This is a genomic window from Neptunomonas sp. ABH4_499 (assembly GCF_056160565.1).
The window spans coordinates 229,935-282,128 of record NZ_JBSWXK010000004.1 but is presented as its reverse complement, the minus strand read 5'-3'; the positions used below and the strand labels follow the sequence as shown (position 1 = coordinate 282,128).

The following is a 52,194-nucleotide window of genomic DNA, read 5'->3' as shown; positions in this document are numbered from 1 at the left end:
CTGCGAAAGCTACTGCGGTGGCTTTATTTTGGCCCGAAAAAGTACCGGTTTTTGGCAGTGTATTTGATCGGGTTATTGGAAAGAAGAGAAAAGAACGCACAGAGCCTGAGTTTGGTCCGTGGGTAAAGGGTGTTTTTCAGGGACGACTCATTAAACCTCATTTAGGTGACGTGTTAGACAAGGCCAGAACTCTTTGGCAAAAAGCCATTGAAGATCTTCCAATGAATGAGAAACACAAGAAAACACTGAAGAACCATTGGGGGGTAATTTGCATGAGGATTTTCGAATTAAATAGATTTTGCAAATGCCACGATTGCTAAACACTGGGTCTGGCAATCGACAATATTTCAAACCATGTGCTTTTCCCATTGTTCCGAACATAGCCTTGGTGAATTCACCGCCAAATCAAACAAGGTGATATTAGGTGGCAAATTCATCCAGAATGGCCTAGCGCGTCATCAGTGCCAGTGGGCCTTTGAAAATCTTTTCATCAGAAGGCACCTTGGGTGCAAGGCTCATTAATTCCTGCTGATTTTATCAAGCTGGCTGTCGGCCATGCCAACGGGTGGAAATACCGGCTGGCTATTGGCATCACAATCCTGCCCGATTACCACATAACCACCACCGAGGTTTTCAAAGTCGTTAGCAAAGGCGCACAAGATGCGAATAATCGCATCGGAGTTCCAACCGGTTTTGTATTCGATGCGTTCGCTTTTAGCGGTATGTTGGCGTAAGAGGTCGATGGGGAGTTTGGTCATGGTCTTTTTACCCCACAAGCCTAGATAGATGAGGATCGTTGTGTAACCAAATACACCACTTAGCGACGGCAGATAACTCTGACTCAGGTTTCGTGAGAGATGCAATGTCACGAGCTATGGACTTGACGCGCTCACGTGCCGAAGCAGATGTACGGACTTCTGATAGCGCTCTTTGGTACTTGTTAATCAGCTTTGAGGTTTCCTGCCAGATCTTCCGACGTTCCTCGGATAGCGCGTGATGTTCAGTAAGCTTCAAGCGTTCTACCGTGCGTTTAACTCTTACGTATTCCCAGCGGGGAATGCCTGGTGCTGGCACGGCTTTTCCTTCCTCATCAAACGCTAGAAGTGTGACATCGTAAGCGTTGGTTGGGTCGAGAAAGTGCTGGTCTTCATCTCCTTCACAGCGGCGCGCAAAAGTCGAAACAGGTGAACCATAACGAAGTGGAAACCACACACCTTTTTTACAATTAGGCACGGTGCCAGCTATGCGAAAATTCATGTAATCAAAAGCTAGCCACCAATAACCGTCGCGCTCTGGGCCTTTAACATTACGAGCAGCCTTTTTGGGGCGGAAATGTTCAACTGTTAGGTGTGAAGCAAGGTCGCGTGCCTCAGTGAACCAGCATTTTCCATTCGACAGTGCCAATAACCAAGGTTTCAGTTTTCCCCAATGATGATCGTTTTTGTCAATGAAGTTATTACGTTCCTTGATGTTTCCCACAGCATCCAATTTAGCAATCTTGTGAACCAACCGTTCTGACTCGGCCAACCACGCACCCCAATCGGCTTGAGTCCAACGAATATGTTCAGGCAAGTCAGCGTCGGTCGGTAATTTGTTTTCAAGGTCGATAAAAATCATTCTTCACCTTACTCGCGTAGAATTTCACTGATGATGTCATCGGCAATACGATCCTGCTCATCTTGTTCTTCTGGTGTTAATACTGGCTTGCGGAATTTTCGGTGTTGCGCCATTTTACGCACGAACAATGCGTAGTCCGGGTCACGGAAGTCGGCGGTCGAAAAACCAAGATCGGCCAGTTCTGAAGAAAGCCGTGATAGCTCGGCATCTTCTTCTGGGGTGCGGAGTGATTTCACGAATAATTCATTGCGGCGGAATAAACGCCGTTCGGTTTCAATATCCAGCGTAGATGAAAGGCCAAACAATTCGCTTTTCAGCAAGCCGGTCACGCCCATACCTTGCGGGTGTTCGTCGGGGGATTCAATGACTGTGTGATTGCCATCATTTCGTAAAATATGTACCTGTTCGCGCTGGAGGCTGCCTAGTAGAATTGGGTCATGTGTTGTTAGCAGTACCTGCGCTTCACCATCTCCTGTTAGCCCCGATCCAATAGACATCGCCTCATTAACATCTTCAAAAAGGCGCAATTTCCAGATGGGATTAAGGTGGGTGTCGGGTTCGTCTAACAAAAATAAGCAATGGTCTTCGCGGGTGATGCGCATTAGGCCCAGCACGGTAAGCATTTGTAGCTCGCCTTCAGAGAGGTTGGTAAAGCTCACTTTGCCGTAATGCTGCTCTTCAGAAGGGACGCGTTTTTTCACGGTAATGCGCACTTCGTCAATCAAATCGCCAATATACGCGCCTTCGGCATAGCGGAAGAAGCTATCGGGGCCACCCACCAGTTCGCCCAGTTGTCTGAGTTTGTTCTTATCGGGCACATACAAATACAACTGCTTTTGCTTTTCGGTACGGCCGCGAAAATCAATTTGTTTGCTGGCTTCTTGCTCGATGGGTGCCCAAGCCACTTGCCAGAGTTTGTCGAGAAATTCGCTGACTACATTGCCGCGGGCGAACCAAAAGCGCGGGTCGCCTTCGATTATTTCGTTTTCATCAAATCTGCCATTACGGCGTTTTTCGCGCAGGCGGTGGGGTTCTTTGAGTACAAACAGCGCCGACTCCAGCGATTCGATATGCAGGTTGTTGAGCACCTTTTTAAATACCGGGTCGTCGGAGAGTAAACAGGCCAGCAACACCAACTGGCTGTGACCGCCCCGGCAATAAAACAGGCGGCGCAAGCGATCGTCACCGGCTTGTTTGAGTTTGGCTTCGCGGCGGCGTTTGGCGTCTTCTATGGCGCGAATATCGGCGTCTGAGGCAGTGAAGTTTTCCAACAGGTCTTCAGATAAAACTTCGTCGGTGGTGATTTCCTGACGTTTGTTAAAGCGGCGCTGGTGTTCCTGAAATAATTGCTCGATGCGCTCATTCCGGCCGGAATAATAGGCAAATATATGTGTTGGTAAAAGCCGTGGGCCGCGACGCTTATCTTGCGGGACTTTTTCCGGCGGGTCATTTTTAATCAGGTACTCCTGGCTGACACGATCCCCGTCTACCCAAACGTAAGGGCGTTTTTGTTTGGCAGTGTCGGCTTGAATACGCACGATATGGCCACGAATCTCGTATTCCAGGGTGTAATCAAAAGCTGCTTCTCGGTCGAGGTCGACATCGCGAAACAGGGTGATCAGTGCTTCGATTAAGTTGGATTTTCCGGTGCCGTTTTGGCCAATCAAAGCATGGCTGCGAATGCGTTTGGCCAGCGCATTGGAGGCATTGGCTGCGGTGGGAACTGGTTCCAGTTCAGTGGCGAAATTCACTTCCAAATTACGCAGGTTGCGAAACTCGGGAATGGCTAAATATCGAAGCTGCATACTTTATCCTTTTAATCCCTGCCGCTTAAATCTCTGCTTTTTCGTGCATCTCGGCGACTTCCGGTTCCAACAACCAGCCGTGGGCCACTTCGGTTTTTAATTGCGCGTAAAAGGCATCAATTTCACCGCCAAAACGCTGCCATAAATCTTTGGCGCTCATTTCGCCGCTATGACGGGCGAGGATGGTGGCCAGCGGGGCCTGGGCTTTGACATCGGGCGGCGTGCCTAAACGCACGGTTGCCACCAGTTCAGTTTGTGGGGCTTTCATAGGTTCCTCGTCTTGTTCGATGGCGATGCCGGTGAGAGAAGCGACTGAGGCAGCCGCGAGCGACGTTGCAACCTTACCCGCATTATTTAATGACTTCTCTAAGTCATCACAAATGGTCATCAACTGCTCTATCCGGTCGACGATACGTTGCTGCTCTGGGATTGGTGGAATTGGCAGTAGAAGCTGCTTCAGCTTTGCTGCCTTGATGCCTTTTGCGGTCATCCCAGTAGAGTTTTTCTCAAGTAGGTTTTGATAGGTTGGCGACATCATGAAGTACATTGCACATTTTGTGTTTAGATCTGCAAACGGTTGAAAATCAATCACACGTTGTGCCAAAGCAAAGCTCGGTTCTTCTTCAATTAGTGCAACATTTCCAAGAGGCGCTTCAGTCGTAAAAAGTAAGTCTCCAATTTTCGGGAACCCGCGAGTCATCCACTCTTTGTATGACTTCTCTGAAATATATTCGACTGGCTCCTTATTTAACCGCCGTGGTCGCACGTTTTTAGCAGTTACTAGAACCACTCCGCTCTCTGTTTTTGGCGGTGTCTTTCCACGGTAGTCTATAAACTGAAATAAATCTTCAAGGGCGACCTTTGCCCAATGGTCTGAGATCTCTAGTTCAAGTTGGTGCACGTCAGTGGCTGACGCTTTCTTCCGCTTCATTTCTCCTGAACTTAACCGATCTTGCTTGCCGCTTTCATTGCGTTCTAAGAAGGAATCAACTGACTCATCGGCAGGTGACTCTTCACTAAGGTAGCCGGAAATGGCAAGGTCCAAAACAGCTGACCTTAGTTCTTCTACATCCTCCGGCGCGGAAAACAGTTGGCCGAAGTTGATTTGCAGGCGTTGCCAGCTGTCTTGCAGTTCGTGCGGGCTTTGGCTGGCGGCGACGGCTTGCAGGGTGGCTTGGCGCAGGTGGTTTTGTAGGGTGCGGCGTTGTTGTTGCTGCGCTTCCAGCTGGTCGCATAAGGCCATTAGCTCATCGACTTTGGCAACAATACGGGATTGCTCTTCCTTGGGCGGAATTGGCGTTGGAATCGGCCGCATTCCGCCCAAGGATATATTAGCGATGTTTGTAGTTTGGCTTGCCGTTACACGCATCCTTGATTGCATGTAAGGACTGCGCAAAACGAGATAGAGATACTCCGGCTCTATGACATGTGGGCGGATTGCAGCAATAAAGCCGCCAAATGTAGCCCTTTCCTTTACTTCTCTTACAAGTGCTACCTTACCAACTAATTCATAGCTGTTTGCCATAGAAATCATGGTGTCGCCGAGCTCTATCCACTGGTCACCCCTTTTTACAAGGTCAGGATTTATAAAAATCAGATCGGACCAATCCACTTCAGCTTGAACATTGCTGGTTCGAAGACATGCGACTACATTATCTGTTCTCAGGGTTTGCTTTTTTGATGCCGGGAACGTGACGCCTCTAACGATTTCACAAATGTTTCCTAGGCGCTCAAAAGCCCAGTTGTCAGGTAACTTAAAAGACAGTTCAGAATCTTCTATTTCAGGTAGAGGCGTTGGGCGACGAAGCTTTCCATCTTGTACAAGTTTTGCGCGAAACTCGACAATCTCTCCAATAAGTGATTCTGCTTTTGAAGATTTCGATTGCTCACCAAGTAGCTCGCCTCGAATAGCCAAATCTAGGATTAATTCCCTCAACCGCGCCACGCCCCCCGGCGCGTTGGCAATATGGCCAAACTCGGCCAAAAACTGTTGTGCGTCCATCAGGCTTCCTCGTCACTAAAGTGATGAGAAAGCGCAGCAGCCAGTTCGCTTTTGAGCTGGTTTTCGGTTTCTTCGATTTCGCCGAGCAGCTTTTTGTATTTAATTAGCAGTTCATCTGGGTCATGGCTTTCTTCTTCAGGCGCGTTGGGGTTTTTTAAATCCAGATTAAAAATCGGCCAGTAGAGGCGATCACCGGCGGCTTGAGCGTCGCGGGCTTTCAGGCGCAAGCCTTCGCTTTCGGTTTTTAAAATTTCGATGTCGTCTTCTATGGGGTGACGCTGGACTTTGTCGCTGACGCCTTTTATGGAATCGCGCAAGTCGCGGATGCGGTTATCCAGTGCGCTAGCCTCGTTATTTAAGCTTTCGGCGTTGGCCCAATGGGGCGCGGCAGCGGCTTCGGCCTGTTCGCGTTTGGCTTTGAAATCTACTTTCCAGGCGAATTCGTTTTCTTCACGGCTGGCAAAGTCGTCGCTTTCGTTACCCCACCATTCCTGCTCGGGTTTGAACTCTTCCAGGCGAATGGGTTTAGTTTTGCTGTAGCTTTTGTAGCCCGCTGGGTAGGGGTGCTCGTAAAACCAGATGGTGTCGGTGTGAAAGTGTTCGCTGCCATCGTCTACCCGTGCGCCTTTGGTAAAAAACAAAAGGTTGGTTTTAATGGAGGTGTAAGGGGCAAACACGCCTTTGGGCAGGCGGATAATGGTGTGCAGCTTGCACTCTTGGAGCAGCAGTTTTTTCAGTGTGCCTTTAATGCCGTCACCAAATAAAAAGCCATCGGGCAATACCACGGCGGCACGGCCGTTTTCTTTTAACAGCTTTTTGATGATCAGCGCCATAAACATATCGGCAGTTTCGCGGGTTTTTAGATTTGCTGGGTAGTCGCTGCCGACACCGTCGTCTTCGTATCCGCCAAAGGGTGGATTTGTGATTATGCAATCTACTTTCTGGTTAGCACTCCATTCGTTCCAGCCAATGCCCAGGGTATTTTTGTGTTCGATTTGGCTGGGTACATCAATACCGTGCAGCAGCATATTGGTGGTGCACAGCAGATGCGGCAGTTGTTTTTTCTCGATGCCGCGAATTAGTTCTTCGATAGCGCGTTTGTCTTCTGGGCGCGGCGACTTCATCGTGGAAAGTTGGATACGAAAATGATCGATGGCGGCAGTTAAGAAGCCGCCGGTACCACAGGCTGGGTCCATCACGGTTTCGCGTTTATCTAAACGTGGGTTGACGCGGTCGGCCATAAAAGCGGTGATGGCGCGCGGGGTGTAAAACTCCCCAGCGTTACCGGCACCGCGCAGGTCGTTAAGCAGTTGCTCGTAGACATCGCCAATATTGGCGCGCGTTTTAAAGTCGTGAAAGTTAATGGCTTCTTCCAGCTTTTCGATTACCGCCAGCAACTGAGTACCGGATTTCATGTAGTTATTGGCGTCTTCAAAGACACCGCGAATCACTTTGTGGAGGGCAACCTCGGTTGCATTGTCCTTCTCAGCATTGAGTGCTGGTATTTCCAGCTCTTTTAAGGCTGGGAATAGCTGATTGTTCACAAAAGCTATGATGTCGCTGGCGGCTTTTTGCGGGGCTTTTTTGCCGTCAGCAGCGGGAACATAAGCTGCCCAGTTGCGCCAGCGGTATTTTTCAGGCAGTGGCGATTGGTAGCTTGCGTTGTCGTCTTCCCATTCTTCTTCACGCTGGTCGTACACTTTTAAAAACAGCATCCAAGTGAGCTGGCCCAAGCGCTGAGCGTCACCATCCACGCCGTCGTCTTTGCGCATGATGTCTTGGATGGATTTAATGGTACTACTGAGGTTCATGGGACTTCCTATTTATGTATTCTGTTAAGCACTTTTATCGTCGTATAGCGCTTGTTCGAGTTCGTGTATGGCTTGGCTGTATTGCTCAAGACCACCAAAAAAGCCACGACGGATTTGAGTTCTACTGCCAAATTGATCAAAGGGAGGCAACTCCAGCGCTTTGGCGTCCTTTATATCTTGCACACCGTGGTCTGCAGATTTTTCTAGTAGTGCTTCTAGTACGGCATGGGCCAGTCCTTTCCATTGCTGGTATAGCGGCCAAAGGTCAGCAAACGATGGAAGCTCGCAAGGGATATTTCATGCTCAACAGGCTGGGTAAGGCTGGTGCGGTCATGCAGTAAAAAACCATTACCGTTACTACTGATGGTAAACGGGGCATTTAGCATCTCGGCGTAGGCCAATGCCTGTTGCATGCCATGGCCTACGGAAAACGAGGCTTGCTTGGCTTCGACAATCGCAATGGGCACATTGGGCTTGGCATACCGCACATAATCCGCGCCGCCTTTGGCTCCGGGATTTTTGACTCGCGCAGCCGTCTTGCCGCGCACCATGACGTGGCCAGCCGTAAGGTTTCCTTCCTCTCGAAACTGATTCTGCTGCCAACCTGCCTGCAAAATAGTCGGGGTTATGTATTTGGTGCAGATGTCGCGCTCGCTGAGCTGGTGTTTATTCATTAGTGCTCATCCGTTCATCCAGCAAGGATAGACGAAACTTTCAAATTCGACCGGTTGTGTAATGCTGGTAGGCATTTGTCTTTGTAACAACGACGTATATTTTTAGATTCAATAGAAGATTAAGAGTATTTAAGATCGTGAGAAGTCTATCCAATCTCAACTTAATTAACCACGCCAAATTCATAACAAGAATGATGTAGGTTTCAGAGGATTACTAAACAATTTAACGCTACTTTTAGATTTCCCGAAAGTAGCTGATTGTGTCCATTTCCTTGTGAGGAATACCAATGATATCGATGGTTTTACTACTGAATAGATAGAACACCATGTGCTGGCCCTCGGGGAAGCTGTAGTAGCCTTCGCAGATATCTGTCCGGTGTTTTCCCAGTTGTGGATTCTCCGAAAGCCACTTAAAACGGGCTTCAAAGCTTTTCAAATACAAGTTTCGCTGTGCTTTGCCCCAAGTGCGTTCGGTATAGCGGCCAATGTTCATTAGATCATCACGGGCGCGCGGGGTAACTCGGATTGTTCGGGTACGTGGCATCAGGATTCGGCATCTAGGTCGTTAATGAGCGAATCCACAGAGAAGTCATCGACAAACTCACCTTGTCGAGCTTGCTTGGCGCCTTCTGCTAAATGTGCGCGAAGGGCTTCTAGCTTGCTTTTACGCTCTTCCATTGCACGTAGTGCATCGCGTACCACTTCACTGGCGGAGCCGTAGCGACCGCTGGAAATTTCATTTTTGATAAATGTCTCCCAGTGCTCACCTAGGCTTAGGCTGGTTGTGGCCATAATTCACCTCTAATATTCATATTTAATAATAATGAATATTAGGGTGGGAAGATGGGGATAGCAATAAACTTCCCGTTAGTTTTAGACGCAGGATATCCGAATAACGCTGAAATATTTTCTGAAGCGAAGGGTGAAAAAGTGTCAAACAGACATAAAAAAAGCAGCTATAAGCTGCTTCTTTAAGATTTGGTGGAGGTGGCGGGTGAGTGATTAATTCACCTAAGTCATTGACTCCAAACCATTTCCGGTTGCTTTGCTATTCGATTAGTTACACAAGATTATCACCTGACTCGATAAATGTCTTTCCTCTTCAGAATTTTCCCTCTGGCGACTAAACCCATGAGGGCTGAGTTTAATTGAATGTCTTCAGGCAGCTTGAAAGTACCCCTTAAGTGAATAGGGGTAATTACCTCAAGTGCGTTCCCGCAGACTCGCAGGCTTAGCATGAACTCTTCGATACCTTCACCTACGATAAATTTTATTAGTCGGTCATCATGTTGCATTGTTTTAACTCCAGTTTGTTAGTCTGACGCGCACGGTTGCAGCGTCTGTAGCAACACTATGAGATTCAGGAGGGAAAACTAGCGTTTTGATTGTTGGAGAGCCTAAGATATTTGGCGGTCTCGGCTTTTTCATGGCAAAAATCTGTGACCGTATTCGTATAGCAGCGTCAGGCTGAGTGTCCCCCATAGCCCCGTCAGTTCTTCTTGCGCTGAGCCTTGCGCCATTCCCAAGGAGGGACGGCCTGATACTCCGATGTCGACCAAAGGCCGCGCTGGTGGCTTCGTGCTGCGTCCTGTGCGGTGTAGTAGTCAGTACCATCATAGTAGGTGTCGTAGACCCATGCCGCTCCGTCTCGACCATGAGTCGGTTCACGTCCTTGCCGTCTAGCCAGACCGCACAGATTAGGCGCTAGACTTACTCACAGATGTCATTTAGTTGCTCTCTGTCGTAAGGCATGACGTCTATTCTGTAATGAGTGTCTGATTTATGAGCAATGAAAAAATCGACATGTCTCGGTAGCACTTTGTTTATGTCACACAGAGTCTCGATCTTTAGTTTACTTCCAAAAACTATCCGCTTTAAGGCCTCTTCAGGATAGGTAAATGTGTTGGTCACTGCACCTTTATCTACTTTTCCATCCTTAAAAGGAGGGGCCATTATGAGTCTGTACTCTTGCTCATAAAGCCAGTCATCAGACTTGTTTAGAAGTAAGGGTTCAAAGAGTTCCTCGTTGTATACTTCTGGCTTTGTCAGTCGCGCGACATTGATAGTTTCGAGCGTAGACTCACTCCTATAGGTTACTTTTTCGCTGGCGTGATTAGGGTGGGTGCTAGGTTCAGGTTGAAACGCTGCTTCGAGAATATCCTTATCAAAACCAAGTGCAAACCCCTCTAACGCGTTCGTATAGTGACCCCACATCATCGCGTTATTGATCGGCTTCTTTGGACTAGTGATCTCAGTTGTTCTGGAAAATGAGCATGTGCGTATATAGGGAATGATTTCGGTTTTTAGGTATTGTGTTTGAACGTTAAGTAATAACTGCTCAAATTTATCTGTTGCGAGCAACTTTTCCATTTGTGCTTCGGTCGTGGTTTTGGTTGAGCTCAAAATCACCTGTTTCCAGAGGCTTCTTTGCTCATCGTTCTCAATCTTGCTGCTGATGGACACCATGAATTCTTGGCAATCATTGAGCGACTCGGGGTTAGAGAACCAAAGAGTTCTACTTGCTAATGCGCTGATTTCACGATTTGCTTTACCGTTAGCTAATGACCTGAAGCGGTAGATTAGGTTCTCATCCATGACGCTTACTCTTTCATAAGGGGCAGTTAACAGCCCTCGTTAATTAGGGGTAACCCCAGTGTAGTGTCTTTTGCCAATATGACACTCAAAGTTATCGCTAATGATGGCTGAGTTTTAGGTAGGCGACCCATCAGCCTACACTTAGGTGGGTACATTCCGCATATGCAGCATTCCGTGTTCATCAGACTTGATTTCGTCGTGGGTACACTGTAGTGTGGTCGACGTCTAAACCCTGATGAGTACAAATCATGACCGCACACGTTGCCTACATTCGAGTATCTTCCGTTGATCAGCACACAGCACGACAGCTTGTCGACGCTGGCATTACGTTTGATAAGACATTCACTGACCACGCAAGCGGTGGGTCGACTAAGCGCCCAGCATTGGAGCAACTGAAGAGCTACGTGCGTGAAGGCGACATAATCCACGTTCATTCGATTGATCGTCTAGCGCGTAACTTGGCTGACCTTCGAGCCTTGATCACTGAATGGAGGGAGCAGGGGGTCAGCGTTCGGTTTCACAAGGAAGGTCTGATGTTTAAAGCAGGTGAGTCGTCATCACCGATGGATGATCTACTCCTATCGATGCTGGGGGCTGTGGCAGAGTTTGAGCGTGCGAGCATACGTGAACGCCAAGCTGAAGGCATTGCGATAGCCAAGGCAAAGGGGAAGTTCAAAGGAGGCAAGAAGCTCATCGACGACAACGTACGAGCTGAGTTGCTTGAATCGCTGGCTGGTGGTCTGTCGATGCGTAAGGCGGCGGCACAGTATGGGGTTAGTCTTAGCTCCGTGCAGCGCATCAAGGCTGAGGCTTCACAGAAGGGCGTATGAGCTTCTTTCTTAATGGGTTTGTGGATTGGGTGGGTTGGATTTAGAGTGGCTGAGAGATGCTTGCAGAGGGCTTTTGGTCGAGTGGTGTTCTCCGCGACAAATGACTCAAATCGGGCGTGATTTAGCTAGTGATTCGATAATCGACAAAAGGCCAGTTTATGCAGCCTACACCACGTGGTCTATCGTTTCCCACACCATAGGGGCGATAGGATAAACTATAAGTAAGACTATAAGTAAGACTATAAGTAAGACTATAAGTAAGACTATGGGTCAGACTCTCAGTACTTAGTGTTAAGTAAATTATGATAATCCTTTCAAGATAGGTGCTCACCGAATTAGCCTACGTTCCCGCCCATTCATTCCCCACGCCTGTAGAACTAACACTACAGGAGATGATTGATGATCGTTATACATACAGACGGTGCTTGCCGTGGTAACCAATTTGAGTTTAACCAAGGTGGTTGGGGTTGTGTCTTCCGTGACATGGAAAGCGGCAAGGTCATGCACAAGTGGGGTCATGAGCCGAACTCAACGACTAATATTCGTATGGAGTTGGTAGCGGCCATAGAAGCGCTTAAGGCTGTTCGTCACCGTGAGTCGACTGTTGTTGAGCTATACAGTGACAGTGAGCAGTTAGTCAAAGGTATGACTGAATGGCTCAGTGGTTGGAAGGCTAACAGCTGGCGTAACTCCTCGCGTAAGCCAGTGAAGAACGCAGACCTCTGGCGGACGTTGGATGAGCTAAGTCAGCATCATACAGTGCGCTGGTTTCACGTACGTGGTCACAATGGCGATGTTGGCAATGAGATGGCCGATAAGCTGGCAAATGATGGGGCGAGCGGTAAGCGTGGCTCGAAGCTCCTAAAATCCACCAGCGAATAAACAGTGTAGACGTCAGGCTCCTTCAAGGGTCTGGCGTTACTTTGTTATTGCTGGTTAATTATTGATCAGTGTGTGCCTGCCTGTTGTTTTCAGTCAGCTGTCCCAAATGTCAACGGTGGGGAAACGGGACACCTTGAGTCAGGCTAAGTGTCCATCGTCATAGGCTTACTGTCCCAAAACGGCACGGTGCCGAAATGGGACACTTGAGGTCAGACCTTTGGTCGTCATGTCATCCTTACGTGTATCGTTGGCGGTTGCGTGATGACCAAATGCCATAAAGCTGGCTAGCCTACAGAGAGGCGAAAACGTCAGGTTCCCTTGGTGGGTCTGACGCTTTGTGTCTGGTCTGTTAGTGAGCTTTGAAAGGAACGACCTCGCTTAGCGCATCATTCCAGCACATCTGTTCGATGACGGTCTTTAAGGTCTTCACATCCTGAACGCTTCCATAGGTGCCGTGGGTCGCTGACTCATCCGTATGACCCATGATCGACTTAATGCTGTAGTCCTCTGTGCGGTAAGAACGCAGCTTGTCGGCCAGTGTGTGGCGGAACGAGTGGAACACTTTGCGTTTGTCGGTAATACCGAGGGTTTGTTTGTATCGACCAAACCACTTTGATGTGTCGTGGCTGTATCTCTCAGAGCGCTTCTTCATGGCAGGGAATAGCATGGTCTCACCGCTTTCCTTACGTGCATTGATGTACTCCGCAAAGCCCAGTTCCATCAGCTTAGAGTGAACAGGGAGCATCCTCTTTGAGGCTTCGTTCTTGAGCTGCTGACCTTCACCGTCATCAGTTATGTTGAAGCAGAGTATCCCGTCGCTCTCTGTTAGGTCGGATAAATATAATTGGCACAGTTCCTCAATGCGTGCGCCTGTGAACAGACCGAGCAGTGGGAGCCAGTAGTAGTGATCATGGAGGTGTCGGTTCTTGGTGTAAATGTCCGTTGTGAATATGGTCTTCAGTTCTGATTCTGTGAAGGGGAGTCGTTCATCCTTTTTGCGCTTTTTGGACTTAACGTTCATGCCGCGCATCGGATTGGTATCCATGTAGCCGTTTGCCTCCGCCCAGTTAAAGAAGGCGGCTATCTTCACGAATCGGTTCTCAACGGTTTTCATGCTGATGGTCTGGTACTCAACTTCACCTGCGTAAATCGACTCAATCGGAAGGTCTTTCAGTACGGGGGATTTGGTGCGGTTAAGGGGGTAGTTCATTAGTTTCTCCTTGAAGTTCCGAGCCACTTCTTTGTCGATGTCCGTTAGATTCATGTCTCCCATAGTTTCGATGAAGACGCTAACGGCGAACTTGTTCTCATTGATCGAGCGCTGACGGTTCCAAGCTTCGGACTTGGTTTTCTCATTTACGTATTTCTCAAACGCTTCGCTGACCTTCACCGACGAAGTGCGTTTGCTAGTGGTCGGTCTGATCACTTCTTCTGGGTGCAACTCATCAGGCAATGGAGTGTCTTTCGTGTGCTTCGAGTGAAGAAGTTCGAGAGCGTTGATAGTTTGCTTAAGTACTTGTTGGCAAAGGTACTTGAAGTCGCTTTCAGAGTGATTGTCAGGCTCGCTGAGAAGTGATTGAGCCGTACGCTTGGCTTTGCCTAGGGCGTTGCTGGCGTAGCTCTCACGGGCTTCTGTGAGGTGGTCGGATATGACCTCTTCAAAGGTGTGACACTTGTCAGGGCTAGGCTCGCTTAAGTCGTGATCGACAAGGGTTGAGAACCAGTCGTTTGCCCATGCTTTTGCGATGCGGGTTAGTTCTTGGCGGGATTCGTTCATGATGTATCTGACCTCCTGTAAGTGGCGCTTAAGCCGTAGTGTGATAAACGTACTTATGGCGTGGGCTGTCAGTCGATCAGACGTGCGAAGGCTGAACCTTAGTTGGTCGCGTGTGTGAGGAATACGGAAGTTGTACCAGTACGTGTTATTGCGTCGGATGCAGTAGGATGCTGAGCCGGACATGTGTTACACCTTTTAGTGACACATCCGAAAGATGGGCTCCAAACGCACGAAAGCCCCGTGGTTAGGGGCTTCCGAAAGATTTGGTGGAGGTGGCGGGTTTCGAACCCGCGTCCGCTAGTCCGCCGCCAAAGGCTCTACATGTTTAGGTTTCTCTATTGTATTAACCCGTCACGACCCGAGAACCAGGGTGTTATGGGCGAGCCTTTTTAGTTTTAACCGTTCAGCTTAAGGCGAAGCTTCCGGGCGATCCTGTCTCATATGACACCGCGAACCTCCAAGTTACAGGCACCTGAGAGTGCGGCGTAGCTGGCTTATGCAGCTAGTGCGTAGTTATCGTCGTTAGCAACTATAACTGTGTAGTAATGGATTTACGTGATTCACTACACTCACGACATGCACCCAAGGTTTTGTAACCAGCGTCGAAGCCAAGTCACCCCCAGGAGGTGGAGCATTATGCGGTAAGACCTTGAAAAATGAAAGGGGTTCCGCGGATTGCATCCTTAATGCGCGGCCATGATCCGTTGTTTTTGACGGTCCCAGTCGCGGTTTTTCTCGGTTTCACGCTTGTCGTGTAGCTTTTTACCTTTCGCTAACGCGACTTCGCATTTTACACGCCCCTCTTTCCAGTAAAGGCCAAGGGCAACCGATGTGTAACCTTTTGCTTCAACAGCACCTACAAAGTAGTCGATCTGCTTTTTGTGCATCAGCAGTTTTCGATCACGACGCGGGTCTGTCACATAGTGTGTGCAGGCTTGGGTTAACGGGGTGATGTTAGCCCCCACCAACCAAGCTTCGCCGTTTTTGAACACCACGTAAGAGTCAATCAATTGACCGCGGCCTTCGCGAAGGCTTTTAACTTCCCAACCGGCAAGCGCAAGCCCTGCCTCTAACTTGTCCTCGATTTGGTATTCAAACCGAGCACGTTTGTTTTGACAGATGGTGTTGCCAGATTGTTTTGATTTCTTTTGTTTAGCCATAAGTTTGATTATATCGGTGAGCGCACCGTTCAGGAAGAGCCGCTCTGTGATTTTGTCTGGGTTAAGCCAAACCGCTTTAGTGTATGTATATGGGCGAATATGAGCGTTTTAAAGTTGTCATCTTCGCGAAATATGTGAACAATGCGCGGTTTACTCAATTAAGTGCATTCTAGGCAGTAAAGAAAAGAGACCACTATGGAAGAAAAGTTATCGATTCACGGTTCATGGACGAATCGATGGGTATTCATTTTGGCGGCAACAGGGTCGGCTGTTGGCTTAGGTAATATCTGGAAATTCCCTTACATCACTGGCGAAAACGGCGGTGGTGCGTTTGTCCTGATGTACTTGGTGTGCATCTTGTTAGTGGGTATTCCGATTATGATGGCCGAGGTGTTAATTGGTCGTCGCGGGCGCTTAAGCCCGATCAACTCCATGAAGGCCACCGCAAAAGAGTCGATGCGCAGCTCCAAATGGGCCGCTGTTGGCTGGCTAGGGGCGATTGCCGGCTTTTTGATCTTTTCCTTTTATTCCGTTGTGGCTGGTTGGGTGCTGTATTATATCGGGCAAATGGCAGATGGCACCTTTGTTGATGCCGGTAAACAAGTGGTTGGCGAAACCTTTGATGGTTTATTAGCCGACCCGCAAACCCAAACCATCTGGCACAGTGTATTTGTGGTGTTAGTCATGTTTGTACTGGTCGGCGGCGTAAATAAAGGTTTAGAGCGCGCTTCGCGCATCTTGATGCCAGCGCTCTTTTTACTGCTACTGTTATTGCTTGGTTACGCATTAACGACCGATGGCTTTGAGCAAGGCTTTGATTTTCTGTTTCACTTCTCGCCAGAACAGCTGACTTGGGAAGCACTGTTGGTCGCGATGGGGCACTCCTTCTTTACCTTATCTCTGGGTATTGGCGCGATGATCGCTTACGGCGCTTACATGCCTAAGCGTGCTTCCATTGGCGGTACCGTTATGATCATCGCTGTGCTTGATACGGTTGTTGCCTTGGTAGCAGGCTTGGGTATCTTCCCGATTGTGTTTGCGAACCAGTTGGATGCTGGTGCAGGCCCTGGTCTTATCTTTGTCACCTTACCTGTGGCGTTTGGCCAGATGGCGGGTGGCCAGATCTTAGGCTTTCTATTCTTTGTCTTGATCGGTTTGGCGGCCTGGACTTCGGCCATTTCATTGATGGAGCCTGCGGTTGCCTTTGCGGTCGAGAAGTTTAAAACCTCCCGTCTTAAGGCGTGCCTTGTATTGGGCTTTGCAGGATGGGCGTTGGGCTTACTGAGTTTAGGCTCGTTCAATGTGCTGTCCGAATACAAGCTGTTCGGTATGGGCATGTTTGATTTTCTGGACTTTATTACTGCGAACATCATGCTTCCGTTGGGCGGGTTGTTGGTCGCTGTGTACGTCGGTTGGTTTTTGAAACGCAAGGCGGTTGAAAACGAATTGGCGATTCAAAACAGCCTTTGGTTTAACACCTGGTATGTGATCATCCGTTTTGTGGCACCAGTAGCGGTTGCGGTAATTTTTGTACTGAACCTGTACAATAAGCTCAACGGCTAAACCGATCTGACAAAGCGAAGAGGTCTATGACGCATATCAATCGCAGTGCTTTGGTGCTACACACTCAGGAACAAATGTTTAACATCGTAAATGATGTAAGAGCCTACCCTGAGTTTCTGCCTTGGTGTTCATCCACCCAGATTATCCACGAGGATGAGCACCAGCTAGAGGCCACATTGCACTTGTCAAAAGCCGGCCTTAAATACAGCTTTACGACCCGCAACCAGCTGCACCCTCACGACCGTATGGAGATTCAGTTGGTTGAAGGCCCCTTTTCCAAATTAGTGGGCGTTTGGACCTTTGAAGCCTTAAGCGAAGAGGCGTGTAAAGTCAGCCTGGACCTTCAGTTTGAGTTTGCGAATAAATTGGCGGGTATGGCGATGGGTAAGGTGTTTAATCAAGTCGCTACAACCATGGTAGATGTGTTTGTTCAGCGTGCAGATGCTTTGTACGGTTAAGGTGGAATGACAGTGAGTGATGATGTGATCAGCGTTGAAGTCGCGTATGCGTTGCCAACTCAGCAAAGAATCATGGCGTTAAAGGTTCCTGTGGGCACCAATATTTATGATGCTGTTATTCAATCGGGCATTACGAATGTCTTTCCTCAGATCAATCCGGACTCCGACCCCATGGGTATTTTTGGTAAAGGTGTTCGTGACCCAAAAAGCACCGAGCTAAAAGAGGGAGATCGCGTGGAGATCTACCGACCTTTGATTGCCGACCCTAAGGAGGCACGTGCACGTCGCGCTGAAAAAATGAAAGCGCAAAAAGCCGCTGAAGAGAAAGTCGATACAGAAGCGGCCAAAGATCAGGCAAATACGCCCGATTGATTGTGGACAACTCACATACTCAAAAGCCGACATCGTGTCGGCTTTTTTGTGCAAGGCTGTTTTTACGCTGGATAAGATCAGTGGCGCGTCGAGGTCAGCATTTCACGGGCATGATCAATCGAGCGTTGAGTGATATCAATGCCGCCAAGCATTCGTGCCACTTCCTGAACACGGGCTTCTTTATTCAGCTCATTGATCTGAGTATGGGTGGTAATGGCGTCGGCCTTTTTACTCACAAACAGATGTTGATGCCCTTGTGAGGCCACCTGTGGTTGGTGGGTCACACACAGAATTTGCGCGCGCTCGCCCAACATTCTAAGCATGCGGCCAACCACTTCTGCTATGGCGCCGCCGATGCCTACGTCCACCTCATCAAAGATCAGGGTGGGTGTTGTGCTGCTTTGTGCGGTGATCACTTGGATCGCCAAACTGATGCGTGATAGCTCACCACCAGACGCAATTTTTGCCAGAGGGCGTGCAGGTTGCCCTTTGTTGGTGGCGATCAAAAACTCCACTTCTTCTAAGCCGAAAGGCTGCGGTTTATCGCACGCCAGTAAGCTTGCTTGGAACGTCGCGGAGCTCATACCCAATTGATGCAGCTGTTCATCGACTAGGCCGTTCAGTTGGTTGGCGGCTTCTGCCCTTAATTGGGACAGTGCGTTGGCTTTCTCTAGATACGCATCTTTCAGTTTGGCGACTTGTTGAGTCAGTTCTTCGATGGCTTCATCGGAGTGGTTAATCTGATCAAGCTCAGCTTGTAAGTTCTCGTGGAAGGCCGGTATCTCTTCCGGGTTGATGCGATGCTTTCGGGCGACATCAAAAATGGCGGACAGGCGGGCATCGACCTCGTGTAGGCGCTCTGGGTTAAGCTCGGTCCGATCCAGATAATGACGAAGCTCTTGAGAGGCTTCTTGAATTTGGATCTGTGCGGTTGTGATCATCTCGCTGGCTTGGGTGAGCGAAGGGGAAATATCACCCAGTTGAGCTAAGGTGTTCAGAGCTTGGTTTAACAGTTGGTTGCAGTTCTCTTCATCGCCTTCGGACAAAATATGCAGTGCTGTATGACCTTGACGAAGGATCTCTTCTGATTGGCTCAATTCGCGCTGCTCACGCTCTAACTCGTCGATCTCACCATCCATCAGGGCGAGTTGGTCGAGTTCTTCGACTTGATAGGTCAATAGTTGAAGTTTAGCGTGTTGCTCTTCACTGATGTTGGTCAGCTCGGTGAGTCGTTTCTGTTCGCTGTGCCACTCTTTATAGAGCGCCTTTACTTGATCCACATGGGGTTGAGCTTGTGCAAATTGATCCAGCAGAGCGCGATGATGATCACGCTTTAAGAGTCGTTGGTGCTCATGCTGACCGTGAATGGCAAGCAGGTATTCGCCCAATTGCTTCAAAGAGCTAATCGGACAGGCTTGGCCATTGATGTAGCTGCGCGAGCGCCCCTCTTTGGTGATCACGCGGCGGATGATACATTCGTGCTCATGATCAAGGTCGTGCTCGGCCAACCATTCTTTGGCATCGGCTAGATTGTGCAAATCAAAGGTGGCGATGATCTCGGCTCGCTTTGCGCCATAGCGCACGGCGCCAGCCTCTGCGCGGTCGCCCAGTGCGAGACCCAGTGCATCCAGCATGATCGATTTACCTGCACCGGTTTCGCCGCTAATAACGGTCATACCGCGTTTCAGGTCTAAATCCAGTGTTTCTACGATGGCGTAATTCCGAATGGTCAGTTGCGTAAGCATATTCGAACTCGATACCTGTTAATTTGTACAGTATTTATAGTGTATTTTTATCCAGTGTGCAATTAGTGATCAATCGAAAATTAAAAAAATCATAAAAGGGGTTGAAAGGGGGTAGAAAGCCCCCATAAATCGCAGCAGTTAAGTTTTAGAATGATCCTAATCGGAGACTCTCATGGCTGAAGAGCAAACCAAACCGAACGAATCTCAGGTTGAGACCCCAGAAACAGAAGCTCAGGAGCAGGCAACCCAAGCGGATGCGGCCACTGAGCAGCCTGAGGCCGATGTGGCTCAGTTGCAGCAAGCACTTGCCGCAGCACAAGAGGAAGCAGCAACCGCGAAAGATCAAGCATTACGCGCGGTTGCAGATGCTCAGAACGCACGTCGCCGTGCCGAGCAAGATGTCGAAAAAGCACATAAGTTTGGTTCAGAAAAACTGATCAACGAAATGCTGCCGATCATCGACAGTCTGGAGCGTGCGCTGGAAGCGTGCCAATCCGAAGACGAGGGCGTTAAGGCACTTCGCGAAGGTGTCGAAATGACCTACAACATGTTTGTTCAAGGTCTGGCTAAGTTCAATGTTGAGCAGGTAAACCCGAAAGGGGAAGCCTTCAACCCAGAGCTGCACCAAGCAATGACCATGGTGCCGTCACCGGATCAAGAACCAAACACCGTTTTAGATGTAATGCAGAAAGGTTACACCCTGCATGGTCGTTTGATTCGCCCAGCCATGGTGGTGGTTGTTCAAGGTTAAAAAATCCTTTTTTCTCCCTTGAAATCGCATGGTTAACCACCATAAAGAAGTCATCAAAGAATTAACGAATTAAATCCTGCTTATTGATCAGCAGGTCAGAACAACCGGAGTATACAGATATGAGTAAAATCATCGGTATCGACCTAGGAACCACCAACTCTTGTGTTGCGGTTCTGGATGGTGAAAAAACACGTGTAATCGAAAACGCTGAAGGCGATCGTACCACCCCGTCCATCATTGCATTTACAGACGGTGAAACACTGGTTGGTCAGCCTGCTAAGCGTCAAGCGGTTACTAACCCGCACAACACTTTGTTTGCGATCAAGCGTTTGATCGGTCGTCGTTTCAAAGATGACGTTGTACAAAAAGACATCAGCATGGTGCCTTACAAAATCATCGAAGCGGACAACGGTGACGCTTGGGTTGATGTAAATGACAAGAAAATGGCGCCTCCTCAGGTGTCGGCTGAAGTCTTGAAAAAGATGAAGAAAACCGCTGAAGATTACCTGGGTGAGCCAGTGACTGGCGCGGTCATCACAGTGCCTGCGTACTTTAACGATGCGCAGCGTCAAGCAACAAAAGACGCCGGTAAAATTGCAGGTCTGGACGTAAAACGTATCATCAACGAGCCGACGGCGGCGGCGTTGGCGTACGGCATGGATCAATCCAAAGGCGATAAAACCATCGCGGTTTACGACTTGGGTGGCGGTACGTTCGATATCTCGATCATCGAAATCGCGGACGTTGACGGCGAGCACCAGTTTGAAGTGTTGGCAACCAACGGTGACACCTTCTTGGGTGGTGAAGACTTCGACATGCGCCTGATCGAGTACTTGGCGGCTGAGTTCAAGAAAGAGTCTGGTATCGATCTGCACAATGACCCACTGGCATTGCAGCGTCTGAAAGAAGCCGCTGAAAAAGCCAAAGTTGAGCTGTCATCTGCACAACAAACCGATGTGAACCTGCCTTACATCACGGCTGATTCAACCGGTCCTAAGCACTTAAACGTTAAAGTGACACGTGCGAAGCTGGAATCTTTGGTAGAAGAGTTGGTAACTAACTCGATTAACCCATGCCGTCAAGCGTTGCAAGACGCTGGTTTGTCTGCATCAGATATCGATGAAGTGATTCTGGTCGGTGGTCAGACACGTATGCCACTGGTTCAGCAAGTTGTTACTGACTTCTTTGGTAAAGAGCCACGTAAAGACGTAAACCCAGATGAAGCGGTTGCGATCGGTGCGGCGATTCAAGGTGCGGTACTGTCGGGCGACGTGAAAGACGTTCTGTTGCTGGACGTAACGCCTCTGACGCTGGGTATCGAAACGATGGGTGGTGTTGCGACTCCATTAATCGAGAAGAACACAACGATTCCAACTAAAAAGTCTCAGATCTTCTCTACAGCGGATGATAACCAGAATGCGGTAACCATCCACGTTGTACAGGGTGAACGTAAGCAAGCGGCGCAAAACAAATCTCTGGGTCGTTTTGACCTGGCTGATATCCCACCGGCGCCACGCGGTGTGCCTCAGATCGAAGTAACGTTCGACTTGGATGCTAACGGTATCCTGAACGTATCGGCTAAGGACAAAGCGACCGGTAAAGAGCAGTCCATCGTGATCAAGGCCTCTTCAGGCCTAAGCGATGAAGAGATCGAGCAAATGGTACGTGACGCGGAAGCAAACGCTGAAGCGGATAAGCAGTTCGAAGAGCTGACTCAAGCGCGTAACCAAGGCGATGCGATGGTTCACTCGGCTAAGAAAACGCTGAAAGAAGCGGGCGACAAAGCGACGGAAGAAGAGAAAACCTCTATCGAAGCGGCAATCTCTGCTCTGGAAGAAGCTTTGAAAGGCAGCGACAAAGCGGACATCGAAAGCAAAACAGAAGCGCTGACAGAAGCGATCTCTGGTTTGGCTCAGAAGATGTACGCGGAAGCGGCTCAAGAAGGCCAAGCGCAGCCAGAGGCTGAACAAGCCGACGATAACAACGCTAAAGACGACGTTGTCGACGCTGAGTTCGAAGAAGTAAAAGATGACAAGAAGTAAGCTAACCGCTTGCCCTAATCATCTCTAAGTGTGGCAACGCGGGCTCTGGCCCGCGTTGTCGTGTCCGGCTCCCGGCGGGAGCTAACCGCTGAAGCAGATCAGAACCGGATATGTCTAAGAAAGATTTTTACGAAGTTTTAGGCGTTGATCGCAACGCCAGCGATCAGGAAATTAAAAAAGCGTTTCGTCGCCAAGCGATGAAGTTTCACCCTGACCGCAACCCGGACGATAAAGAAGCCGAAGACAAGTTCAAAGAGGTTAACGAAGCCTACGAAGTCTTGTCGGATGCCCAGAAAAAAGCCGCTTATGACCAATACGGTCACGCAGGCGTAGACCCGAACATGGGTGGCGGCGGTGGCGGTTTCCACCAAGGTGGATTCTCGGACATCTTTGGCGATGTGTTTGGTGATATTTTTGGTGGCGGTGGAGGCGGCGGTCGTCGCAGCTCTGTGCAGCGCGGTTCAGACCTTCGTTACACGATGGATCTGTCACTGGAAGACGCTGTCCGTGGCATCGAGAAAACCATCAAAGTCCCAACACTGGCTGAGTGTGAAACCTGTGATGGGTCTGGCGCGAAGCCTGGAAGTAGCTCGAAAACCTGTGGAACCTGTGGCGGTATGGGTCAAGTGCGTATGCAGCAAGGGTTTTTCTCGGTTCAGCAAACCTGCCCGACGTGTCATGGCGAAGGCCAGATCATCAGTGATCCATGCAACAGCTGTCATGGCCAAGGCCGTGTGAAGAAGACCAAAACCTTGTCGGTTAAGATTCCGGCGGGTGTGGATACGGGCGATCGTATTCGTCTGTCAGGCGAAGGTGAAGCCGGTGTGCATGGCGGTCCTGCTGGTGACTTGTATGTTCAGGTCAATGTGTTGGATCACCCGATCTTCGAGCGCGATGGTCGTCATCTGTACTGTGAAGTGCCGATCAGTTTTGTGGATGTTGCATTAGGTGGCGAGCTTGAAGTGCCAACCTTAGATGGTCGTGTAAAACTCAAGGTGCCAGCTGAGACGCAAACAGGTAAACTGTTCCGCTTACGTGGTAAAGGTGTTGCCCCTGTACGCGGTGGTGCGGCCGGCGATTTGATGGTGCGCGTGGTGGTAGAAACCCCAGTAAACCTCAATGCTCGCCAAAAAGAACTCCTGAAAGAGTTCCAGCAAACCACGGAAGATGGCAACAGTAAGCACAGCCCGAAGAAGCACTCTTTCTTTGATTCTGTGAAAAAGTTTTTTGAAGATTGATATATCGTCAATAGATCCTAAATGGGCCGCTTAGCGGCCCGTTTTGTCTGGTGAACCCCAATGTCTGATCTGACCGTTACACCCGCTGAGTTATGGCTGGGAATCCAAAAAGAAGCGCAAGCCGAAGTGGCCAAAGAGCCTTTTTTAGCCAGCTTTTATCACTCCAGCATCATTAACCACAACGACTTACAGTCGGCACTTTCGTTCATTTTGGCCAGTAAGCTGGCCGATGAGGTGGTGTCCCCCATTTTGCTGCGCGAGCTTCTAGAGCAAGCGATGCAGTCCGACAGCAACATCATAGCGGCGACCTGTATGGACATCTTAGCGGTGCGCACGCGTGACCCTGCTGTGGATAAGTACTCAACGGTACTGCTTTACCTTAAGGGCTTTCAAGCGCTGCAGAGTCACCGCGTTGCTCACTGGATGTGGGAGCAGGGCCGTACATCGATGGCGCTGTACATTCAAAGCCGGGTAAGTTCGGTGTTTCAGGTCGATATACATCCGGCCGCGACGATTGGTCATGGTGTGATGTTTGACCATGCTACCGGTATCGTTGTGGGTGAGACATGCGTCATCGAAAACGATGTGTCGATTCTGCAATCGGTCACCTTAGGTGGTACCGGTAACGAAAGCGGCGATCGTCACCCGAAAATTCGAGAAGGCGTCTTGATTGGCGCGGGCGCGAAAATCTTTGGCAACATCGAGGTGGGTAAAGGCTCAAAAGTCGGTGGTGGCAGTGTGGTGCTGGAAAACGTACCCCCGTGCAAAACCGTAGTGGGTGTACCGGCACGCGTCGTGGGCTCGTCCGGTTGTGATAAGCCTGCATTGAATATGAATCATCGTCTTGAGCTGGATAAGCTCGAAGAACAGCATAACTGAGGTCTAGCATGAGTGTAAGAGTGGCCGTGATCGGCGCAGCCGGTCGAATGGGTAAAACCTTAATTGAAGCCGTCCATCAAGCCGAAGGCCTGTCGCTAACCGCGGCCATCGTACTGCCTGATAGCTCCTTGATCGGTGCTGATGCCGGTGAGCTGGCGGGTGTTGGCCGATTAAACGTAGCCTTGGTGGGCACATTGGCAGACGCCAAAGACGATTTTGATGTGTTAATCGATTTCACAAGTCCTGAAACCACGCTTGAAAACATGGCGTTTTGTGTCGAGCATGGCAAAAAGATGGTGATTGGCACAACAGGATTAAACGACGAGCAAAAAGCCCGTTTGCAAGCAGGTGGCGAGAAAACCGCGATCATGTTTGCATCGAACATGAGCGTTGGGGTTAACCTCTGCTTTAAAGTGCTGGAGATGGTGGCAAAAACCCTAGGTGATGAATACGACATCGAGATCATCGAAGCGCATCACCGCCATAAAGTCGATTCGCCCTCCGGTACAGCGCTTCGCATGGGTGAGGTAGTGGCCGATGCGTTGGGTCGCGACCTTAAAGAATGTGCAGTCTATGGTCGTGAGGGCCAAACCGGAGCGCGTACTCAAAAAGAGATCGGCTTTGAAACCATCCGCGCGGGTGACGTAGTGGGCGATCACACGGTGTTGTTTGCCACCGAAGGTGAGCGCATCGAGATTACGCACAAAGCCAGCAGCCGCATGACGTTTGCCAAAGGTGCTGCACGTGCTTGTGTGTGGCTTGAAGATAAGTCGACAGGCTTCTTCGATATGCAAGATGTGCTAAATCTGCGCTAATTTGCATTAAAAAGTATGGAAAAAGGCCGCTTTATAGCGGCTTTTTTTGTTTTTGTAAGAATGCTGATCTTGATCGATCAATTTTCGTCCAGTGAGGTCTATACTGCACCCAAATTTCTGACTTTTGATTCAAATTGATCATGGAGCATGACGCGATGTCAGCCGATAAATTCCCGATTTTAAATGAGATGGGCATTGCAGACCCATACGATATCGAACGCTACACCTCTCGTATTGAAGGTGACCACGATGTGGTAAAAATCTACTTCCATCGCCATCAAGGTGACTGGGTTGCGAAAAGCAAAAAATTTAAGTTTAAGCGTGTGCACAAAACACTGCGCGTTAACGAAGGTCGCGTACCCTACATCGAGACGACGGAGTCTTCGCCGTATTTTCTAAAAGCGGTTGATGAGCTGGATAAAGTAGCCGCCGAAGAGCGTAACGCGCAAAGCAAGAAAGAGCGTTTACTCGAAGAGATTGATCACCTCGAGAAAGTCGTTTCTCGTAAAATTGAAGATTTGCGCCGCCAAATCGACGCACTCTGATCAGATCGGGCGCACGCCCGTGACCAGAATCACCTCGCAGGCACCTTGGCCGGTATCGGTGCGACTCGTCGATGAGCGCCAATAGTAACCGTCAGGGTGTCTGACCTGCACCAAATAGCCGCTGATCTGTACAAAGTCATCTTTATCCACACCCGATAACTCGGATTTTATTTGAGTATTCGCCGGTATCATGTGCATATTGGCCGAATGATGGTTGATGTTATCCGCCGTTGTAATCATCTTGGGCGTTCGCCAGTGATACCAGCGATTGCTTTGTCGGATGGTTAACGTATCGAGCAAGTTGTCTTTCGTCATGGGCCCCCAGCCAAGGGCAAAATCCCAGGGGGCAAGGTCGGCCTCGCGATCCAATCGATAGGACTCGGTCCCCAAGACGCGTGCTGCGATATTAAATTCGGCCAAAGGTTTTAAGGTGTATTCGCCCAATGTAAAGGGCGTCTCTTTTGATAGATTTACCTGAATTGGATCATCTTGAGCACTCATGGAAGCCCAGCTAACCGCAGGAATGACGCTGGTGTGCGTGATGGGGGTGTCTCGCCCCAGCCAGTAAAAAATCCCGATGATGATCGCAAACGAGATCACGACTTTTTTCATAAACAATCCTTTTCAGCGCGTGTCTATTAGGTCATTATCGCAGTTGCACAATGGATTTGTAGTTAGCTGTTCCAGATCAACATTGTTCAGATAATTATACGGTACTGTATGTATAAATTAGCATTTTTTGTCCCTGATTCTCACGTCGAAGCGGTGAAAATCGCGCTTTTCAAAGCCGGTGCCGGCAAGGTCGGTAACTACGATCATTGCGCGTGGCAAACCAAGGGGCAAGGACAGTTTAGACCGATAGAGGGCAGTCAGCCTTTTATTGGCCAATTCGGTGATATTGAGCGCGTTCCAGAGTGGAAAGTCGAGATGGTCTGCGAAGACGATCGTATCCACGATGTAATCCGCGTCCTTAAAAAAGCACATCCCTACGAGGAAGTCGCCTATGAAGTGTGGCCTATGACCGACTTATAACAGGTATGTGCCGGAGCCAACTCACGGAGGGGGTATGTCTTCGGATGTTCAGCGGTTTTCAAGAATCCTTGAAATTGTTGGTGATATCGTATCGGTCTATGTGCATCCCTCGATTCTCTCGGAAGGGGAGATTGGGTATGGTGATTTAGCCGTTATCGAGCCTGCCTCCGGTCATGACCCTTATCTGGCCCAAATCGTCGTGATGGAGTCGGATAGCATCTCTTTGCAGGTGTTTTCTGGCACCAAGGGCCTATCTACCGACTGCGTCATTCGCTTCTTAGGCCGTCCTGTTCAGGCGGCGTTTTCCGATCATATTTTAGGGCGGGTGTTCACTGGCACGGGCCGAGCGTTGGATCGTGGGCCATCCCTTGAGGATGAGCCCAAAGTGGACATCGATGGGCCAACCGTTAATCCTGCACGCCGTCTGCTTGCTTCGCGCATGATGCGCACCGATCTGCCTATGATCGACCTGTTCAACACCTTGGTGGAAAGCCAAAAAATCCCGATCTTTTCCGTTGCGGGTGAGCCCTATAATGCGCTGCTTGCTCGTATTGCTACACAAGCCGATGCCGATGTCATTGTCTTTGGTGGCGTCGGTCTGACCTTTGATGACTATCATTTTTTCTATGATCAATTTGATCGCACTGGCACCTTGCCTCGGTCTGTGATGTATGTGCATCAAGGCTCGGACCCTGTAGTAGAAGCCTTGTTGATCCCTGATATGGCGTTGGCCGTGGCTGAGCAGTTTGCGGTAAAGCACGCCAAGCGGGTGCTGGTGCTGCTAACCGATATGACGGCCTACGCTGATGCCTTAAAAGAGGTGGGTATCTCGCTGGAGCATGTCCCTTCCAATCGAGGCTACATTGGCGATCTATACTCACAGTTAGCCCGCCGATACGAGAAAGCCTGTGACTTTAAAGGCGCAGGTTCTGTCACGGTGTTGACCGTCACAACCATGCCAGGCGGGGATGTCACGCACCCGGTGCCCGATAACACCGGCTACATCACCGAGGGTCAGTTCTATCTGCACGATGGGATGATCGACCCATTTGGCTCCCTTTCAAGGCTGAAACAATACGTGATTGGTAAGGAAACCCGCGAAGATCACAGTCAGGTGATGAACACCATGATTCGCCTGTATGCCGAAGCGGATGATGCATTGCAAAAAGAGGCGATGTCGTTTGATCTGAGCGATTATGATCAGCGCCTGTTGGCCTTTAGAGAGGGGGTTCGGGATCAGCTAATGCGGATTGATCGATCAATCTCGCTCGAAAGCGCCTTAGACATCAGTTGGCAGTTAATGGCAGAGCACTTTACCCAAGAGGAGGTGTTAATGAAGTCGGCGCTTATCCAGAAATACTGGCCCAAAGAGTCGGCCTCATGAGTTGCATTACACTCAGTAAAACAGCATTGAATGAAGCTCGCCAAGCGCTTAAGCGTTATCGGCAATGTGTACCTGCTTTGGAGATGAAACGACAGCAGTTGATGCAGCAACAGGCGGAGTTAACCCAGCAAAAAACCGCCAAATCGCACGCTTTGGAAGAGCTTGATGATTGGGTCAGCGAACATTTGCCGAATCAGTCTTGGTCTCACGTGGATTTGGCCGGTTTGATCAATGAATTTCGGGTCAGTATCGAGCACTCATCGGTGTTGGGTGTGACCATGCCGGTGATTCAATCCATCCATCTCGCACCCGTTGTCCTTGAGAAGTTAGGTTCTCCTGTGTGGCTTGATGCGCTTCAGCAAAGTGTAATCCAAGGCGTGATGCTTATTATTGAGATGCGGGTGCTGGATCAGCAGATCAGCTGCGTGGCACAAGCGTTGAAAACGACCTCTCAGCGACTCAATTTGTTTGAGAAGATCCGTATTCCTGAAACGGTAACCCGCATCCGAAAAATCGAAATCGCGCTGTCCGATCAAGAGCGAGCGGCCGTTGTGATCGCCAAGATCGCGAAGCAAAAACAGCAAAAGACCCATGCAAAATCCCAGTGGGGGGCGATATGAGTATTCGTCCTTTGGTGAGTGTCAGCTTGGCAGTAGAAACGTCGAAACGACTGGCTTTGGTCGACGCGCTGCAAGGTTTGGGTGTCGCGCACATTCGGCCGTTAACGCTCGGCGAACAGGATGAATCCGATGCTAAGCCTGTTATCGACCCTGAACAGTTAACCCAAGCCCTTCGGTATTTGGAAGGTGCAGCACATAAGCGGCGTCAGCAAGTGTTACTGCCCAGCGAGGTGAACGAGCGGCTGACAGGTATACTCAAGCATCAAATCCAGCGCAGTGCGTTGAAAGCTCGGTTGGATTTTCTGAATCAACGCATTAAGTCTTTAGCGCCTTGGGGGGATTTTGAGTGGCCTCCGCTTGAGGCGTTATCCGGTTATCGGTTGTGGTTTTATCGCATCCCTGTGCGTCAAATGAAACACCTCGAGACTTTAGAACGGCCTTGGCAGGAGGTACACCGCACACCGGATCTTCACTACATTGTTGTACTCTCGAAAGATGAACCGGATGAGCATGCTTTGCCGGTGTCTCGCACTCACACTGGCCCTGTTCGGCTATCGGAGCTCAAAGCAGAAAAGGAGCGGTGCCTTGATCATCTAGAGCAGATGGACGCTGAACGCTCAAGCCTGACCCGCTGGTACGATGCTTTACAAAATACCCGTGCACGTATCCAGGATGATGCGCAAAAAGCGGCGGTTTTGAAGCATGCGTTAAATCGCTCTGGCTTTACGGGGCTGAGTTTTTGGATGGACCCGCTTCATGCAAAAGCTTTGACCACCCTATGTGATCACTTTAGCGCCGCGTGCGTGATATCTGATGTGAAGGCGGGTGATCACCCACCGACCTTGTTGTCCAACCCCCATTTTTTTGCCGGCGGGCAGGCGGTGGTGCAGTTCTTTCAAACCCCGGGCTATCGCAGTTGGGACCCATCGCGTGTGGTGTTTTTCTCCTTTGCACTGTTTTTTGCCCTAATCGTGTCGGACTTTGGTTATGCGGCGGTGATGGCGGCAGGCTTAGGTCTTTTTACCCCTCGTCTACAACAAAATGAAAAGAGCCGGCGAATGTTGGGGCTACTTTGGGTCATGATCGCGATGGCCATGGTGTGGGGCGTGTTAGTGGGCAGTTACTTTGGCTATGAGCCTCAAGATGGCGTGCTTGATACGCTCCATGTACTGGATCTTCATGACTTTAACAGCATGATCGCCTTGTCGGTGACACTTGGGGTAGGTCATCTAGTGATCGCAAACGCCATGATGGCTTGGGTGCATCGGCACGGGCGGCGACGCTGGGCATCGGTGGGTTGGTGCCTTCTGTTGATGGCTTCGTTACTCAGCTATTTGATATCGCCACAGCCTGTTCTTTGGGGCGTGATGCTGGTGGGTTTGGTGATGATTGTGCTGTACAGCTCGCAAGAGGCCCGTCTCTCTAAGCGCCTATTGGGTGGGGCCATGAGCCTTACCAAACTGACCACCTTGCTTGGGAATGCGCTGAGTTATTTACGGTTGTTTGCGCTTGGTTTGGCCAGCGCTTCCATGGCGCTCACCTTTAATCAGTTGGCCGGACAAGTGGTGGATCAGTTGCCCGGTATCGGGCTTGTTCTGGCGGGGTTTATCTTGCTGCTTGGGCACCTGCTGAATTTTGCACTGACGGTGGTCAGCGGTGTGATTCATGGTCTTCGTTTGAATTTAATCGAATTTTTTAACTGGAGCTTGGCGGAAGAGGGCTACGCGTTTGAGCCTTTTCGCAAACAAGAGGTAACAAGGTGGACGGATTCATAATCATGATGGGATGGGCCGGTTTGTATGCACCGGTCGCATTAGGTGTAGCTGGCAGTGTGATTGGCTGCTCAATAGCGGGGCAGGCGGCGTGTGGCGCGCTACTTGAGACGGACTCCGGTCACGGGAAGTACATTGGCGTCTCGGCCATGCCGTCCTCCCAAAGTATCTTCGGTATTGTGGTGATGTTTGCACTCAATCGAACCCTCACTGTCGATAACGCGGCCGGTATCGCATCCATCGGCATCTTATGTGGCATCGCCTTACTGTTTAGCGGTGTGTATCAAGGGAAATGCTGCGCCTCCGCCATCAATGTATCGAGAATGCGGCCCGACATATTTGGTATGTCCTTAGCCCCGGCCGCCATCGTAGAGGGATTCGCTGTGTTTGCCTTTATCTTTGCACTGGTGCTCAGCGCAGACCTTCCGGTGGCGGCCGTGTGAAAAAGGAGGGGCGCTATGAGTGATTCATCCAAGCAAAATCCACATGCCGATGCCTCTGCGGGGGTGGAAGCGTTAATCCAAAAGCTCAAGCAAGAGGGAGTTGATGCTGGGCAAACACACGCTAAGGCGGTGGTTGAAGAAGCCGAGCAACGTGCGCAATGGATTGTCGATCAAGCTAAAGAGGAGGCCGGCCGGCTTCTTACACAGGCTAAAGAGGAAGCTTGCCGCTTAGAAGACCAATCCAAAGTTGCGCTTTCCCAGGCGATGCGGGACATGAATTTGAGTGTGCAACGTGAGCTTACCCAAACGTTTGAGGCTTTGGTGCATCAGAAAATTCAAAACACATTGGATGACGAAGCTCTGTTAGCCTCTTTGGTGGAGCAAGTGGTGCTGCGTGCAGTGGGCGTACAACCTAAGACTCCGGTCGAGGTGATCTTACCGGAACGTGCGATCGATCTTGAAACCCTAAAAGCAGACCCTGAAGAGCATCAAAACCGACCATTAAGTCAATTGGTTAAACGCTGGTCGGAGTCGATGATGGCTGAAGGACTCAGCGTTAAAGTGACACCGACATCCGGTTTTAAGGTGATCACAAAAGAGCATGGTGTCGAGCTGGATCTGACCTGCGAGCAGATCGAGGCTTTGTTGTTAGAACATTTACGACCTCGCTTTCGAGCCCTTTTGGAGGGTGTTATTCGATGATGGATCTTTACCTAACCTTACTAAGTTCTCTGCCAGAGGTTCGTTGTCCTGTTTCACACAAGGACGATGAGTTTGAGGCGCAACCTGCGCTATCCGAGCCGCAAATGATGATGCGATTGAGCATGCTCGATGAGACACGACGAGCCGAGTTGGCGTTGCTTTTATCCTTGTGTCCACTGGTGAAATACGAGCCAAACCCGTGGGATGTTCAAGAATGGAAGCTGCGGTTTGAAAAGCTGAAGGAGCCCGAAGCGCGTCGTTTAGCGCGCTGGTTTGTGGAGCTTGCATCAGTACTTGCGGCCATTCGGACTCGGGAGTTTGAGCCCGATCAATCCGATGCGTTGCCGCTGTATCCTGGGCGATGGGGTTGGGTGATCAAAACCCATTGGCACGATCAATATTTTGCATTGGATACCCGCTTCCCCGCGATCAAAAAATGGACGGAATGGGCTCACGATCACCAATGGAAGCAGATCGAGAAAGATGCCTTGCTACTGGCTTGGTCGCACATGGATCAGATCGCTTTGGAAAAGCCCTTTTCGTTTACGGCACTGGCGGTGTATTGGCTTAAATGGCACTGGGTTCAGCAGTGGAATGAACGAGCGAACACCACAGGGCGCTTTGCGAACAGTTTGAATGCCACGCTGGATCAATTGTTAAAACAGAGCGGTGAAGAGAGGGTGATATGAGTGATGCCCCAACCCCCACCGCAAGGGTAAAAGCGATCCGTGATGATATCGTCACCGTCGCTCTGGATTCGCTTGACGAGGGTGGCTTTGTTCCGGTTTTAAAAAACGAGGTCGTGCTGATTTGTCCTCGTCGAAAGCCGGCCTCCCATCGGCAAGAAGCGCTTAAGGCCGAAGTGTTACGAGTGCGGTTGGGGGAGGCGGATGTGCAGGTGTTTGAAAGTACAAAAGGGGTCAGTATTGGCGACCCTGTTGTGCAAACCGGCGAGATGCTGTGTGTGCAATTGGGGCCCGGTTTGTTAGGCCAAGTCTACGATGGGCTACAGAATCCGCTTGAAACGACGGCCATCGCCGCTGGAACTTTTCTGCCGCGGGGGCTAGACCTCCCAGGGTTAAACCCCAAGACCAGCTGGGCCTTTGAGCCTTGTGTCAGTGTGGGCGACACCGTGCTGGCATCAGCTCCACTAGGCTACGTTCAAGAGGGGCGGTTTAGGCATACCGTCATGGCCCCGTTTGACATGATGGCTGAGGGGACCGTTACTTGGGTTCAAGCCGGAGACTGTCACGTAAACTCGTCTGTGGTCAGGTTGTCTACGGCCAAAGGGGAGCGAGATATCACCCTAAACCAACGTTGGCCTGTGCGGGTGCCGATACCGCAAGGCTTGATGCGATCCCACCTGACGGAGCGACAGTACCCACGAGAGCCGCTGCTTACGGGTATTCGTTTAATTGATGGCTTTTTCCCGATTGCTAAAGGCGGTACCGCCTGTATTCCCGGGCCGTTTGGTGCTGGTAAAACGGTTTTGCAGGGGCTTATTGCGCGCTTTGCTAAAGTCGACGTGGTGGTGATTGTGGCGTGTGGGGAGCGTGCAGGAGAAGTGGTTGAGACCATTCATGAGTTTCCTGCGCTGCCGGACCCTAATGGCGGTACCTTGATGGATCGGACCATTATTATTTGTAACACCTCTTCGATGCCGGTTGCCGCGCGTGAGGCATCAGTTTATACCGGCATCACCTTGTGTGAGTACTATCGCCAAATGGGGATGGATGTCTTGATGATCGCAGACTCCACCTCGCGCTGGGCGCAAGCCATGCGAGAAACCTCCGGCCGCTTGGAAGAGATTCCGGGTGAGGAGGCGTTTCCGGCGTATCTCGATTCCTCCATTCGGGCGCTGTATGAGAGGGCTGGTGTGATCACAAACCAGCAAGGTGAGCAGGGCTCGCTCACGATGATTGGTACCGTATCCCCAGCTGGGGGCAATTTCGAGGAGCCTGTCACACAATCCACACTGCGCTCGGTGAAAACCTTTTTGGGATTAAGCTCGGAGCGTGCGTACCAGCGCGCGTATCCTGCGGTTGACCCCAGTGTGTCGTGGTCTCGCTATCATGATCAGCTCTCTGCTTGGTTTGATGCCGCGGTTGGGGAGCAGTGGCAAACCGATCTTGCCGAGGCCAAGCGTTGGGTATCGGAGGCTAATGTCATCGAGAACCGGATGCAGGTCGCCGGAGAAGAGGGGATCCCCCTTAAGGATTACGCCCAATATCAAAAAGCGTTCATGCTCGATAAAGTCTTTTTGCAGCAAGATGCCTTCGATTCGGTGGATGCATCCACACCGCTTGAGCGCCAAAAAGCGCTGCTGGGGATGATTATGCAGTTGGCTCGGCAACAACCCACGCTCGACTCGCGAGATGCGATTCGAAACTGGTACGTTAAAGTGACTGGCACCCTCAAAAATTGGAATTACACTTCTAAAGAGGAGCCGGAATACCATCACATCGAAGCGCAGATTACCCAATTTATGAACGGTTAAGTCTACTTTTTTGTTAAGTTGCTGTTCATAAAAGGGGTTCCATCGGTTAGTCTATGCGCCTTGGGTTGATTCGGTGCCGGAAAAGTATCAGCAGTACAGCCTTATTCGTGTACTCGATGGTTAGGTAGGGTAAGTCGTCTGTTCATGTTGAAAAACGATTTTGAACAACATTCGTCCTCGCAAAGGATATGGGGCATTTTCGGCGCGTTAGCCATTTTATTGGTCTCATTGGGGCTTTTTTATCTGTCTGAACGGGCCATGGCGCCAGTCGAAAGCGGTGTGTATCTACCCGAACAGCTCGAGGTGGATAAGAGCCGCCTGCGCAGCGAAATGAGCTACATCCAGACGTATCTGGTCTTGATGGATCGGCATGCTGAAACTCAGCTCAAAAACAGCTTAAAAGATCATGTGCAAAACGCGATCGGTCAGATGCAATATCTGTACGATCAACACAAGGATGATCTCTCAGAGTCCCAGCTTAAATCCCTCATCATTGAAGCGATGCGCGCTTATCGGTTTGCCGAGGGGCGTGGGTACATCTTTATCGATGACCAGGCCGGTAATGCCGTGCTGTTACCCACACATCCAGAACGTGAAGGCACCTCCTTGATGGACAATCGGGATGATCAGGGCGTGCCGATCATGCAACGGATACTGGATGCGGTGAACTCGAAAGAGCAAGCGGGCTTTGTGAATTATCGATGGTATCAGCCGTTTAAAGGGCGTGAAATGTTCGATAAGGTCTCGTACGTTCAGCGTTTTGCCCCCTTTGACTGGGTGGTTGGCACAGGGGATTACCTCAACTCCGCACGTGCACATATGCAAGCGATGGCGCTTGAGCAGATCGCGTCAGTGAACATTGGCCAGTTTGGTTATGTGACGGTGTTTGATCAGGCCGGTCATGTACTTTGGTCACCGCTTCGGCCTGTGGGCAGCAGCCCTTTGCATTACAGTCAATTTAAGAACCAAACCAATCGTACGCTGGCCCGCGACATCCTTACGTTGGCTAAAAACGGAGGTGGATTTACCGAGTACGTCTGGCCATTGCCAGGTAACGATGGGCAGCCAGTAAATAAACTCTCTTTGGTCGAGCCGACCGACGTTTGGGATTGGGTCTTGGTGGCCGGGCTTTACCCAGGGTTTGATACGGTAACGCCGGCTATTAAAGAGCAACAGCAACGAGAGCTGGCTGCTGAAAAGGCGCATCAGCGTGGTGTGGTGATCGGTCTTGGTATCGGTTTGTTATTGCTGGTTTTGATCTATGCCAGATGGATCAACCGAGTCATTGCGGATTACCGTCACCGGATAACGCACCAGTCCGATATGTTGTCCCAGCATCAAGATGACCTAAGCATTGCGACGCAGGTGTTTGAGACCTCGCGCGAGGGGATCATGCTGACCGATCACAACAACAAGATCGTCTCGGTGAACGAGGCCTTCTCGAAAATTACAGGCTACACCCGCGAAGAGGTGATTGGCCGTAACCCTAATTTCTTATCGTCTGGTAAGCACTCGCCTGAGTTTTACCGAGGTCTTTGGGGGACTTTGGCGGTCATTGGTCAGTGGCAGGGCGAGATCTGGAATAAAACCAAGCTCGGTGAGGTGTATCTTCAGCGGATGTCGATCTCGGTGTTCCGTAATAAAGAGGGACAGATCACCCACTACATCGCAACCTTCAGTGACCGCTCAGAGCACATCAAGGTCGAAGAGCGGCTGCGCTATGTGTCTCGATTTGATGAGTTAACAGGGCTTCCTAATCGCAAATACCTGAAAGGTTTAATCGACCGCTTTATCCAGCAGGCACATAATGCGGATCATATGCGATTTGCTTTGTTGTTTGTGGATCTGGATCGCTTTAAAAACATTAATGACTCCTTAGGTCATGGTGTTGGCGACACCATGCTCAAAGAGATCGCAAGACGCCTCTCGTTGGCGGTTCGAGAGGGGGATTCGATCGCGCGTATTGGGGGCGATGAGTTTGCCATCAAGCTGATTTTACCCGAGGGATGTAATGCCGTTGCCGTTGCGGCGTCCTTATCTGACCGGTTGTTAAAACTGGTCTCTGACCCTTTCAAACAAGGCGATATTGATCTCTATGTGACCCCAAGTATTGGTATTACTTTATTCCCGACCGACGGTAACTCCACCGAGGAGTTATTCCGAAACGCAGATACCGCGCTGTACGATGCCAAAGAGCGCGGGCGCAATAACTATCAGTTTTACTCCGATGATATGAACGAGAGGGTCGCTCACCGCTTGCGTATGGAGCACTCCCTTCGCCAAGCCTTGGATCATGGTGAGTTCTTCTTAGAGTATCAGCCTCAATACCGGTTAGCCGATGAAGGCTTGGCTGGTGCCGAAGTACTCATCCGTTGGCGTCACAAAGAGGAGCGTATCCCGCCCGATCATTTCATCCCGCTCGCGGAAGAGCTTGGCTTGATCCGTCCGATTGGTGCTTGGGTATTGCAGGAGGCCTGTCAGCAAGCCGCAATCTGGTTGTCCGAAGGGTTGGAGGTGCCGGAACTTGCCGTCAACGTATCCGCGATGCAGTTTAACGAGGCGCTGTTGCCTTTGGTTGAAGCGGTCTTGGATGATACCGGCTTCCCCGCCGAGCGTTTAGTGCTTGAGATTACCGAATCCGCTTTGATGATGGATGCGGTCAATGCCGAGAATTTGATCATGGCGCTGCGCGAGCGCTCGATCCGAGTCGCACTGGATGACTTCGGCACTGGGTATTCGAGTTTGGCGTACCTCAAACGCTTCCCGATCGATAAGCTCAAAATCGACCGAGCGTTTGTGGATGGCTTGCCTGATGACAGTGATGATCGGGCCTTAACCCACTCCATACTGGACGTATCCCGCCACCTAAACTTAGAGACGGTAGCCGAAGGCGTCGAAACCTCGGAGCAGGGACGTTTCCTCAAAGAGCTGGGCTGTCAGTACGTTCAGGGTTACTTCTACAGTCGTCCTTTAAGTATGCATGAGTTTGAAAAACTCTTGATCTCTAATAAGTTTGACTAATGATGGTGGTGATTTATTCATTGGGCTAATGATGAATAAATCGCTACTCTGCAACCCTCAAAATCTCTTTTTCTGGGTGCTTTGTCATGTTTTCCACCGCACTACCTGCACTGAGTTTGATCACGGCGATGCTGTTATGGTCTAGCTCATTCGTGGCTTTAAAATTTGCTTTCGAACATTACGACCCAATGTGGGTTATTTTTGGTCGAATGCTGGTGGCCTCGATCTGTTTCTTGGTGCTGTGGCGCTGGGTAGCGCGTTTTGAGTACCGCAAAGGCGATCTTAAGTGGTTGGCGTTAATGGTCATCTGCGAGCCCTGCTTATACTTTGTTTTCGAAGCCAACGCTTTGGTCTACACCAGTGCTAGCCAAGCGGGCATGATCACCGCACTGGCCCCTGTTTTAGTGGGCGTGGGTGCGCTCTTTGCACTTAAAGAGAGTGTGGCTGCCAAAACATGGGCGGGGTATTTGATCGCGATTGTTGGGGCGGTTTGGCTGAGTGTGTCCGCGAAGGAAACGGACATGGCGCCTAATCCGCTTTTAGGGAATTTCCTAGAGCTCTGTGCGATGCTCTGTGCAACGGGTTATACCTTGTGTTTAAAGCACCTGTCGCAGCGCTATTCGACCTGGTTTCTGACCGCACTCCAAGGCTTGTGTGGTTCGGTGTTTTTCTTCCCGCTACTGTTTTTGTCCTCGACAGAAACCCCTGTGGCTTGGAGCAGTGTTGGGGTGATGGCGATCATCTATTTGGGCACACTCATTAATATCGGAGCCTACGGTTTATTCAATTTGGGCGTCTCTAAAATTAAAGCCTCACAAGCATCGGCTTACATTAACCTAATACCGGTATTTACACTTGTGCTGGCGTTTTTCTTGCTGGGCGAGCGTTACTCCGTCGCTGAGTTGATGGCGTGTGCGTTGGTGATTGGTGGAGTCTTGATCAGCCAAATGTCAGAGCGTAAGCGTGATAAATGGGACCCCCAAGCTTTGGTTCAGGAGTGATGGTGCTGACTGATGTTAGGGGTGGTAATCCTCTAAGGATTTATCCACGTTGGCATCCAAAAGTACTCGATGCAGTGGATAGTCGCCACGGTGGCGATCATTGATGTAAAAGCGTAACGCATTCTGTATGGTCTGAAACGCCAAGTCATCCCATGGGATCTCATCGAGGTGGAACAATGCCACCTCGGATGATTCGATGCTGGTGGCAAACTCTGGCTCTTTTAGCTCGGCAAGGTAGAGCATCTGTACTTGGTTGACCGGAACGATGGAGGTTACGGTGTATAAACAGCGAATCTCCACCTGAGCGCAGGCTTCTTCTACGGTTTCTCTAAGGGCGGCTTCTTCAACCGATTCGCCGTTTTCCATAAAGCCTGCGGGCAAGGTCCAGTAACCCAAACGTGGCTCGATGGCGCGTTTACACAGCAGTACATATTCCTCTTTATAAATCGGTATGCACCCAGCAATGATGTTGGGGTTGGAGTAATGAATCGTTTTGCAGTGGCTGCATACGTAGCGTAAGCGGTTATCGCCGACCGGAATTTCTAGCGAGACGGATGAGCCGCACGCGCTGCAAAAGTTCATAAGAGGACTCCCGCTGTGTATGATGGAATGAACCCGAGCGTTTAGGGTGTCTGGGATGATAAAACAAATACGACAACGATTAACACACTTTCAACCGCGTCTTTTGCAAGCGCGCCGCCCCCAAGCGGCGGTGCTGGTGGCCATTACCAATGAGCCAGACCCTAAAGTGGTACTGACTCAGCGCGCCGCTAAACTGTCGAGCCACAGTGGCGAGGTCGCGTTTGCAGGCGGCAAGCAGGATGCAACGGACCCCGACCTTCGTTTTACCGCACTGCGTGAAGCTCATGAAGAAATTGGGCTTGAGCCTAGCGAAGTCGAGATTCTCGGTCAGATGGGGCAGGTGATGTCCAAGCATCAGCTGGTAGTCACCCCTTTTGTTGGGCTAATCGACCCCGATGCGCCTCTGACCCCTAACCCAGGTGAGCTCGATGCGGTTTTTAAAGTACCGCTTAAGTTCTTCTTAACCGATCACAGGCATCACACGGATGAGATCGTCTTTAAAGGTAAGTCGCGTTATGTGCCTGCGTATCAATACGATGGTTATCTGATCTGGGGATTAACCGCGTACGTCTTGGTGGAGCTACTCAATGGGTGCCTTGATGCCAATATTCCGATGAAGCCACGACCCGAAACGGACGTGATCCGTCATAAGGTTTCGAGTCCCTCGGTGAGATAGGGTAAACTTTGCTCAATGATAGAGCACGAGAGCCGTTATGACCGATTCGCAGCAAGCCACGAATAAGCCCATTCCAAACCCATGTGTTGGGGTCTGCATTTTGGATATGAATGATATCTGTACCGCCTGTCATCGATCCGGTATGGAAATCGCTGAGTGGGGCGTGTTAAGTGATGACGAGAAACGGGCCGCGTGGGCGCGCATCGTTCGTCGCGAAAAAGGCGAGGTGTGTTAATGCAGGTAATGGTGGATTTGTGTGTTATCCCGATGGGTGTCGGCGTATCGGTGTCAAACTATGTGACTGAATGCCAGAAAATCATCCGAAGCTCAGGCTTGTCCTACCAAATGCATGCGTACGGTACCAATATTGAAGGGGAGTGGGATGCGGTCTTTGCGATCGTAAAGCGCTGTCACGAAGTGGTACACGAGGCCGGTGCGGTGCGAATCAGCAGCACCTTACGAGTGGGCACTCGCACGGACAAAGCACAAAGCATCGACGATAAAATTCAAGTGGTTGAAGATCAGCTCAAGCAGGGCTGATCTTCAACGATATCAACGAAGAAGGACTAATCGTCCTCTTCATCCTGACGTTCAAGTTGAATGATCTTGGCTGATTTGATCAAGTTATCCGTCATCTGCAGTGTTTCGATGCGGTAGCGGCCAATTTCCAGACACACGTTTGCATCCGGGATCGACTCAAGTGTCTCAATGATCAAGCCGTTCAAGGTTTTAGGGCCGTTTGTGGGTAACTCCCAATCCTGCGCCTTGTTGATCTCCCGCACGTAGGCTGAGGCTTCAATAAAGAAGCTGCCATCCTCTTGCGGGTGAATGTCGGAGTTATCTTCACGGTGATCCGTCGACAGCTCGCCCACGATCTCCTCAAGAATATCCTCAAGGGTTGCAATGCCTTGCACATCGCCGTATTCATCGACGACTAAGCCAATGCGGCGGCTCTCTTTTTGGAAGTTGAGCAGCTGGGTTTGCAGTGGTGTCCCTTCTGGGATGAAGTAAGGCTCGCTGATGACTTGCAAAATAGCGGCTTTGGACAGTGTGCCTTGCTGAATCAACTGGGCAAGGTTACGCATGTGCAAGATGCCGACCACGCGGTTAATATCGCCGTTGTACACTGGCAGGCGCGTATGCGCTGTTTTAGAAAGCTTATCGAGTATGTCATCCAACTCAAGGTCTAGATCGATCCCTTGAATCTCGTTACGGGGGATCATGATGTCATCAACGGTAACATCGTTGAGCTCCAAAACACCTAACAGCATGGACTGCTTCTTCTGAGGCAGCAAAGCGCCTGCTTCGTTTACGAGGGTGCGCAGCTCTTCAGTGCTGAGATGATGATCGCCACCACCGGCTGTACTGATGCCAAAAAGCTTCAAAAAGACATTGGTAATGCCATTTACAATCCACACCAGTGGATAAATCAACTTAAGAAGTGGGGTTAAGATGTAACTGGCCGGGAAAGCGATTTTTTCCGGATGCAAAGCAGCCACCGTTTTAGGGGACACTTCAGCAAAAATAAGAATAACAATGGTCAACAGCGCGGTAGCAATGGCGATACCAGCGTCACCCCACAAACGAACCGCCACCACGGTAGCGATCGAAGAGGCAAGAATATTTACGAAGTTGTTACCGATCAGAATGACGCCGATCAAGCGATCTGGACGGCTCAGTAGTGCGCTGGCTTGGCGGGCACCGCGGTGTTTTTGTTTAACTAGATGCTTTAACCGGTAGCGGTTAAGGGACATCATCCCGGTTTCAGAACTGGAGAAAAATGCTGAACAGAGAATCAGAAAGCAAAGAACTCCAAGTAGAAATCCTATCGATGCGTCTTCCAACGTTAAGACCTTAGTTTACAGATGGGAGCCCCATTGTCTGAACGCATCGCATCTGTGTCAACAGGTGATTGGTCTTAAATCGATTAACCGTAAAGTAGGTCGACGATCAGCTTGGAACCAAAGAAACCCAGCATCAGAAATACGAATGCACTGATGGTCCAACGAACGGCTTTTTGACTGCGCCAGCCTCGCAATATACGACCTGCTAAAAGCGTGGCATAGAGCAGCCAAGCGATGATCGAAAGAACGGTTTTGTGCACAAGGTGTTGGGCGAATAAATCATCCACAAACATAAAGCCTGTGATCAGTGATGCGGTCAGTAAACCCATCGCAATCCAAAGCATTTCGAACAGCAAGCGCTCCATGGTTTGAAGCGGCGGCAAAGAACTGACCAAACCACGGGTGTGATGGCTTTTTAGGGCGTGTACCTGACGCGACAGTAAGATGGCTTGGAAAGCCGCCACAGTGAACATGCTGTAGGCCAAGATGGATAGCAGAATATGAGCAATCAGGTCGCCATTGTAATGATGGGGGGCTGCTAGGCTTGGACCCCATTCGGCAAGCGCGGCTGTTAACGCGGCCATTGGGAACACGCCAATAAACAGGTTTTCTACGGCTTGGCGTAAGCTGCTTAAGGTAACGATGCCAGCCACTAACCATGCAATCAGGGAGCCTGTGGCAAAAAAGTCGAGGTCGATGCCATTGGGTTGGTGCAGTACGTTGTAAACAGAAAACGCATGCAGTGTCACAGCACTTGCGGCGAACCCTTTTATAACGCTTGATGAAACCCGACGTTGTCCTTTTAAGGCGGTAAACTGTAAATAAGCCGCCGCAAGGTACACCAAAATAGCCAACAAAGTGATGATTGACAGCATTAACCTCTCCTCCAGAGGGCGTAGTGTGTCACAAATGTTAGGGTGTGGAAATAATGGGGTGTGGCTCTATCGCTCCCTAAGGTATAATCGCCCGCAATAGAACGAGACCGAAACGGTATAGGTCCACTGAGGCAAGTATGTTTGAGAATTTAACAGACCGATTAACACGAACGCTTCGCTCGGTTACCGGGCAAGCAAAACTAACGGAAGAGAACATCAAAGGTACCCTGCGTGAAGTGCGCATGGCGCTCTTGGAAGCGGACGTGGCTCTGCCGGTGGTGAAAGAGTTCGTTAACAGTGTTAAAGAGCGTGCGGTCGGTCAAGAGGTCACCAAAAGCCTGAGTCCTGGTCAGGTTTTCGTCAAAATCGTCAATGAAGAACTCGTCCGCGTGATGGGTGAAGCCAACGAACAGCTGAATCTGGCCGCGACGCCGCCAGCGGTTGTCTTGATGGCGGGTCTTCAAGGTGCGGGTAAAACCACGTCGGTCGCTAAACTGTCGCGCTACCTTCGTGAGCGTGAAAAGAAAAAAGTCTTGGTGGTCTCTGCGGACGTGTATCGCCCAGCGGCGATCAAACAGCTGGAAACTTTGGCGAATGAAGTGGATGTTGCCTTCTTCCCATCCAGTGCTGATCAAAAGCCGATCGATATCGTCAATGCGGCGATTCAACACGCCAGAGTTCAGCAATTTGATGTGTTGTTAGTCGATACCGCTGGTCGTTTGCACGTTGATGAGCAAATGATGGAGGAGATCAAAGACCTCCACGCGGCGATCAAACCGGTTGAGACCTTGTTTGTGGTGGATGCCATGACCGGTCAAGATGCGGCCAATACCGCGCAAGCCTTCAACAGTGTGCTGCCGCTGACCGGTGTCATTCTGACCAAAGCTGACGGTGATGCGCGTGGTGGTGCGGCGTTGTCCGTACGTCATATCACGGGTAAGCCGATCAAGTTCATCGGTATGGGCGAGAAAGTCGATGCGCTTGAACCGTTCTACCCGGACCGCTTAGCGTCCCGTATCTTGGGTATGGGCGATGTGCTCTCCCTGATCGAAGAAGCTGAGCGCAAAATCGACAAAGACAAAGCGGAAAAATTTGCCAAGAAAATCAAAAAAGGCAAAGGCTTTGATCTGGAAGACTTCCGTGAGCAGCTTCAACAGATGAGCAACATGGGCGGTATGATGGGCATGTTGGATAAGTTGCCGGGTATGGGGCAGATGATCCAAGGTGCCGATACTTCTCAGGCAGAAAAAGGCATGAAGCAGATGGAGGTCATTATTAACTCAATGACCCCACACGAGCGCCGCAACCCTGATGTCATTAGTGGTTCTCGCAAGAAGCGGATCGCGATGGGTTCCGGTACGCAAGTTCAAGATGTAAACCGTCTGTTGAAACAGCATAAGCAGATGTCCAAGATGATGAAAAAATTCTCGGGCAAAGGCGGTATGTCGAAGATGATGCGCGGCATGAAGGGTATGCTGCCACCGGGTATGGGTGGCGGAAACTTCCCGCGTATGTGATCTGGATAAAAAGTAGCCATTAGTGCTTTCTTTAGGGGGCTGATTCGGGTAGAATCCGCCCCCTGTATTTTACGCCCAATCCGGCGAAAGCGGGGTTGGATCACTAACGCAAGGCGATGCTAAAACCTTGCATCAATAAAGGGATCAACGATGGTCGTTATTCGTTTATCACGTGGTGGCGCTAAGAAGCGTCCTTTTTATCAAGTAACAGTTGCCGATTCTCGCAACGCTCGCGATGGTCGCTTTATTGAGCGCATCGGTTTCTTCAACCCATCCGCTCGCGGTCAAGAAGAGCGTCTGCGTCTGGATCTTGAGCGCGTTGAGTACTGGACTGAGAAAGGTGCTCAATTGTCTGAGCGTGTAGCTCAGCTGGTAAAAGAAGCGAAGAAAGCTGCTCAGTAATCGCTGAACAGTAGGTGAAGTGGACTGCATTAAAATGAGCCGAACAACGACAACTTCAAACGATGTTACCGTACTCGGCCAGATTACATCGGTTTATGGCATTAAAGGGTGGGTGAAAATCTACTCGCACACAGACACGATGGATGACATTTTAAAATACTCTCCTTGGTTGCTTAAAATCCAAGGTCAGTGGAAGCCTTACAAGGTGGAAGCGGGTAAAAAGCACGGTAAGGGTTTGATCGCCAAATTAAACGGAATTAATGACCGCGAAGCGGCTCAGGCATTCAGTGGTGTTGATATTGGCGTTACATCGGACTTGCTGCCAGCGCTTGCAGAGGGTGAGTACTACTGGAGCCAACTGGAAAAACTGACAGTGTTAACGCTGACAGGTGAAAACCTGGGGCGTGTAAGTCACTTGTTTGAAACGGGTTCCAACGATGTGTTGGTGGTTCGTGGAAACGCAGAAAGTTATGATCGCCGAGAGCGACTCATTCCTTACCTGCCGGATCAAGTGATTAAAGAAATTAACCTGGAAACAGGGACAATGAGGGTCGATTGGGACCCTGAGTTCTAACCCGTGTGGTTTGGCGTAGTCACGCTTTTTCCGGATATGTTCTGTGCTATAACGGAGCATGGTGTAACGGGAAGAGCAGTACGGGAAGGTTTGATCAATATTCAGTGTTGGAATCCTCGGGATTTTACGCTGGATAAGCATCGCACAGTGGATGACCGTCCTTATGGTGGTGGTCCTGGCATGTTGATGAAGGTTCAGCCTTTGCGGGATGCAATTCACGCTGCGAAACAAGCAGCTGGAGGAGATGCCAAAGTGATCTATCTGTCGCCTCAAGGGCGAAAAATGGATCACGCGGGCGTGCAGGAGCTGGCCTCCTGTTCGCGATTGATTTTGGTGGCAGGGCGTTACGAAGGTATCGATGAACGCCTGATTCAAACCGAGATTGATGAAGAGTGGTCGCTGGGCGATTTTGTCCTAAGTGGCGGTGAATTACCGGCCATGACCATGATCGATTCTGTCTCTCGGCTTGTGCCTGGGGTGCTGGGGCACAGCGCTTCTGCAGAAGAAGATTCCTTTGCAGAGGGTTTGCTGGATTGTCCGCACTATACCCGACCAGAGTCCATTGATGACTTGATTGTTCCTGAAGTGCTGCTGAGCGGCGATCATGCAAAGATCCGTCGATGGCGTTTGAAGCAACAACTAGGCAGAACCTGGCAACGACGTCCAGATCTGCTTGAGAGTAAAACGCTAACGGCCGAGCAGCAGGCACTGTTAACTGAATATATCCGTGAGACTCAAGAGTCCGACGGTTAAATATATTAGGAGCGAGCGATGAGCAGCAAAAACCTGATCATTCAGCAAATCGAAGCTGAACAAATGAGCAAAGACGTCCCAGCGTTTGGCCCTGGTGACACAGTTGTTGTACAAGTACGTGTTGTAGAAGGTAACCGTAGCCGTCTGCAGGCGTTTGAAGGTGTAGTAATTGGTAAGCGTAACCGCGGTCTGAACTCTGCTTTCACAGTACGTAAAATCTCCCACGGTGTGGGCGTTGAGCGTACTTTCCAAACATACAGCCCACAAGTTGAAGAGATCACTCTGAAGCGTCGTGGTGATGTTCGTCAGGCTAAACTGTACTACCTGCGTGAGCGTAGCGGTAAGTCTGCACGTATCAAAGAGAAGCTTAACTAATACATTCTTTTGTATAATGCTTCGAAAAAAGGTGACCATGTGTCACCTTTTTGCGTTATAAATTAGAAACATGCGCCAAGGATGTCTAAAATAGGTCGGTGCATAACAGGGGGACATCGAGGGAGTCGATGCAGATTACAGTTAATAAACAAGTTCGCCGAATGATCAAGGTGTGCTTGTTGGTTTTATTACCCATCGCATTACTGGGCGCTGTTCAAGGCTATTATTGGTATCAAGCCAAGACAGGTGTGGATAAGCTGATTACGGCTTTAAAGCCCGTTGCCCGCATCGAATACTCGACCTTAAATGCTTGGCTTTTGCAGCCTATCTCTCTGCAGTCGGTTAATGTGCGTCTACCATCAGGCTCGGTGGTCATGACGGTTGATGAGTGGTCTTTTACCTTATCGGATTGGCAGTCGTATCTTTCCCTCGATAGTGCTTTGTCATCTGGGCAGTTAACGCACCCTGTTTCAATGAGCTTGGCTAACGCGAAAGTGTCCTTAGCCAGCATTCTTCGTATGCGTGATGCACAAGAAGACTCCGATGGTTATCAGCGGGCCGACTTCAGCACTCTGGTTTGCGGTGATCAAACTCAGCGTAAGGCATCCGATCTACTCTCGCTTGGCTACAGCTTTATCAGTGGGAGTGTGGATTTATCAATAGAGCCCTCGACGCAGAATAAAGCGTTGCATTTGGCGATTAACAGCCAGTGGCAACAGTTTATGGATATGAACCTAGATGTATTGGTGGGGCAGCCTGCGGGTGTTTCGCTGCGTCGTGAGGCGCTAGGGTCTAGCTTGGTTCAGCGTTTTAAGTTGGATGTGCAAGATCGCGGCTTTAATAATCGTTGGAGCATTCACTGTCGTAAGCAATCAGGTATCGAAGAGGGGAATCTATATTGGGAAGCTTACGAAGCCGCTTTGAATGAGTGGTGGCGTGAGTTAGGTGTACCTGCGGACCTTGAGCTGAATCAGGCGCTGGTGAATGCGCACATGCCCAATGCGAAAGTTCAGTTCGCGTACGAGCCTGCCAAACCCGTTAAGCTGCTTGATTTGACCGATCACGCGTTATCCGAGAGTTTGATTAACCGTTCCGAAATCCACATACACGTGGGCAATGATACCGTTGAGCTGACCGATCAGCAGTGGCTAGCGTTGCAAAGTGTGTATGCAGGTGGGATTCAAAATGCAGTGCATGTGATGGTAACAGGAGAGCAGCGGGAACAGCCGGAACCTGAGCCTGAGCCACAACGCGAGGTGGTGCCGGGGGTTATCCCGATCCAGCCTGCGCTGATTGAGAAATCCTACAAAGCCACACAGGTAGAAGCGCTTTCTGATTACATTGGCAGTGCTATTAAGGTAGAAACACGCTTTTCTGGCCCCATTGAAGGGGTGTTGGTATCGGTGTCGGATAAGGCGATCAATGTACGCCGACACATTGAGCAAGGCCGCGCTACCGTGCCGGTCATGAAAGCCAGTATTGGCGAGATACAGGTTTATCGCTGATGGCTAGACTAGCCGGCGGTAAGGATCGCCGGTTTACTCGAGTTAAGCCTCGGGAGGCGGATGAGCGTTGGATTCGGTCTTTCTCGGACGCGCTTTGGCTTGAAGAGGGGCTCAGTGAGAATACGCGCATGGCGTATCGGCGAGATCTCGAGCAGTTCTCGGCTTGGTTGACGACAGAGCAGCGTTTATTTCTGGTGGATGTGACCAAAGAGCAGATTCGTCATTACCTTGGTTGGCGAGTCGCTGAGGCGTTCAGTACCTCGTCCACATCGCGCTTTATCTCATGTGCTCGGCGCTTTTATCGTTATTTGGTGCGTGAAAAAGCGATCACTCAAGACCCAACACTCGAGATTCAACTTCCAAAAAAAGGTCGCCCTTTACCGAAAACGTTAAGCGAGCAGGATGTAGAGTCACTGCTTAACGCGCCTGATCTATCCACAACCTTGGGTATACGTGATCGAGCCATGCTTGAAGTCCTGTATGCGACGGGGCTTCGAGTGACTGAGCTTGTATCGCTTCGGTTTATGCAGCTGAATCTGCAGCTTGGGGCGATTCGAGTGATCGGTAAAGGGGATAAAGAGCGTTTAGTGCCCCTTGGGGATGAGGCGTGTCGATGGCTAGAGCACTTTTTGACCTCCTCTCGGATGGAGTTGATCAGCGACCCTCAGTCGGACACTGTCTTTCCTAGTCAGCGTGGGCGGGAGATGACACGCCAGACGTTTTGGCACCGGGTGAGACGTTATGCCACATTGGCTGGTATTGAGGTGGATTTATCGCCACACGTGTTACGCCATGCCTTTGCGACACACCTGATTAACCATGGTGCGGATTTGCGCGTTGTACAAATGATGTTAGGACACAGTGACTTATCCACTACCCAGATTTATACCCACGTTGCAAAGCAGCGTCTGCAAAACTTACACAAAGAGCATCACCCAAGAGGGTAAGCTCTGAACTTTCGGATAAACTGATCGTCTTAACGGCGACGAATGATTTGAGGATGTTATGAAAAAGCTATTCGTATCGGCCGCGCTTTTGTGGCTATCGGTTTCAGCGGTTGCGGCCGAAGTGCCCGAAGAGACGATCCGTGAACAGATTAAAAAGATCGACCCCAATATTCCGGTCGAGTCGATTGAAGCGGCACCGATGGATGGCTTTTTTGAAGTCACTTTGGGTAGCGGCGAAGTCTTATATGTGGACAAAGCGGGCGAGTACTTCCTGCTGGGTAAGTTGTACCACTTAACCGACGAAAAAGGTTTTGTCAGCCTGACGGATCAGAAGCAAAACGCATTGCGCGCTCAGTTGCTCGGCGAGCAAAAAGATGAAGATATGATCGTCTATAAAGCCGAAGGCGAAGAGAAAAACATCGTGTACGTCTTCACCGATGTGGATTGCCCTTACTGCCGCAAACTTCACGATGAAGTTCCAAAGCTGCAAGCGAAGGGTATTACTGTTAAGTACCTTGCGTATCCGCGCCAAGGGCCGGGTTCTCCGGTGTACCACAAAATGGCGGGTATCTGGTGTGCTGAGGACCGAAATCTTGCGATGGATGAGGCGAAAGGTGGTAAGCCTGTGAAGCCGTCCAGCTGTGAAAACCCAGTGAATCAGCAGTTTGAATTGGGTCAAAAAGTGGGCGTGACAGGCACCCCGGCTATTTTGACCACAGAAGGTAAGTTGATCCCAGGCTATATGCCGGCCGATCGATTGGAAGCGATGCTAAACGCCGACTCTTAAGGGGCGCAGTATCCATAACGAAAAGAGGGTTAAAGCGCCCTCTTTTTTATGCCTGAGTTCCCGCCCTTTGGATGGTGGCGTTATCGGTTATTGGGTATAATGCTTGGCCATTTTGTAAACACCCTGTGTGGTGTGATCCGTAGGGATGACTCTCTTGTTAACAGCGAGGTAAGGTTTTGAAACCGGTAAAAGTAGGTATATGTGGTCTGGGCACCGTCGGTGGCGGTACTTTCAACGTTCTGCAACGCAATGCGGACGAGATTGCTCGTCGTGCCGGACGCCAGATTATTGTTGAGCAAATTGGTGCTCGTCGTGATAACCCTGCTTGTACTACGGATGGCATTGCCATTACCCGCGATATTTTTGAAGTAGCAACCAACCCAGAGATCGACATCGTTGTTGAACTGATCGGTGGCTACGATGTGGCCTACAAGTTGGTGATGACGGCCATCGAAAACGGCAAGCATGTCGTGACCGCGAACAAAGCCTTGATTGCTGTGCACGGCAACGAAATCTTTGAAGCGGCGCAAAAACACAACGTATCGGTGGCTTACGAGGCGTCCGTGGCCGGTGGTATTCCGGTCATCAAAGCGATCCGTGAAGGTTTATCGGCCAACAGCATCAACTGGTTGGCGGGTATCATCAATGGCACGGGTAACTTCATTCTGACCGAGATGCGCGATAAAGGCCGCGATTTTGCCGATGTACTGGCCGAAGCTCAGGCGCTGGGCTATGCCGAAGCAGACCCTACGTTTGATGTTGAGGGGATTGATGCGGCGCATAAGCTGACGATTCTGGCGTCCATCGCATTTGGTATTCCTTTGCAGTTTGACAAAGCATACACCGAAGGGATCAGCAAGATCACGACGGAAGATGTGCGTTACGCCGAAGAGCTGGGCTACCGCATCAAGCACTTAGGCATCAGTCGTCGCACCGAAAACGGTGTGGAACTGCGTGTGCACCCAACCTTGATTCCTGAAAAAGCATTGCTGGCCAATGTAAACGGCGTTATGAACGCGGTGATGGTTGATGGTGACGCGGTTGGTCAAACGCTTTATTACGGTGCTGGTGCCGGCGCAGAGCCGACCGCATCGTCTGTGGTGGCTGATGTGATCGACGTTGTTCGTGCTTTGGCGGTGAATAACGAAAGCCGTGTTCCACCCTTAGCGTTCCAGCAAAAAGAGCTGTCAGATATGCCGGTTCTGCCGATGAGCGAAACCGATACCTCCTACTACCTGCGTATGCAGGCGGTTGAAAAACCAGGTGTGTTGGCAAACATTACGCGTATCTTGGGCGATAACGGCATCAACATCGAGGCGATTGTTCAGAAAGAAACCGCAGAGTACCAAGTTCCGGTGATTCTTCTGACCCAACGCGTTAAAGAGGAAACGATGAACCGCGCCATTGAAGCGATCGAAGCGCTGGATGACATCGTCGGTCAAGTTACGCGTATCCGTGTAGAGCAGCTTTAAGGTTAATTAGGTAGGTTTTTTGTCATGAAATACATCTCAACACGTGGCCAAGCACCGGCTCTGAATTTTGAAGAAGTTTTGCTAGCAGGCTTGGCCTCTGATGGCGGCTTGTACGTTCCAGAAACATTACCGACCTTCTCTCAAGAGGAGATCGCAAGCTGGGCAGGCCTTTCTTACGCAGAATTAGCGTTCAAAGTGATCTCGCCGTTTGTGAACGAGTGCATCGACGATGCTGATCTGAAAACCATGATTGATGAGACCTACGCAGGTTTCAATCACTCTGCAGTTGCACCGTTAAAAGAGCTGGGCACTAACGAGTGGGTTTTAGAGTTGTTCCACGGCCCAACGTTGGCCTTCAAAGACTTTGCATTGCAATTGCTGGGTCGTTTGATGGATCACGTTCTGGCTAAGCGTAATGAACACCTTGTGATCATGGGCGCAACGTCGGGTGATACGGGCTCTGCTGCGATTGAAGGCTGCCGTCACTCTAAACATGTGGATATCTTTATCCTGCACCCACACAACCGTGTATCGGAAGTGCAGCGTAAGCAGATGACAACCGTGCTGGCTGACAATGTTCATAACATCGCCTTGGAAGGTAACTTTGACGATTGCCAAGAGATGGTCAAAGCCAGCTTTGCTGATCAGTCTTTCCTAAATGGCATGAAGTTAGGCGCGGTAAACTCGATCAACTGGGCGCGCATCATGTCTCAGATCGTTTACTACTTCTCAGCATCTTTGGCGGTGGGTGGTCCTCATCGTCCTGTCGCGTTCTCGGTACCCACCGGTAACTTTGGTGACATCTTTGCAGGTTACCTGGCAAAACAGATGGGCTTACCGATCACTCAGCTAGTCGTGGCAACCAACCGAAACGACATTCTGCACCGTGCGATTGCTGGCAATGATATGTCTAAGCAAGAGTTGGTTCATACCTTGTCTCCGTCGATGGATATCATGGTGTCATCGAATTTTGAGCGTATGCTGTTTGATATCTACGATCGTGATGGTGCAGCCATCAACGACTTGATGGGCCGCTTCAAAACCGAATCGGTTCAGCTGGACCCCGCTCGTTGGGACAAAGTACGCGATCTGTTTGACAGCTTTGCGGTAAACGATGATCTGACGTGTCAGACCATTGCCGACGTCCACGCGGAAACCGGCTACCTGTTGGACCCGCACACCGCGATCGGTGTGAAAGCGGCGCGCGAATGTAATCGTGATAAAGCCTTTCCGATGATCACGTTGGCAACGGCGCACCCGGTGAAATTCCCGGATGCGGTGTTGAAAGCTGGTTTGACGTCCCCTGAACTGCCTGCTCATATGACAGACCTGTTTGAGCGTGAAGAGCGCCTAACCGTGCTCGATAACGACATCAAAACGGTTCAGGACTTCATCGCGAAAAATATCGGCTAATTCAGCTAGGTTTCGCTTATTGAAAAAGCCCGAGCAATCGGGCTTTTTTGTTTGATCGCATTTACTCGGTACCCTGCTTTGAAACGAGTCACTATCCAACGTCGACCACAAGGGCCTTCTGACTGGCCGGTTTTGTCTGAATTTCCAAAAACGTTGGGGCGTATCTATGCCAGCCGCGGCATTCAATCCAAAGAGGCTTTGGGCCGAAACCTCAATGAGTTACTCCCAGACCGTGAGATGATGGGCGTTGAAGGGGCGGTAGCGCGCTTGGTAACAGCGGTCAAAGCAAACGAGCCTATTTTAATCGTCGGTGACTTTGACTGTGATGGCGCAACCAGCACAAGTGTTGCGGTATTAGGCCTTCGCATGATGGGCTGCCAGAGTGTGGATTACCTCGTCCCCAACCGTTTCGAGTATGGGTATGGACTCAGCCCTGAAA

Annotated in this window: 52 protein-coding genes, 1 other RNA gene and 1 pseudogene (1 of these 54 cut by a window edge); 36 read left to right on the top strand and 18 right to left on the bottom strand. The window is 50.3% G+C overall.

Annotation, left to right across the window (positions count from 1 at the left end; translation table 11 throughout):
• Nucleotides 1–320: hypothetical protein (locus ACXAF9_RS06230; protein ID WP_475071754.1), on the top strand; the 320-nt coding region annotated here is incomplete at its 5' end.
• Between the two features lie 198 nt (nt 321–518).
• Here the strand turns inward: ACXAF9_RS06230 and ACXAF9_RS06225 are convergent.
• From ACXAF9_RS06225 to ACXAF9_RS06180, 10 genes and pseudogenes are all read right to left on the bottom strand, one after another.
• The gene (locus ACXAF9_RS06225) at nt 519–758 is read right to left on the bottom strand and encodes an AlbA family DNA-binding domain-containing protein (protein WP_475071750.1); all 240 of its coding nucleotides are present in this window, start codon (nt 756–758) and stop codon (nt 519–521) included.
• 7 nt (nt 759–765) lie between these two features.
• Entirely contained in the window at nt 766–1,617 is an 852-nt protein-coding gene (locus tag ACXAF9_RS06220; RefSeq protein ID WP_475071746.1) for a hypothetical protein, read from the bottom strand.
• Nucleotides 1,618–1,625: 8 nt separating this feature from the next.
• Nucleotides 1,626–3,422, bottom strand: coding sequence for an AAA family ATPase (locus ACXAF9_RS06215; RefSeq protein ID WP_475071742.1), 1,797 nt, complete (start codon nt 3,420–3,422; stop codon nt 1,626–1,628).
• 25 nt (nt 3,423–3,447) lie between these two features.
• Nucleotides 3,448–5,424 carry a restriction endonuclease subunit S gene (locus ACXAF9_RS06210; protein WP_475071739.1) on the bottom strand — a complete coding sequence of 659 codons (1,977 nt, stop codon included), beginning with the start codon at nt 5,422–5,424 and terminating at the stop codon, nt 3,448–3,450.
• Nucleotides 5,424–7,235 carry a class I SAM-dependent DNA methyltransferase gene (locus ACXAF9_RS06205; RefSeq protein ID WP_475071735.1) on the bottom strand — a complete coding sequence of 604 codons (1,812 nt, stop codon included), beginning with the start codon at nt 7,233–7,235 and terminating at the stop codon, nt 5,424–5,426. Before ACXAF9_RS06205 ends, ACXAF9_RS06210 begins: the two co-directional genes overlap by 1 nt.
• Nucleotides 7,236–7,259: 24 nt before the next feature.
• A complete protein-coding gene (locus ACXAF9_RS06200; RefSeq protein ID WP_475071768.1) occupies nt 7,260–7,418 on the bottom strand; it encodes a type I restriction-modification enzyme R subunit C-terminal domain-containing protein in 159 nt (52 codons plus the stop codon).
• A 15-nt stretch (nt 7,419–7,433) separates the two neighbouring features.
• Nucleotides 7,434–7,909: pseudogene (locus ACXAF9_RS06195) on the bottom strand (type I restriction enzyme HsdR N-terminal domain-containing protein); the annotation flags it as partial.
• 235 nt (nt 7,910–8,144) lie between these two features.
• Nucleotides 8,145–8,453, bottom strand: a complete 309-nt coding sequence (locus ACXAF9_RS06190; RefSeq protein WP_475071733.1) for a type II toxin-antitoxin system RelE/ParE family toxin — start codon at nt 8,451–8,453, stop codon at nt 8,145–8,147.
• Nucleotides 8,453–8,701, bottom strand: coding sequence for a type II toxin-antitoxin system ParD family antitoxin (locus ACXAF9_RS06185; RefSeq protein WP_475071731.1), 249 nt, complete (start codon nt 8,699–8,701; stop codon nt 8,453–8,455). The genes ACXAF9_RS06190 and ACXAF9_RS06185 overlap by 1 nt, the downstream gene beginning before the upstream one ends.
• Before the next feature lie 918 nt (nt 8,702–9,619).
• Nucleotides 9,620–10,504, bottom strand: coding sequence for a DUF2971 domain-containing protein (locus ACXAF9_RS06180; RefSeq protein ID WP_475071728.1), 885 nt, complete (start codon nt 10,502–10,504; stop codon nt 9,620–9,622).
• Nucleotides 10,505–10,752: 248 nt separating this feature from the next.
• On the opposite strand from ACXAF9_RS06180, the gene ACXAF9_RS06175 reads away from it, so the two are divergent.
• Together ACXAF9_RS06175 and ACXAF9_RS06170 are read left to right on the top strand one after the other, a co-directional pair.
• Nucleotides 10,753–11,334: a recombinase family protein gene (locus ACXAF9_RS06175; protein WP_475071726.1), complete on the top strand. Its 582-nt coding sequence runs from the start codon at nt 10,753–10,755 to the stop codon at nt 11,332–11,334.
• 399 nt (nt 11,335–11,733) lie between these two features.
• Nucleotides 11,734–12,216 (top strand): ribonuclease H family protein, encoded by a 483-nt coding sequence (locus tag ACXAF9_RS06170; RefSeq protein ID WP_475071723.1) that lies wholly within the window; start codon nt 11,734–11,736, stop codon nt 12,214–12,216.
• Nucleotides 12,217–12,565: 349 nt separating this feature from the next.
• On the opposite strand, the gene ACXAF9_RS06165 is transcribed toward ACXAF9_RS06170, so the two are convergent.
• The 3 genes from ACXAF9_RS06165 to smpB all read right to left on the bottom strand — a co-directional run bounded on the left by ACXAF9_RS06165 (nt 12,566) and on the right by smpB (nt 15,153).
• Nucleotides 12,566–13,993, bottom strand: coding sequence for a site-specific integrase (locus tag ACXAF9_RS06165; RefSeq protein WP_475071721.1), 1,428 nt, complete (start codon nt 13,991–13,993; stop codon nt 12,566–12,568).
• A gap of 264 nt (nt 13,994–14,257) precedes the next feature.
• Nucleotides 14,258–14,614: a transfer-messenger RNA gene (gene ssrA / locus ACXAF9_RS06160) on the bottom strand.
• Between the two features lie 62 nt (nt 14,615–14,676).
• Nucleotides 14,677–15,153 (bottom strand): SsrA-binding protein SmpB, encoded by a 477-nt coding sequence (smpB, locus tag ACXAF9_RS06155; protein ID WP_475071719.1) that lies wholly within the window; start codon nt 15,151–15,153, stop codon nt 14,677–14,679.
• A 195-nt stretch (nt 15,154–15,348) separates the two neighbouring features.
• Here smpB and ACXAF9_RS06150 point away from each other — a divergent pair, with 195 nt between their 5' ends.
• Genes ACXAF9_RS06150 through ACXAF9_RS06140 form a run of 3 tightly spaced genes read left to right on the top strand, consistent with a single transcriptional unit; the run spans nt 15,349 to nt 17,546 of the window.
• Nucleotides 15,349–16,716, top strand: a complete 1,368-nt coding sequence (locus ACXAF9_RS06150; protein ID WP_475071717.1) for a sodium-dependent transporter — start codon at nt 15,349–15,351, stop codon at nt 16,714–16,716.
• 26 nt (nt 16,717–16,742) lie between these two features.
• On the top strand, nt 16,743–17,174 hold the full coding sequence (locus tag ACXAF9_RS06145; protein WP_475071714.1) for a type II toxin-antitoxin system RatA family toxin: 432 nt from the start codon (nt 16,743–16,745) through the stop codon (nt 17,172–17,174).
• Nucleotides 17,175–17,180: 6 nt separating this feature from the next.
• The gene (locus ACXAF9_RS06140; RefSeq protein WP_475071710.1) at nt 17,181–17,546 is read left to right on the top strand and encodes an RnfH family protein; all 366 of its coding nucleotides are present in this window, start codon (nt 17,181–17,183) and stop codon (nt 17,544–17,546) included.
• 77 nt (nt 17,547–17,623) lie between these two features.
• Here the strand turns inward: ACXAF9_RS06140 and recN are convergent, their stop codons facing one another.
• Nucleotides 17,624–19,291: a DNA repair protein RecN gene (gene recN / locus ACXAF9_RS06135; RefSeq protein WP_475071708.1), complete on the bottom strand. Its 1,668-nt coding sequence runs from the start codon at nt 19,289–19,291 to the stop codon at nt 17,624–17,626.
• Between the two features lie 172 nt (nt 19,292–19,463).
• Between recN and grpE the strand changes: the two genes are divergently transcribed.
• The 6 genes from grpE (at nt 19,464) to ACXAF9_RS06105 (ending at nt 25,561) form a co-directional block, all read left to right on the top strand.
• Complete coding sequence (grpE, locus tag ACXAF9_RS06130) at nt 19,464–20,042, top strand: nucleotide exchange factor GrpE (RefSeq protein ID WP_475071706.1); 579 nt, start codon at nt 19,464–19,466, stop codon at nt 20,040–20,042.
• 119 nt (nt 20,043–20,161) lie between these two features.
• Nucleotides 20,162–22,084: a molecular chaperone DnaK gene (gene dnaK / locus ACXAF9_RS06125; protein ID WP_475071704.1), complete on the top strand. Its 1,923-nt coding sequence runs from the start codon at nt 20,162–20,164 to the stop codon at nt 22,082–22,084.
• A gap of 110 nt (nt 22,085–22,194) precedes the next feature.
• On the top strand, nt 22,195–23,322 hold the full coding sequence (gene dnaJ / locus ACXAF9_RS06120; RefSeq protein WP_475071702.1) for a molecular chaperone DnaJ: 1,128 nt from the start codon (nt 22,195–22,197) through the stop codon (nt 23,320–23,322).
• A gap of 60 nt (nt 23,323–23,382) precedes the next feature.
• Entirely contained in the window at nt 23,383–24,201 is an 819-nt protein-coding gene (gene cysE, locus ACXAF9_RS06115) for a serine O-acetyltransferase (RefSeq protein ID WP_475071700.1), read from the top strand.
• 8 nt (nt 24,202–24,209) lie between these two features.
• The gene (dapB, locus tag ACXAF9_RS06110; protein ID WP_475071698.1) at nt 24,210–25,016 is read left to right on the top strand and encodes a 4-hydroxy-tetrahydrodipicolinate reductase; all 807 of its coding nucleotides are present in this window, start codon (nt 24,210–24,212) and stop codon (nt 25,014–25,016) included.
• Nucleotides 25,017–25,171: 155 nt separating this feature from the next.
• The gene (locus ACXAF9_RS06105) at nt 25,172–25,561 is read left to right on the top strand and encodes a DUF3461 family protein (protein WP_475071696.1); all 390 of its coding nucleotides are present in this window, start codon (nt 25,172–25,174) and stop codon (nt 25,559–25,561) included.
• Here ACXAF9_RS06105 and ACXAF9_RS06100 read toward each other — a convergent pair whose 3' ends face one another.
• Nucleotides 25,562–26,173: a hypothetical protein gene (locus tag ACXAF9_RS06100; RefSeq protein ID WP_475071695.1), complete on the bottom strand. Its 612-nt coding sequence runs from the start codon at nt 26,171–26,173 to the stop codon at nt 25,562–25,564.
• A gap of 108 nt (nt 26,174–26,281) precedes the next feature.
• On the opposite strand from ACXAF9_RS06100, the gene ACXAF9_RS06095 reads away from it, so the two are divergent.
• From ACXAF9_RS06095 to ACXAF9_RS06050, 10 genes are all read left to right on the top strand, one after another.
• The gene (locus tag ACXAF9_RS06095) at nt 26,282–26,593 is read left to right on the top strand and encodes an NGG1p interacting factor NIF3 (RefSeq protein ID WP_475071694.1); all 312 of its coding nucleotides are present in this window, start codon (nt 26,282–26,284) and stop codon (nt 26,591–26,593) included.
• A 34-nt stretch (nt 26,594–26,627) separates the two neighbouring features.
• Nucleotides 26,628–27,977: a V-type ATP synthase subunit B gene (locus ACXAF9_RS06090; RefSeq protein WP_475071692.1), complete on the top strand. Its 1,350-nt coding sequence runs from the start codon at nt 26,628–26,630 to the stop codon at nt 27,975–27,977.
• Nucleotides 27,974–28,597, top strand: a complete 624-nt coding sequence (locus ACXAF9_RS06085; RefSeq protein ID WP_475071688.1) for a V-type ATP synthase subunit D — start codon at nt 27,974–27,976, stop codon at nt 28,595–28,597. The genes ACXAF9_RS06090 and ACXAF9_RS06085 overlap by 4 nt, the downstream gene beginning before the upstream one ends.
• Nucleotides 28,594–30,372 carry a V-type ATP synthase subunit I gene (locus tag ACXAF9_RS06080; protein ID WP_475071686.1) on the top strand — a complete coding sequence of 593 codons (1,779 nt, stop codon included), beginning with the start codon at nt 28,594–28,596 and terminating at the stop codon, nt 30,370–30,372. Before ACXAF9_RS06085 ends, ACXAF9_RS06080 begins: the two co-directional genes overlap by 4 nt.
• A gap of 2 nt (nt 30,373–30,374) precedes the next feature.
• A complete protein-coding gene (locus ACXAF9_RS06075; protein WP_475071684.1) occupies nt 30,375–30,812 on the top strand; it encodes an ATP synthase subunit C in 438 nt (145 codons plus the stop codon).
• A 15-nt stretch (nt 30,813–30,827) separates the two neighbouring features.
• The gene (locus ACXAF9_RS06070) at nt 30,828–31,514 is read left to right on the top strand and encodes a hypothetical protein (protein ID WP_475071683.1); all 687 of its coding nucleotides are present in this window, start codon (nt 30,828–30,830) and stop codon (nt 31,512–31,514) included.
• Nucleotides 31,511–32,203, top strand: a complete 693-nt coding sequence (locus ACXAF9_RS06065; protein ID WP_475071679.1) for a hypothetical protein — start codon at nt 31,511–31,513, stop codon at nt 32,201–32,203. Before ACXAF9_RS06070 ends, ACXAF9_RS06065 begins: the two co-directional genes overlap by 4 nt.
• Nucleotides 32,200–34,011, top strand: a complete 1,812-nt coding sequence (locus ACXAF9_RS06060; RefSeq protein WP_475071677.1) for a V-type ATP synthase subunit A — start codon at nt 32,200–32,202, stop codon at nt 34,009–34,011. Before ACXAF9_RS06065 ends, ACXAF9_RS06060 begins: the two co-directional genes overlap by 4 nt.
• Nucleotides 34,012–34,155: 144 nt before the next feature.
• Complete coding sequence (locus ACXAF9_RS06055; RefSeq protein WP_475071674.1) at nt 34,156–37,032, top strand: bifunctional diguanylate cyclase/phosphodiesterase; 2,877 nt, start codon at nt 34,156–34,158, stop codon at nt 37,030–37,032.
• Nucleotides 37,033–37,118: 86 nt separating this feature from the next.
• Nucleotides 37,119–38,033, top strand: a complete 915-nt coding sequence (locus tag ACXAF9_RS06050; RefSeq protein ID WP_475071672.1) for a DMT family transporter — start codon at nt 37,119–37,121, stop codon at nt 38,031–38,033.
• Nucleotides 38,034–38,048: 15 nt separating this feature from the next.
• On the opposite strand, the gene ACXAF9_RS06045 is transcribed toward ACXAF9_RS06050, so the two are convergent.
• The gene (locus ACXAF9_RS06045; protein WP_475071669.1) at nt 38,049–38,615 is read right to left on the bottom strand and encodes an NUDIX hydrolase; all 567 of its coding nucleotides are present in this window, start codon (nt 38,613–38,615) and stop codon (nt 38,049–38,051) included.
• Between the two features lie 55 nt (nt 38,616–38,670).
• Between ACXAF9_RS06045 and ACXAF9_RS06040 the strand changes: the two genes are divergently transcribed.
• From ACXAF9_RS06040 to ACXAF9_RS06030, 3 genes are read left to right on the top strand one after another with little or no spacing between them, the layout of a single operon-like run.
• Entirely contained in the window at nt 38,671–39,291 is a 621-nt protein-coding gene (locus tag ACXAF9_RS06040) for a CoA pyrophosphatase (protein ID WP_475071668.1), read from the top strand.
• A 37-nt stretch (nt 39,292–39,328) separates the two neighbouring features.
• Nucleotides 39,329–39,526, top strand: coding sequence for a DUF1289 domain-containing protein (locus tag ACXAF9_RS06035; RefSeq protein ID WP_475071666.1), 198 nt, complete (start codon nt 39,329–39,331; stop codon nt 39,524–39,526).
• Nucleotides 39,526–39,831, top strand: coding sequence for an MTH1187 family thiamine-binding protein (locus tag ACXAF9_RS06030; RefSeq protein WP_475071663.1), 306 nt, complete (start codon nt 39,526–39,528; stop codon nt 39,829–39,831). Before ACXAF9_RS06035 ends, ACXAF9_RS06030 begins: the two co-directional genes overlap by 1 nt.
• A gap of 26 nt (nt 39,832–39,857) precedes the next feature.
• On the opposite strand, the gene ACXAF9_RS06025 is transcribed toward ACXAF9_RS06030, so the two are convergent.
• Together ACXAF9_RS06025 and ACXAF9_RS06020 are read right to left on the bottom strand one after the other, a co-directional pair.
• The gene (locus tag ACXAF9_RS06025) at nt 39,858–41,135 is read right to left on the bottom strand and encodes an HlyC/CorC family transporter (protein WP_475071661.1); all 1,278 of its coding nucleotides are present in this window, start codon (nt 41,133–41,135) and stop codon (nt 39,858–39,860) included.
• Nucleotides 41,136–41,218: 83 nt separating this feature from the next.
• On the bottom strand, nt 41,219–42,010 hold the full coding sequence (locus ACXAF9_RS06020; RefSeq protein WP_475071658.1) for a cytochrome C assembly family protein: 792 nt from the start codon (nt 42,008–42,010) through the stop codon (nt 41,219–41,221).
• A gap of 137 nt (nt 42,011–42,147) precedes the next feature.
• On the opposite strand from ACXAF9_RS06020, the gene ffh reads away from it, so the two are divergent.
• From ffh to recJ, 11 genes are all read left to right on the top strand, one after another.
• Complete coding sequence (gene ffh / locus ACXAF9_RS06015) at nt 42,148–43,527, top strand: signal recognition particle protein (RefSeq protein WP_475071656.1); 1,380 nt, start codon at nt 42,148–42,150, stop codon at nt 43,525–43,527.
• 150 nt (nt 43,528–43,677) lie between these two features.
• Nucleotides 43,678–43,929 carry a 30S ribosomal protein S16 gene (gene rpsP / locus ACXAF9_RS06010; RefSeq protein WP_475071655.1) on the top strand — a complete coding sequence of 84 codons (252 nt, stop codon included), beginning with the start codon at nt 43,678–43,680 and terminating at the stop codon, nt 43,927–43,929.
• 34 nt (nt 43,930–43,963) lie between these two features.
• The gene (gene rimM / locus ACXAF9_RS06005) at nt 43,964–44,503 is read left to right on the top strand and encodes a ribosome maturation factor RimM (protein ID WP_475071652.1); all 540 of its coding nucleotides are present in this window, start codon (nt 43,964–43,966) and stop codon (nt 44,501–44,503) included.
• Between the two features lie 3 nt (nt 44,504–44,506).
• Nucleotides 44,507–45,256: a tRNA (guanosine(37)-N1)-methyltransferase TrmD gene (trmD, locus tag ACXAF9_RS06000; protein ID WP_475071650.1), complete on the top strand. Its 750-nt coding sequence runs from the start codon at nt 44,507–44,509 to the stop codon at nt 45,254–45,256.
• Between the two features lie 18 nt (nt 45,257–45,274).
• Entirely contained in the window at nt 45,275–45,631 is a 357-nt protein-coding gene (gene rplS, locus ACXAF9_RS05995; RefSeq protein ID WP_475071647.1) for a 50S ribosomal protein L19, read from the top strand.
• 128 nt (nt 45,632–45,759) lie between these two features.
• Nucleotides 45,760–47,136, top strand: a complete 1,377-nt coding sequence (locus ACXAF9_RS05990) for a hypothetical protein (protein ID WP_475071643.1) — start codon at nt 45,760–45,762, stop codon at nt 47,134–47,136.
• Complete coding sequence (gene xerD / locus ACXAF9_RS05985) at nt 47,136–48,083, top strand: site-specific tyrosine recombinase XerD (protein ID WP_475071641.1); 948 nt, start codon at nt 47,136–47,138, stop codon at nt 48,081–48,083. Before ACXAF9_RS05990 ends, xerD begins: the two co-directional genes overlap by 1 nt.
• A gap of 58 nt (nt 48,084–48,141) precedes the next feature.
• Nucleotides 48,142–48,870 carry a DsbC family protein gene (locus ACXAF9_RS05980; protein WP_475071639.1) on the top strand — a complete coding sequence of 243 codons (729 nt, stop codon included), beginning with the start codon at nt 48,142–48,144 and terminating at the stop codon, nt 48,868–48,870.
• A gap of 176 nt (nt 48,871–49,046) precedes the next feature.
• Nucleotides 49,047–50,342: a homoserine dehydrogenase gene (locus ACXAF9_RS05975; protein WP_475071637.1), complete on the top strand. Its 1,296-nt coding sequence runs from the start codon at nt 49,047–49,049 to the stop codon at nt 50,340–50,342.
• A gap of 24 nt (nt 50,343–50,366) precedes the next feature.
• The gene (gene thrC / locus ACXAF9_RS05970; protein ID WP_475071635.1) at nt 50,367–51,755 is read left to right on the top strand and encodes a threonine synthase; all 1,389 of its coding nucleotides are present in this window, start codon (nt 50,367–50,369) and stop codon (nt 51,753–51,755) included.
• A 78-nt stretch (nt 51,756–51,833) separates the two neighbouring features.
• Nucleotides 51,834–52,194: the beginning of a single-stranded-DNA-specific exonuclease RecJ gene (gene recJ / locus ACXAF9_RS05965; RefSeq protein ID WP_475071632.1), read on the top strand. 1,397 nt of this gene lie beyond the right edge of the window; the window shows 361 of its 1,758 coding nt (coding positions 1–361); it begins with the start codon at nt 51,834–51,836; its stop codon lies beyond the right edge, outside the window.

Bases quoted from the DNA above. Each gene is read 5' to 3' on its own strand.
- ACXAF9_RS06065 (WP_475071679.1), top strand. From the start codon at position 31,511: ATGATGGATCTTTACCTAACCTTACTAAGTTCTCTGCCAGAGGTTCGT.
- ACXAF9_RS06040 (WP_475071668.1), top strand. From the start codon at position 38,671: ATGATAAAACAAATACGACAACGATTAACACACTTTCAACCGCGTCTT.
- grpE (WP_475071706.1), top strand. From the start codon at position 19,464: ATGGCTGAAGAGCAAACCAAACCGAACGAATCTCAGGTTGAGACCCCA.
- rplS (WP_475071647.1), top strand. From the start codon at position 45,275: ATGAGCAGCAAAAACCTGATCATTCAGCAAATCGAAGCTGAACAAATG.
- dapB (WP_475071698.1), top strand. From the start codon at position 24,210: ATGAGTGTAAGAGTGGCCGTGATCGGCGCAGCCGGTCGAATGGGTAAA.
- ACXAF9_RS06145 (WP_475071714.1), top strand. From the start codon at position 16,743: ATGACGCATATCAATCGCAGTGCTTTGGTGCTACACACTCAGGAACAA.
- ACXAF9_RS06140 (WP_475071710.1), top strand. From the start codon at position 17,181: ATGACAGTGAGTGATGATGTGATCAGCGTTGAAGTCGCGTATGCGTTG.
- ACXAF9_RS06070 (WP_475071683.1), top strand. From the start codon at position 30,828: ATGAGTGATTCATCCAAGCAAAATCCACATGCCGATGCCTCTGCGGGG.
- ACXAF9_RS06210 (WP_475071739.1), bottom strand. From the start codon at position 5,424: ATGGACGCACAACAGTTTTTGGCCGAGTTTGGCCATATTGCCAACGCG.
- cysE (WP_475071700.1), top strand. From the start codon at position 23,383: ATGTCTGATCTGACCGTTACACCCGCTGAGTTATGGCTGGGAATCCAA.
- rpsP (WP_475071655.1), top strand. From the start codon at position 43,678: ATGGTCGTTATTCGTTTATCACGTGGTGGCGCTAAGAAGCGTCCTTTT.
- ACXAF9_RS06150 (WP_475071717.1), top strand. From the start codon at position 15,349: ATGGAAGAAAAGTTATCGATTCACGGTTCATGGACGAATCGATGGGTA.
- dnaJ (WP_475071702.1), top strand. From the start codon at position 22,195: ATGTCTAAGAAAGATTTTTACGAAGTTTTAGGCGTTGATCGCAACGCC.
- xerD (WP_475071641.1), top strand. From the start codon at position 47,136: ATGGCTAGACTAGCCGGCGGTAAGGATCGCCGGTTTACTCGAGTTAAG.
- recN (WP_475071708.1), bottom strand. From the start codon at position 19,291: ATGCTTACGCAACTGACCATTCGGAATTACGCCATCGTAGAAACACTG.
- ACXAF9_RS06185 (WP_475071731.1), bottom strand. From the start codon at position 8,701: ATGGCCACAACCAGCCTAAGCCTAGGTGAGCACTGGGAGACATTTATC.
- ACXAF9_RS06175 (WP_475071726.1), top strand. From the start codon at position 10,753: ATGACCGCACACGTTGCCTACATTCGAGTATCTTCCGTTGATCAGCAC.
- ACXAF9_RS05980 (WP_475071639.1), top strand. From the start codon at position 48,142: ATGAAAAAGCTATTCGTATCGGCCGCGCTTTTGTGGCTATCGGTTTCA.
- ACXAF9_RS06030 (WP_475071663.1), top strand. From the start codon at position 39,526: ATGCAGGTAATGGTGGATTTGTGTGTTATCCCGATGGGTGTCGGCGTA.
- ACXAF9_RS06205 (WP_475071735.1), bottom strand. From the start codon at position 7,235: ATGAACCTCAGTAGTACCATTAAATCCATCCAAGACATCATGCGCAAA.
- smpB (WP_475071719.1), bottom strand. From the start codon at position 15,153: ATGGCTAAACAAAAGAAATCAAAACAATCTGGCAACACCATCTGTCAA.
- ACXAF9_RS06085 (WP_475071688.1), top strand. From the start codon at position 27,974: ATGAGTTGCATTACACTCAGTAAAACAGCATTGAATGAAGCTCGCCAA.
- ACXAF9_RS06075 (WP_475071684.1), top strand. From the start codon at position 30,375: ATGATGGGATGGGCCGGTTTGTATGCACCGGTCGCATTAGGTGTAGCT.
- ACXAF9_RS06170 (WP_475071723.1), top strand. From the start codon at position 11,734: ATGATCGTTATACATACAGACGGTGCTTGCCGTGGTAACCAATTTGAG.
- ACXAF9_RS06060 (WP_475071677.1), top strand. From the start codon at position 32,200: ATGAGTGATGCCCCAACCCCCACCGCAAGGGTAAAAGCGATCCGTGAT.
- ACXAF9_RS06105 (WP_475071696.1), top strand. From the start codon at position 25,172: ATGTCAGCCGATAAATTCCCGATTTTAAATGAGATGGGCATTGCAGAC.
- ACXAF9_RS06095 (WP_475071694.1), top strand. From the start codon at position 26,282: ATGTATAAATTAGCATTTTTTGTCCCTGATTCTCACGTCGAAGCGGTG.
- ACXAF9_RS06220 (WP_475071746.1), bottom strand. From the start codon at position 1,617: ATGATTTTTATCGACCTTGAAAACAAATTACCGACCGACGCTGACTTG.
- ACXAF9_RS06215 (WP_475071742.1), bottom strand. From the start codon at position 3,422: ATGCAGCTTCGATATTTAGCCATTCCCGAGTTTCGCAACCTGCGTAAT.
- thrC (WP_475071635.1), top strand. From the start codon at position 50,367: ATGAAATACATCTCAACACGTGGCCAAGCACCGGCTCTGAATTTTGAA.
- ACXAF9_RS06055 (WP_475071674.1), top strand. From the start codon at position 34,156: ATGTTGAAAAACGATTTTGAACAACATTCGTCCTCGCAAAGGATATGG.
- ACXAF9_RS05990 (WP_475071643.1), top strand. From the start codon at position 45,760: ATGCAGATTACAGTTAATAAACAAGTTCGCCGAATGATCAAGGTGTGC.
- ACXAF9_RS06225 (WP_475071750.1), bottom strand. From the start codon at position 758: ATGACCAAACTCCCCATCGACCTCTTACGCCAACATACCGCTAAAAGC.
- rimM (WP_475071652.1), top strand. From the start codon at position 43,964: ATGAGCCGAACAACGACAACTTCAAACGATGTTACCGTACTCGGCCAG.
- ACXAF9_RS06020 (WP_475071658.1), bottom strand. From the start codon at position 42,010: ATGCTGTCAATCATCACTTTGTTGGCTATTTTGGTGTACCTTGCGGCG.
- ACXAF9_RS06035 (WP_475071666.1), top strand. From the start codon at position 39,329: ATGACCGATTCGCAGCAAGCCACGAATAAGCCCATTCCAAACCCATGT.
- dnaK (WP_475071704.1), top strand. From the start codon at position 20,162: ATGAGTAAAATCATCGGTATCGACCTAGGAACCACCAACTCTTGTGTT.
- ACXAF9_RS06045 (WP_475071669.1), bottom strand. From the start codon at position 38,615: ATGAACTTTTGCAGCGCGTGCGGCTCATCCGTCTCGCTAGAAATTCCG.
- ACXAF9_RS06190 (WP_475071733.1), bottom strand. From the start codon at position 8,453: ATGCCACGTACCCGAACAATCCGAGTTACCCCGCGCGCCCGTGATGAT.
- ACXAF9_RS06050 (WP_475071672.1), top strand. From the start codon at position 37,119: ATGTTTTCCACCGCACTACCTGCACTGAGTTTGATCACGGCGATGCTG.
- ACXAF9_RS06100 (WP_475071695.1), bottom strand. From the start codon at position 26,173: ATGAAAAAAGTCGTGATCTCGTTTGCGATCATCATCGGGATTTTTTAC.
- ACXAF9_RS06080 (WP_475071686.1), top strand. From the start codon at position 28,594: ATGAGTATTCGTCCTTTGGTGAGTGTCAGCTTGGCAGTAGAAACGTCG.
- ffh (WP_475071656.1), top strand. From the start codon at position 42,148: ATGTTTGAGAATTTAACAGACCGATTAACACGAACGCTTCGCTCGGTT.
- ACXAF9_RS06090 (WP_475071692.1), top strand. From the start codon at position 26,628: ATGTCTTCGGATGTTCAGCGGTTTTCAAGAATCCTTGAAATTGTTGGT.
- ACXAF9_RS06165 (WP_475071721.1), bottom strand. From the start codon at position 13,993: ATGAACGAATCCCGCCAAGAACTAACCCGCATCGCAAAAGCATGGGCA.
- ACXAF9_RS06180 (WP_475071728.1), bottom strand. From the start codon at position 10,504: ATGGATGAGAACCTAATCTACCGCTTCAGGTCATTAGCTAACGGTAAA.